General features: G+C 55.9%; 53 protein-coding genes (2 of these 53 running past the window's edge). 27 read left to right on the top strand and 26 right to left on the bottom strand.

Features of this window, described 5'->3' with window-relative positions; translation table 11 throughout:
- Positions 1 to 427 carry the 3' portion of a tripartite tricarboxylate transporter TctB family protein gene (locus tag OSH09_RS10535; protein WP_207875624.1) on the top strand. The gene continues 32 nt to the left of window position 1, outside the view, so the window shows 427 of its 459 coding nt (coding positions 33-459); the start codon falls outside the window, past its left edge; it ends in the stop codon at positions 425 to 427.
- Between the two features lie 16 nt (positions 428 to 443).
- Positions 444 to 1,949 carry a tripartite tricarboxylate transporter permease gene (locus OSH09_RS10530; RefSeq protein WP_207875625.1) on the top strand — a complete coding sequence of 502 codons (1,506 nt, stop codon included), beginning with the start codon at positions 444 to 446 and terminating at the stop codon, positions 1,947 to 1,949.
- A gap of 189 nt (positions 1,950 to 2,138) precedes the next feature.
- Here OSH09_RS10530 and OSH09_RS10525 read toward each other — a convergent pair whose 3' ends face one another.
- The 4 genes from OSH09_RS10525 to OSH09_RS10510 form a co-directional block, all read right to left on the bottom strand.
- Positions 2,139 to 3,173, bottom strand: coding sequence for an NAD(P)/FAD-dependent oxidoreductase (locus OSH09_RS10525; RefSeq protein ID WP_266120945.1), 1,035 nt, complete (start codon positions 3,171 to 3,173; stop codon positions 2,139 to 2,141).
- Between the two features lie 153 nt (positions 3,174 to 3,326).
- Positions 3,327 to 5,012 (bottom strand): ABC transporter permease, encoded by a 1,686-nt coding sequence (locus OSH09_RS10520; RefSeq protein WP_207875627.1) that lies wholly within the window; start codon positions 5,010 to 5,012, stop codon positions 3,327 to 3,329.
- 12 nt (positions 5,013 to 5,024) lie between these two features.
- Entirely contained in the window at positions 5,025 to 6,110 is a 1,086-nt protein-coding gene (locus OSH09_RS10515) for an ABC transporter ATP-binding protein (protein WP_222668668.1), read from the bottom strand.
- 83 nt (positions 6,111 to 6,193) lie between these two features.
- Entirely contained in the window at positions 6,194 to 7,231 is a 1,038-nt protein-coding gene (locus OSH09_RS10510) for an ABC transporter substrate-binding protein (protein ID WP_207875629.1), read from the bottom strand.
- Positions 7,232 to 7,456: 225 nt separating this feature from the next.
- On the opposite strand from OSH09_RS10510, the gene OSH09_RS10505 reads away from it, so the two are divergent.
- A complete protein-coding gene (locus OSH09_RS10505) occupies positions 7,457 to 8,380 on the top strand; it encodes an NAD(P)-dependent oxidoreductase (RefSeq protein WP_266120944.1) in 924 nt (307 codons plus the stop codon).
- Here the strand turns inward: OSH09_RS10505 and OSH09_RS10500 are convergent.
- From OSH09_RS10500 to OSH09_RS10490, 3 genes are read right to left on the bottom strand one after another with little or no spacing between them, the layout of a single operon-like run.
- Positions 8,377 to 9,909, bottom strand: a complete 1,533-nt coding sequence (locus OSH09_RS10500; RefSeq protein WP_266120943.1) for a sensor histidine kinase — start codon at positions 9,907 to 9,909, stop codon at positions 8,377 to 8,379. The genes OSH09_RS10505 and OSH09_RS10500 overlap by 4 nt on opposite strands.
- Entirely contained in the window at positions 9,906 to 10,592 is a 687-nt protein-coding gene (locus tag OSH09_RS10495) for a response regulator (protein ID WP_207875632.1), read from the bottom strand. The genes OSH09_RS10500 and OSH09_RS10495 overlap by 4 nt, the downstream gene beginning before the upstream one ends.
- Positions 10,573 to 11,139, bottom strand: a complete 567-nt coding sequence (locus OSH09_RS10490; RefSeq protein ID WP_009454891.1) for an RNA pyrophosphohydrolase — start codon at positions 11,137 to 11,139, stop codon at positions 10,573 to 10,575. The genes OSH09_RS10495 and OSH09_RS10490 overlap by 20 nt, the downstream gene beginning before the upstream one ends.
- A gap of 64 nt (positions 11,140 to 11,203) precedes the next feature.
- Here OSH09_RS10490 and OSH09_RS10485 point away from each other — a divergent pair, with 64 nt between their 5' ends.
- The 9 genes from OSH09_RS10485 (at position 11,204) to OSH09_RS10445 (ending at position 19,384) form a co-directional block, all read left to right on the top strand.
- Positions 11,204 to 12,940, top strand: coding sequence for a proline--tRNA ligase (locus OSH09_RS10485; RefSeq protein ID WP_266120942.1), 1,737 nt, complete (start codon positions 11,204 to 11,206; stop codon positions 12,938 to 12,940).
- A gap of 66 nt (positions 12,941 to 13,006) precedes the next feature.
- Positions 13,007 to 13,432 (top strand): tol-pal system-associated acyl-CoA thioesterase, encoded by a 426-nt coding sequence (gene ybgC / locus OSH09_RS10480; RefSeq protein ID WP_207875634.1) that lies wholly within the window; start codon positions 13,007 to 13,009, stop codon positions 13,430 to 13,432.
- Between the two features lie 2 nt (positions 13,433 to 13,434).
- Positions 13,435 to 14,109 carry a protein TolQ gene (gene tolQ, locus OSH09_RS10475; RefSeq protein WP_009454887.1) on the top strand — a complete coding sequence of 225 codons (675 nt, stop codon included), beginning with the start codon at positions 13,435 to 13,437 and terminating at the stop codon, positions 14,107 to 14,109.
- Positions 14,109 to 14,555, top strand: coding sequence for a protein TolR (gene tolR / locus OSH09_RS10470; protein WP_207875635.1), 447 nt, complete (start codon positions 14,109 to 14,111; stop codon positions 14,553 to 14,555). The genes tolQ and tolR overlap by 1 nt, the downstream gene beginning before the upstream one ends.
- A gap of 50 nt (positions 14,556 to 14,605) precedes the next feature.
- Positions 14,606 to 15,724, top strand: a complete 1,119-nt coding sequence (gene tolA, locus OSH09_RS10465; protein WP_266120941.1) for a cell envelope integrity protein TolA — start codon at positions 14,606 to 14,608, stop codon at positions 15,722 to 15,724.
- A 15-nt stretch (positions 15,725 to 15,739) separates the two neighbouring features.
- Positions 15,740 to 17,050, top strand: coding sequence for a Tol-Pal system beta propeller repeat protein TolB (gene tolB / locus OSH09_RS10460; RefSeq protein ID WP_376912177.1), 1,311 nt, complete (start codon positions 15,740 to 15,742; stop codon positions 17,048 to 17,050).
- A 34-nt stretch (positions 17,051 to 17,084) separates the two neighbouring features.
- Complete coding sequence (gene pal, locus OSH09_RS10455) at positions 17,085 to 17,585, top strand: peptidoglycan-associated lipoprotein Pal (protein WP_153230888.1); 501 nt, start codon at positions 17,085 to 17,087, stop codon at positions 17,583 to 17,585.
- Between the two features lie 216 nt (positions 17,586 to 17,801).
- Complete coding sequence (gene ybgF, locus OSH09_RS10450) at positions 17,802 to 18,488, top strand: tol-pal system protein YbgF (RefSeq protein ID WP_266120940.1); 687 nt, start codon at positions 17,802 to 17,804, stop codon at positions 18,486 to 18,488.
- Positions 18,489 to 18,577: 89 nt separating this feature from the next.
- Positions 18,578 to 19,384 carry an alpha/beta fold hydrolase gene (locus OSH09_RS10445; RefSeq protein ID WP_266120939.1) on the top strand — a complete coding sequence of 269 codons (807 nt, stop codon included), beginning with the start codon at positions 18,578 to 18,580 and terminating at the stop codon, positions 19,382 to 19,384.
- A gap of 62 nt (positions 19,385 to 19,446) precedes the next feature.
- Here OSH09_RS10445 and OSH09_RS10440 read toward each other — a convergent pair whose 3' ends face one another.
- Complete coding sequence (locus OSH09_RS10440) at positions 19,447 to 19,926, bottom strand: copper chaperone PCu(A)C (RefSeq protein WP_207875640.1); 480 nt, start codon at positions 19,924 to 19,926, stop codon at positions 19,447 to 19,449.
- Between the two features lie 145 nt (positions 19,927 to 20,071).
- Here OSH09_RS10440 and OSH09_RS10435 point away from each other — a divergent pair, with 145 nt between their 5' ends.
- Both OSH09_RS10435 and OSH09_RS10430 read left to right on the top strand, forming a co-directional pair.
- Positions 20,072 to 20,509, top strand: a complete 438-nt coding sequence (locus OSH09_RS10435) for a PaaI family thioesterase (RefSeq protein ID WP_035273402.1) — start codon at positions 20,072 to 20,074, stop codon at positions 20,507 to 20,509.
- A 3-nt stretch (positions 20,510 to 20,512) separates the two neighbouring features.
- Entirely contained in the window at positions 20,513 to 21,919 is a 1,407-nt protein-coding gene (locus OSH09_RS10430) for an MATE family efflux transporter (protein ID WP_266120938.1), read from the top strand.
- Positions 21,920 to 22,074: 155 nt separating this feature from the next.
- On the opposite strand, the gene OSH09_RS10425 is transcribed toward OSH09_RS10430, so the two are convergent.
- From OSH09_RS10425 to OSH09_RS10390, 8 genes are all read right to left on the bottom strand, one after another.
- Positions 22,075 to 23,154 (bottom strand): BMP family ABC transporter substrate-binding protein, encoded by a 1,080-nt coding sequence (locus OSH09_RS10425; protein ID WP_207875642.1) that lies wholly within the window; start codon positions 23,152 to 23,154, stop codon positions 22,075 to 22,077.
- Between the two features lie 24 nt (positions 23,155 to 23,178).
- The gene (locus tag OSH09_RS10420) at positions 23,179 to 24,096 is read right to left on the bottom strand and encodes an ABC transporter permease (protein ID WP_207875643.1); all 918 of its coding nucleotides are present in this window, start codon (positions 24,094 to 24,096) and stop codon (positions 23,179 to 23,181) included.
- Complete coding sequence (locus OSH09_RS10415) at positions 24,096 to 25,157, bottom strand: ABC transporter permease (protein ID WP_207875644.1); 1,062 nt, start codon at positions 25,155 to 25,157, stop codon at positions 24,096 to 24,098. Before OSH09_RS10415 ends, OSH09_RS10420 begins: the two co-directional genes overlap by 1 nt.
- Complete coding sequence (locus OSH09_RS10410; protein WP_266120937.1) at positions 25,144 to 26,730, bottom strand: ABC transporter ATP-binding protein; 1,587 nt, start codon at positions 26,728 to 26,730, stop codon at positions 25,144 to 25,146. The genes OSH09_RS10415 and OSH09_RS10410 overlap by 14 nt, the downstream gene beginning before the upstream one ends.
- An 87-nt stretch (positions 26,731 to 26,817) precedes the next feature.
- Positions 26,818 to 27,009, bottom strand: a complete 192-nt coding sequence (locus OSH09_RS10405) for a YqaE/Pmp3 family membrane protein (RefSeq protein ID WP_266120936.1) — start codon at positions 27,007 to 27,009, stop codon at positions 26,818 to 26,820.
- 135 nt (positions 27,010 to 27,144) lie between these two features.
- A complete protein-coding gene (locus OSH09_RS10400) occupies positions 27,145 to 28,131 on the bottom strand; it encodes a diaminopimelate dehydrogenase (RefSeq protein ID WP_266120935.1) in 987 nt (328 codons plus the stop codon).
- Positions 28,132 to 28,194: 63 nt separating this feature from the next.
- Positions 28,195 to 28,830 carry a leucine efflux protein LeuE gene (gene leuE / locus OSH09_RS10395; protein ID WP_222668679.1) on the bottom strand — a complete coding sequence of 212 codons (636 nt, stop codon included), beginning with the start codon at positions 28,828 to 28,830 and terminating at the stop codon, positions 28,195 to 28,197.
- Between the two features lie 146 nt (positions 28,831 to 28,976).
- On the bottom strand, positions 28,977 to 30,500 hold the full coding sequence (locus OSH09_RS10390) for an acetyl-CoA hydrolase/transferase family protein (RefSeq protein WP_266120934.1): 1,524 nt from the start codon (positions 30,498 to 30,500) through the stop codon (positions 28,977 to 28,979).
- Positions 30,501 to 30,763: 263 nt separating this feature from the next.
- Between OSH09_RS10390 and OSH09_RS10385 the strand changes: the two genes are divergently transcribed.
- Entirely contained in the window at positions 30,764 to 31,672 is a 909-nt protein-coding gene (locus tag OSH09_RS10385; RefSeq protein WP_266120933.1) for a LysR family transcriptional regulator, read from the top strand.
- A 551-nt stretch (positions 31,673 to 32,223) separates the two neighbouring features.
- Here OSH09_RS10385 and ahpF read toward each other — a convergent pair.
- The 3 genes from ahpF to OSH09_RS10370 form a co-directional block, all read right to left on the bottom strand.
- Positions 32,224 to 33,816 carry an alkyl hydroperoxide reductase subunit F gene (gene ahpF, locus OSH09_RS10380; RefSeq protein ID WP_266120932.1) on the bottom strand — a complete coding sequence of 531 codons (1,593 nt, stop codon included), beginning with the start codon at positions 33,814 to 33,816 and terminating at the stop codon, positions 32,224 to 32,226.
- 116 nt (positions 33,817 to 33,932) lie between these two features.
- Positions 33,933 to 34,496, bottom strand: coding sequence for an alkyl hydroperoxide reductase subunit C (ahpC, locus tag OSH09_RS10375; protein ID WP_153230902.1), 564 nt, complete (start codon positions 34,494 to 34,496; stop codon positions 33,933 to 33,935).
- 191 nt (positions 34,497 to 34,687) lie between these two features.
- Positions 34,688 to 36,124 carry an aminotransferase-like domain-containing protein gene (locus tag OSH09_RS10370; RefSeq protein ID WP_266120931.1) on the bottom strand — a complete coding sequence of 479 codons (1,437 nt, stop codon included), beginning with the start codon at positions 36,122 to 36,124 and terminating at the stop codon, positions 34,688 to 34,690.
- Between the two features lie 152 nt (positions 36,125 to 36,276).
- Between OSH09_RS10370 and OSH09_RS10365 the strand changes: the two genes are divergently transcribed.
- From OSH09_RS10365 to OSH09_RS10350, 4 genes are all read left to right on the top strand, one after another.
- On the top strand, positions 36,277 to 37,167 hold the full coding sequence (locus OSH09_RS10365; protein ID WP_266120930.1) for a DMT family transporter: 891 nt from the start codon (positions 36,277 to 36,279) through the stop codon (positions 37,165 to 37,167).
- 186 nt (positions 37,168 to 37,353) lie between these two features.
- Positions 37,354 to 38,091: a phosphoadenylyl-sulfate reductase gene (locus OSH09_RS10360; protein WP_266120929.1), complete on the top strand. Its 738-nt coding sequence runs from the start codon at positions 37,354 to 37,356 to the stop codon at positions 38,089 to 38,091.
- Positions 38,092 to 38,100: 9 nt separating this feature from the next.
- Positions 38,101 to 39,012: a sulfate adenylyltransferase subunit CysD gene (gene cysD / locus OSH09_RS10355; RefSeq protein ID WP_222668685.1), complete on the top strand. Its 912-nt coding sequence runs from the start codon at positions 38,101 to 38,103 to the stop codon at positions 39,010 to 39,012.
- Positions 39,012 to 40,313 (top strand): sulfate adenylyltransferase subunit 1, encoded by a 1,302-nt coding sequence (locus OSH09_RS10350; RefSeq protein WP_266120928.1) that lies wholly within the window; start codon positions 39,012 to 39,014, stop codon positions 40,311 to 40,313. Before cysD ends, OSH09_RS10350 begins: the two co-directional genes overlap by 1 nt.
- 16 nt (positions 40,314 to 40,329) lie before the next feature.
- Here the strand turns inward: OSH09_RS10350 and OSH09_RS10345 are convergent, their stop codons facing one another.
- From OSH09_RS10345 to OSH09_RS10330, 4 genes are all read right to left on the bottom strand, one after another.
- Positions 40,330 to 41,517 carry an acetate/propionate family kinase gene (locus OSH09_RS10345; RefSeq protein WP_266120927.1) on the bottom strand — a complete coding sequence of 396 codons (1,188 nt, stop codon included), beginning with the start codon at positions 41,515 to 41,517 and terminating at the stop codon, positions 40,330 to 40,332.
- The gene (locus OSH09_RS10340; RefSeq protein ID WP_266120926.1) at positions 41,514 to 42,509 is read right to left on the bottom strand and encodes a phosphate acetyltransferase; all 996 of its coding nucleotides are present in this window, start codon (positions 42,507 to 42,509) and stop codon (positions 41,514 to 41,516) included. Before OSH09_RS10340 ends, OSH09_RS10345 begins: the two co-directional genes overlap by 4 nt.
- 245 nt (positions 42,510 to 42,754) lie before the next feature.
- Positions 42,755 to 43,222, bottom strand: coding sequence for a nuclear transport factor 2 family protein (locus OSH09_RS10335; RefSeq protein WP_207875656.1), 468 nt, complete (start codon positions 43,220 to 43,222; stop codon positions 42,755 to 42,757).
- Between the two features lie 61 nt (positions 43,223 to 43,283).
- Complete coding sequence (locus OSH09_RS10330) at positions 43,284 to 44,201, bottom strand: LysR substrate-binding domain-containing protein (RefSeq protein WP_207875657.1); 918 nt, start codon at positions 44,199 to 44,201, stop codon at positions 43,284 to 43,286.
- Positions 44,202 to 44,298: 97 nt separating this feature from the next.
- Here OSH09_RS10330 and OSH09_RS10325 point away from each other — a divergent pair, with 97 nt between their 5' ends.
- From OSH09_RS10325 to iaaH, 3 genes are all read left to right on the top strand, one after another.
- Positions 44,299 to 45,000 carry a pirin family protein gene (locus OSH09_RS10325; RefSeq protein ID WP_266120925.1) on the top strand — a complete coding sequence of 234 codons (702 nt, stop codon included), beginning with the start codon at positions 44,299 to 44,301 and terminating at the stop codon, positions 44,998 to 45,000.
- A gap of 901 nt (positions 45,001 to 45,901) precedes the next feature.
- The gene (locus tag OSH09_RS10320) at positions 45,902 to 47,047 is read left to right on the top strand and encodes a GGDEF domain-containing protein (protein WP_266120924.1); all 1,146 of its coding nucleotides are present in this window, start codon (positions 45,902 to 45,904) and stop codon (positions 47,045 to 47,047) included.
- Positions 47,048 to 47,167: 120 nt separating this feature from the next.
- Positions 47,168 to 48,595: an indoleacetamide hydrolase gene (gene iaaH / locus OSH09_RS10315; RefSeq protein ID WP_266120923.1), complete on the top strand. Its 1,428-nt coding sequence runs from the start codon at positions 47,168 to 47,170 to the stop codon at positions 48,593 to 48,595.
- Between the two features lie 181 nt (positions 48,596 to 48,776).
- On the opposite strand, the gene OSH09_RS10310 is transcribed toward iaaH, so the two are convergent.
- The 3 genes from OSH09_RS10310 to OSH09_RS10300 all read right to left on the bottom strand — a co-directional run bounded on the left by OSH09_RS10310 (position 48,777) and on the right by OSH09_RS10300 (position 52,900).
- Positions 48,777 to 51,149 carry a TonB-dependent siderophore receptor gene (locus OSH09_RS10310; protein WP_266120922.1) on the bottom strand — a complete coding sequence of 791 codons (2,373 nt, stop codon included), beginning with the start codon at positions 51,147 to 51,149 and terminating at the stop codon, positions 48,777 to 48,779.
- Between the two features lie 246 nt (positions 51,150 to 51,395).
- Complete coding sequence (locus OSH09_RS10305; protein WP_266120921.1) at positions 51,396 to 52,379, bottom strand: FecR domain-containing protein; 984 nt, start codon at positions 52,377 to 52,379, stop codon at positions 51,396 to 51,398.
- Entirely contained in the window at positions 52,376 to 52,900 is a 525-nt protein-coding gene (locus OSH09_RS10300) for a sigma-70 family RNA polymerase sigma factor (RefSeq protein WP_266120920.1), read from the bottom strand. Before OSH09_RS10300 ends, OSH09_RS10305 begins: the two co-directional genes overlap by 4 nt.
- A 182-nt stretch (positions 52,901 to 53,082) precedes the next feature.
- On the opposite strand from OSH09_RS10300, the gene OSH09_RS10295 reads away from it, so the two are divergent.
- From OSH09_RS10295 to pyrF, 5 genes are all read left to right on the top strand, one after another.
- The gene (locus OSH09_RS10295) at positions 53,083 to 53,616 is read left to right on the top strand and encodes a DUF1697 domain-containing protein (RefSeq protein ID WP_266120919.1); all 534 of its coding nucleotides are present in this window, start codon (positions 53,083 to 53,085) and stop codon (positions 53,614 to 53,616) included.
- 351 nt (positions 53,617 to 53,967) lie between these two features.
- Positions 53,968 to 54,255: a co-chaperone GroES gene (locus OSH09_RS10290; RefSeq protein WP_009454802.1), complete on the top strand. Its 288-nt coding sequence runs from the start codon at positions 53,968 to 53,970 to the stop codon at positions 54,253 to 54,255.
- A 34-nt stretch (positions 54,256 to 54,289) separates the two neighbouring features.
- Positions 54,290 to 55,936: a chaperonin GroEL gene (groL, locus tag OSH09_RS10285; RefSeq protein ID WP_207875665.1), complete on the top strand. Its 1,647-nt coding sequence runs from the start codon at positions 54,290 to 54,292 to the stop codon at positions 55,934 to 55,936.
- Between the two features lie 154 nt (positions 55,937 to 56,090).
- Positions 56,091 to 56,474, top strand: coding sequence for a diacylglycerol kinase (locus OSH09_RS10280; RefSeq protein ID WP_266120918.1), 384 nt, complete (start codon positions 56,091 to 56,093; stop codon positions 56,472 to 56,474).
- A gap of 5 nt (positions 56,475 to 56,479) precedes the next feature.
- Positions 56,480 to 56,916, top strand: partial view of an orotidine-5'-phosphate decarboxylase gene (gene pyrF, locus OSH09_RS10275; RefSeq protein WP_207875667.1) — the 5' portion only. 385 nt of this gene lie beyond the right edge of the window; only the first 437 of its 822 coding nucleotides appear in the window; its start codon is at positions 56,480 to 56,482; its stop codon lies off the right edge, out of view.

Raw genomic sequence — 56,916 nt, 5'->3', positions numbered from 1 at the left:
CGGGATCATGTTCGTGGTGATAGGCGCAGCTTTTGCGCTTGGAGCCACCAGCTACTCGATGGGAACCGCTGCCCGCATGGGACCTGGCTACTTCCCTTTCTGGCTGGGGGTATGCCTAGCTCTATTGGGGGCTGTTGTCACATTCAATTCGATGTCTGCCAAAGCGGAAGAAACCGAAGTAGAGAAGTTTAACTGGAAAGTGGCCCTGGTTATCATCGGCGCGGTGGTGCTTTGTGGTCTGACGCTCAATTCTCTGGGTGTCTACATTTCCATTTTCTTGCTTGTTCTGATCAGCAGCTTTGCGAGCCATGAGTTTAGCTGGCCTGTTGCACTGGGCGCAGCCGTGTTTCTGGTGCTGTTCGTCTGGTTGGCATTCATCAAGGGCCTGGGGCTGGTGTTCCCCTTGTGGCCAAGTTTTCTGGCCTGATTGGAGGTGAACGGAAATGGAATTATTTGACAACCTGATGCTGGGTTTCTCCGTGGCGATCACGCCCGAGAACCTGGCCTACGCCCTGCTCGGTTGCATACTGGGCACCCTGATTGGCGTGTTGCCTGGCATTGGCCCTGTGCCTACCATCGCCATGCTGCTGCCCATTACCTATGTACTGCCTCCCGTGGCTGGCCTGATCATGTTGGCCGGTATTTACTACGGCGCTCAGTATGGTGGGTCCACAACGGCCATTCTGGTCGCCTTGCCGGGGGAAACCTCAGCGGTGGTAACTGTGCTGGACGGCCACCAGATGGCGCGTAATGGTCGGGCCGGTGCGGCCTTGGCAATTGCTGCTCTGGGTTCTTTCTTCGCTGGTTGTGTGGCCACCGTGCTGCTGGCTGCCTTTGCGCCTCCTTTGGCTGAAGTCGCCTTCAAGTTTGGACCTGCGGAGTATTTCTCGTTAATGGTCTTGGGGCTGGTCGGCGCTGTGGTGCTGGCCTCCGGCTCCCTGCCTAAAGCCATCTGCATGATCTTGCTGGGTCTGCTGCTGGGTATGGTCGGTACAGACGTGAACTCCGGCGTCGCCCGTTACGACTTTGGTATTCCAGAACTGCAAGACGGTATCGACTTTGCCGTGGTTGCCATGGGTGTGTTTGGTTTCTCTGAAATCATGAACAACCTGGAACTGGGCGACCAGCGTGTCGAGATCACAGGCAAAGTGGGTTCTTTGTATCCCAACAAACAGGAATTCAAAGAGTCCTGGCCTGCTGTTGTCCGTGGTACTGCCATGGGTTCGGTACTGGGTATCTTGCCCGGTGGCGGTGCGGTGTTGTCTTCCTTTGCGTCCTACACGCTGGAGAAGAAAATCTCCCGCAATCCTGAGCGCTTTGGTAAAGGTCACCCTGCTGGTCTGGCTGGCCCTGAGTCGGCTAACAACGCAGCAGCCCAGACTTCGTTCATCCCGCTGCTGACCTTGGGTATTCCAGGTAACGCGGTAACGGCTCTGATGATTGGTGCGATGACCATCCACAACATTCAGCCCGGCCCACAAGTGATGACCAGCCACCCCGAGCTGTTCTGGGGCCTGATTGCCTCCATGTGGATCGGTAACCTGATGCTGGTGATTCTGAACCTGCCATTGGTCGGTCTATGGGTGAAGCTGCTGAAAGTGCCTTACCGCCTTCTGTTCCCTGCCATTCTGGTGTTCTGCACGGTCGGTGTGTACTCGCTGAACTACAACGTGTTTGATATCTTGGTTACCGCTGCCTTTGGTTTTGTTGGCTACGTGTGGTCCAAGCTGCGTTGTGAAGGTGCACCATTGCTGCTGGGTCTGGTTCTGGGACCGATGATGGAAGAAAACTTCCGTCGTGCCCTGCTCTTGTCTCGCGGTGATTACACCACCTTCCTGACTCGCCCACTGTCTTTGTCCTTGTTGGTGTTGGCGGCCTTCCTGGTCGTGATCGTTGCCTTGCCTTCGGTGAAAAAGAAACGCGAAGCCACTTTTGTGGAAGAGGACTAAGACACAGCCAGTCCTCTGGTTTGAAAGCACCCTCTGAAAGGGAGCATTCAAACCGGCGCAGTAAACAAGAAGGCCTGATTTCGTCTCTCCACGAAATCAGGCCTTTTTCTTTGTCGCCTGGTTTTGCCGCTTGGTTTCAAGACAGTTCAATCTTCTGAAGACAGAACAGATCCGCCCCAAAAGCAAACATCAAGCAGCCAGGACCGCTTGCGTGCACTGCCTTCCCAACAAGGGAGCCAGAATGACACCGGGATGGGCTACGACCGCAAACAAGCCATCCAAACTCCCAATGGGGCCGCATAAAGGAAGCTTGTTACAAGTCATGGGGCGCTGCCCGACTTCTATAGACAATACGCGCGGGACAGACGGCAGTTTCAGCAACTGAACAATGGACTGACACGTTTCCTCTGCCAAGCTTTGCAAACCTGCTTCACCTTCCAAGGGATAGTCCAACGCTGACATCAATCCCCTTTCCTTGCCCGGTCGTAGCTCCAAGTCCTGGGCACAGAGCACATGTCGGATAAGAGCTCTATCAGCATCAAGACGCAGCAAGACGGCGGGCTGCTGCTCAATAGACAAAGCTACCCCTGCACTGGCTGCCAAAGCCAAGGCTCCATAAGCATTAGCCAGTACCACCTTGTCGGCATAGATGGCTTGCCCCTGCATTTCTACGCCGGTAACTCGCCCTCCTGCCGACAGCACACACTGCACCTTGCCAGACAGAACCGTGGCTCCGCCCGCTTGTGCTGCCTGAATAAAGCAACGGGCCAGATACACGGGTTCCAAGGCGAAGTCATCCGGTGCCCACATTGCCAAATCAGGTAAAGCCGCCAGCGACGGTTCTTTTTGACGCACTTGCGTAGCCGACCAGCTTTCAACCCTGGAGCCTGCTGCCAGGTGTTCAGCAATCGAGGCGGCTGTCTCATCCTTCGTCGCCCCCCAGGACAAGGCTCCGCGCACTGTCACAGGCAAGGTCCCCAAAGCCTGCTCCAGACGTTTGAACTCCTCCAGAGCATGCAGGCGCAAGGCAAAGGCGTCAGGGTCATCAGAGGGCGTGCTGGCGCTGGCTCCTACCCATCCAAAAGAAGCGGAAGTTGCACTAGGCGTGCTGCCCGGCCCTTGATCGATCAGGGTCACAGCAGCACCCGCTTGAGTCAGATGCCAGGCGACTGACGTTCCCATCACGCCGCCACCGACGACCAGCACTTTGCATTTATGCGTCATAGCTTTCTACGAATTAGTAAACAGAAGCAGTCTGCTCTGTATGTGACTACACAAGCGAACAGCCAGAATGGCGACAAGATACGGTCTGCTACGAGCAAAAACAACAATGGCCTGAATCCCTTGCGGAATTCAGGCCATTGAGATCAGCCCAACTTACATCGTGCCTTGACGACGTTTATAGAAGTTACCGATATACATGGCCAGCAGCACCAGCACGGTAGAGATCAAAATCATGATGATCCCCAGTGCGGAGAGCTTGCCCCACAAACCATCTTCGGCATAGCCCAGCACCTGCACCGCCAGCACTTCCGTGCCAGGGCGGGACAGCACGACGGACACGGTCAACTCACGGATAAACATGGTGGCCATCAAAATCCATGCAGACACCACACCGGGAATCAGCAATGGAATAATGATGCGGCGCATGGTCGTCCAGGAACTGGCTCCGGCGACGGCAGAGGATTCCTCCAGGTGAGCATGCACCTGCACAAAAGCCGCCGACAAAGGCCGGATACCGTAAGGCAGATACGCCGCGATATAGGCCAGCAACAAGGCGGTCAGCGTGGCATACAAAGGCGTTTGCACGAAGAACCACATAAAACCGATACCAATCACAATCCCCGGGAAGGAGAAGGACAGGAAGCTCAAGGTATCCAGCAGCGCCGCCGCCCGCGTTCGTAACTTGACCACGACATAGGCCACGAACAACGAGAGCAGCACACCCAGACTGGCCCCGACCACCGCCAGGAACAGACTGTTCTTCATGGCGACTTTGGAGATCGGGTCTTGAATGACATCAATCCAGTTCGCCCAGCTCATCAAGGAGAAGGCACGAGCGCTAGGCACCATGGAGTACGGAATCATGGAGGTGTAGAGCAACACGGCCACGGGCAGCACCACCATCAGCAAGCTGATAATGCCCACGATGATGAACAGCGGGATTTTGGCGCGACGCAGTTCCAGTTGAGTGGGCTTGAACCCCCGGCTGGAGATCGTCACATACTTGCTGCTTTCTGCCGTCATGTAGCGGTACAGCACAATCAGGGCAATGGAAGCCGACAGCACACTCATCCCTAATGCCGCCGCTTTTCCGTAATCCGGCGCGAAGCCGGTTGAGATCATCTCGAACAGATACGTGGCCAGCACATCCACACGACCCGGCGTACCCAGAACTCGTGGCACGGCGTAGGAAGCCAGGGCCCGTACAATCGCCAGAATGAACGCCGCCATAATGGCTGGGCGCAAAATCGGCAGGGTCACCCGCGTCAAGGTGCGCCACAGACCGCCCCCGAACACACGGGAGGACTCTTCCATGGAAACGTCAAACGAGGCCATGGCAGGTGCAATGATCAGGTAGGCCACGGGCATGTTCAACAAGCCCTCGACCAGAATCATGCCCCACAGGGAGTAAATGTTCAGCGGCGCTTCCTGCAGACCCAAGGTGTCCTGCAAGAACATATTGATCAGGCCGTTGGACGGATTCAGCAGCAGTGCCCAGCTTACCGAGAACAGCAAGTGCGGAATCATCATGGGTACGATGGACAGCACCGTGAACACCCCTTTCATGGGCATGTTCGTACGCGTATTCAGGTAGGCCAGAAAAACTGCCAGCGCGGTGGAGAACAGGGACGAACCCAGCACGAAGACCACCGTATTAAAGGTGACTTCCAGCAAGAAAGGGTCGGTATAGGCAGCTACGTACTTGGCCGTGGTGAAAGAGCCAAAAGCGGTCAGACCCTGCGAGAAGCTGCCCAACAGCAACATCAGGACCGGGCACAGCGTCAGAAAACCGACGATCAGAATAAGCGACCAGCTAAGTGGTCTGCGAGTTTGATTCATGATGCCCCGCCCTTATGCCGACAACAGCATGCAGTGTTCAGGGTGCAGGTTAAAGCGCACGGTATCGCCCTCTTTCACCTTCACGTCTGGATCAATACACACCAGGAGCTGCTCTTTACCCACATTGACTTCAGCTTCGTAGGACTCACCCACGAACTCCAAAGCCTGGACCTGGCCGTGGAACAGATTCTGACCCGCATCGCTGGACTGACTGCTGACACGAATAAATTCAGGACGAATGCACAGAGTGACTTCGGTGCCCACGGGAAGGTCGCGTTTTTTGCAGTGCAGTTGACCCAGCTCGCATTCCACAATGGTGGAATCCACACGCTGCTCCAGCACTTTCGCACTGATCTGGTTGGCACGACCAATAAAGTCCGCCACAAAGCGGTGATCGGCATCAAAGTAAATTTTTTCTGGCGTGCCAATTTCCAGAATCTTGCCACCGCGCATCACGGCGATGGAGTTGGACAAGGCCAGTGCCTCGACGCGATCGTGCGTCACATACACAGCAGTAATGTCCAGACGGCTCAGGAACTCACGCAGTTCTTTACGGGTTTCTTCACGCAGCTTGGCATCCAGGTTACTGAGCGGCTCGTCAAACAGAATAACTTTAGGCTCGGCCACCAGGGCTCGTGCCAGTGCAACACGCTGTTGCTGGCCACCGGACAGGCGCGTTGCAGAACGCTGGTCCACCCCTTCCAACTGCACAAACTTCAGGATGTTCGCGACTTTTTCACGAATCACCTCTTTGCGCTCGCCACGCACTTGCAGCGGGTAAGCGATATTGTCGAACACTGTCATGTGCGGCCAGATGGCATAGGTCTGGAACACCATGCCCAGGCCGCGCTTTTCTACCGGCACAGCAATATTCTTGGCGCTGGACCAGACGATCTCGTCCCCAATGCGAATTTCACCCTCGTCCGGGGTTTCCAGACCCACAATGCACCGCAGCAGCGTGGTTTTGCCGCAGCCGCTGGGTCCTAACAGTGTGAAAAACTCATTAGCGGGAATCGTCAGGTTGATATTGTCCAAAGCTTTGAAGGTTTTGCCCTCTGAGACATAGGTCTTGCTTAGGCCGGTAATTTCAATTTGCATAATGAGTAGATGTTTTCAGTAAAAATGAGGCGAGGCGCCAAGGCGCCCCGTTTTAGACGAACTTGTCGTTCTTGTCGTCCCGATTAACGGACGGCGAAGATACGGCTGAATTCGCGGCCCCAACGGACCAGTTCTTCGTCGCTCAGGTCGCGGATTGGCTCGACCTTGGCTTTATCAATGCCAGCAACCGGTGGGTGTACGCCGGGAGCCAACACATATTCGCCTACCTTATTGGCCAAAATACCCATGGCCTCATTGCCCAGCCAGTAATCCAGGAACACACGGGCTGCATCAGGATGCGGAGCGTTCTTGGTCAAGGCGATGGCTCGTGGCGAACCCAGCAAAGGCTGACCCGACATGGGGCCCCAGGCCAATGGTGCAGGCGACTTGGTCACGATGTACTTGGGCATGGAAATGGCAATCAGCTTCTCGCCACTTTCAATAGGGGCCGGTGTTGGGCCAAACGAAGCCACAAACATAGGCTTGTTGGCTGCCAGACCTTTCAGGAAGTCCAGCCACTGCTCTTCGCTGCTAAAGACCTTTTCTTTCAGACCAATCAACCAGCCAATAGTGGAGGGGTGATTGGACGGGTTGGCCATCACAATCTTGTCTTTCCACTTGGGATCGGCCAGATCTTCGTAGCGTTGTGGAGCGTCCTCGGCCTTGAGGTGGTCCGTATTATAGATATAAGACACATATTCGATGCCAAATTGAATAATCGAATCGTCTTGAATGGCCCACTCGGGGTAGCCCTGCACGGCCTCGGACTGATGAGGAATCAGCACGCCCTGCTCTTTGAGCAGTTGCAACATGGGCAGGGGAGCCTGAACCACGTCCGCCATCAACTTGCCCGCGTTGAACTCGGTAAGGATGGTGGGGATGAACTTGGAGCTGGAAATACGGGTGTACTTACCTTCAATGCCTTGCGCCTGTTGCAAGGCCTTCATGATGGGCTCAACCGCCGTAATGTTGGCGTAGAAAACAGCCTGGCCTTGAGCCTTTGCTTTTTCCAGTACAGCGGCATCTGCCGCCCACGCCGCCCATGGCAAAGAGGTGCTCATAGACGCCAGTCCAGTGGCACCTGCCAGCTTCAAGAAACGACGACGGTCAAAAGTAGTCATAAGGTTCACGTTCCAGTTAATTAGCTAGGAAATTATGTGGGCCCATCATAATCCAGACAGGCGTATTCCATTTATTACAGATCTATGTGTGGTTTAGAACATGAGGGGCCTGACGCCGTCAAGCCTCAATCGTGGTGCCGCTTATTCACGCTGGGAAAGATCACACTAAAAAAGCTGCGCTAAGCTGTAGGCCCAGACACGATTATTCCTACGGAGACCAACGCCATGAGCCCCTCTATTCAGCCAAAATCCTATGAATCCCTCGCCCCGCAAAAAGTGGCGTTCATTGGTCTGGGTGTGATGGGCTACCCAATGGCCGGACATTTGGCCCAGGCCGGTCATCAAGTGACGGTATACAACCGCAATCAGGCCAAGGCAAAACAATGGAGTGCAGAGTTCAAACAGGAATGGGCGGCCACGCCAGCCCTGGCAGCCGCACAAGCTGACATCGTGATGGCCTGTGTGGGCAACGATGATGATCTGCGCGCTATTTTCCTTGGTCCCGACGGAGCTTTGGCGGGAATGAAGGCAGGAAGTCTCTTTATCGACCACACCACAGCCTCCGCCGAAGTTGCTCAAGGGCTGGGAGCGCTGGCCGCCCATCAGAATGTCGCCTTTATAGATGCCCCGATTTCTGGCGGACAAGCAGGTGCCCAAAAAGGCATGCTCAGCATTATGTGCGGCGGCAAGACAGAGGATATGGAGCGCGCCCGCCCCCTGATGATGAGCTATGCCCAGGCCTGCACCTTAATGGGCCCCTTGGGATCGGGGCAACTGTGCAAGATGGTGAACCAGATTGCGGTGGTTGGCCTATTGCAGGCTTTGGCCGAAGCAATGGCATTTGGAGAGCGGGCTGGACTGGACATGGAACAGGCCCTCTCGGTCTTGACCAAGGGGGCTGCCCGAAGCTGGCAAATGGAAACCAAAGGCCCGACGATGCTGGCTCGGGATTTTCAACCCGGCTTTACCGTCAATTGGATGCTGAAAGATCTGGACCTGGTACAGCAGGAGGCCCAGCGCAACGGTGCCCAGCTACCGGGCACCCGTTTGATTCAAGAACAATTTGCGAAGATTGCAGAGCAAGGCCATCGGGATCTGGATATCTCCAGTCTGTTCAGCCTGCTAGCCCGCCCAGGCGACGCCTCTTAATTAAGCGCGTTAGGTTCAGGCTTAGGTGATTCGGGGGTGAGCAGCGGCAAACGCAAGGTCGCCTTCAGGCCATAGCCACCCATATCGTTGGGCTCGCCATCCGTCAGCACAATCGTGCCACCGTTGCGCTCGGCATAGGCCAGTGCAATGGCCAGGCCCAGCCCGGAACCTGAACCTCGCCCACCTTTACGCGCCGGGCCACCGCGGTCAAACCGTACAAACACGCTTTCACGCAAACTGGCCGCCAGACCCATGCCATTGTCCGTCACGCTGATCCAGGCCTGCTTGTCGTCCTGCCCGGCAGAAACCGTAATCGCACTGCCACTCCCGGCGTGGTTGATGGCATTGTGAATCAGGTTGGACACGGACTCATGAATCTCGGCATCGCTGGCATAAACCCATAGAGGCGCTTGCTCGCCCTCTTCACCCGGTCCAATCCAGCCCAAGTCCTGACGATGCTCGCGCGCCAAAGGTAAATACTGCAACACCACTTCGCGCCCCAGGCTGGCTAAATCAACCTGCCCCTGGCTCATGCTGGTGGTATGACTGGCGTGGGCCAGGGCCAGCAACTGTTCAGTCAGACGGGTAGCTTGCCCCAACTGCTTGATAATCGCCCCCAAGGATTCACGCACGCGTTCAATGTCTGGTTCACGGCGGGCGTACTGCGCTTGAGTATGAATAATGGCCAGAGGCGTACGTAATTGATGCGAGGCATCGGCCAGGAACTGAGCCTGTCTATCCAGCACGGAACGGTACAACTCAATATGGTGATTGACCGAACGCACCAAAGGCACGACCTCTCGCGGTACGTCGCGTTCGTCCAAAGGCTGCAGATCATCCACACTGCGGTTACGCACTTCCTGACGCAAAGCCTGCAAAGGACGCAAGGCCCAGGCGACGGCAAACCAGACCAGCAACACGGCAAACAGCAACATGCGCAAATTGCGGAAAATGCCTTCGCGCCAGGCTTCCTGCTGAGTACGCAGGCGCAAATCCATGCTTTCACCCACCATCACCACGACCTGTCTGTGCTGGCCCTTGTAGTGAAGGTCGCGCCACAAGGCCACCATACGCACGGTGTCATTGCGAAAGAAAGAGTCGTAGAAAACTGGAACGCCTTCGTGATCAGCCAGATTGGAAGGACGCGGCAACCCTTCCATGCCCAGCAAGGTGCGTCCTTTTAATTGTTTGGCATCGGCGCCGCCCAGATTACGCACCAAAGGAGTGACTTCTTCGACCCGGAAATATTTGCGATTGCCCGGCCGGGACTCCAGCATGACCTGGGCATAAAAAGGCGGGTCAATACGCAAACTGCCATCGGCGTTGAATTCCACACTGGTCTCCAGCACCTTGGCCGGCTCCAGCAAGGCGCTGTCATAGACATTTTCCGTGACCGAGTTCATGGCCAGATAGTCTTCCCAACTGTCGTACAACAGCAGGGCCACCACACCCGGTATCAGCAATACCAGCAGCCAAAAGCGCAAACTGCCTTGCCAGGCATTGGCGGGGGGTGGAGAAGGTGCTGTCATGCGACGCCGGATTCCGCCTCAAGCACTTCCAACATATAGCCCAGGCCGCGCACCGTCACGATATGCACATCGCTATTGGCCAATTTCTTGCGCAAACGGTGCAAGACGACCTCGATGGCATCCGGGCTGGCGTCGCTATCGTGCTCGAACACACGGGCGAACAACTGGGATTTTTCCACTGGCATCCCTGAGCGGCTGATCAAGACCAGCAAGGCCGCGTGCTCACGCGGTGTCAGGTGAACAATGGCACTGTCCAGTAAAAAGGCTCGGCTTTCCGGGTTGTATTCCAGCGAGCCACAGCTAACCATAGGCGTCACGCGCCCACGACTGCGTCGCACCAGTGCCGCCAGACGAGCTTCCAGCTCTTCCAGGGCAAAGGGTTTGGTCAGGAAATCATCGGCACCCAGATTCAGACCGCGAACGCGGTCTTGCAAGGCACCTTGAGCGGTCAGGATCAGCACCGGGGTGTGATCGCCGCGTTCGCGCATCTCGCGCAAAAGCACCAGCCCGTGTTTATCAGGCAGGCGCAAATCCATGACGACCGCATCATACTCATGAGCCGCCAACAACACTTCTGCTGTACGAGCATCGTGAGCGGGATCGGGCAAAAAACCACTTTGCGCCAAAGCCCGCTCTAGCCATGCGGCCATTTCCCGCTCGTCTTCAACCAATAATATGCGCATGATCCCTGCTATCTAAGGTATCGGCATCAACTGCGCTTTGAAGGCGCTGACGTAAATAACGATTTTCCTGGCGCCGTCGGAACAAAATATCCGACAGCTCGTTCAGCGCTTGCTGATAGACTTCCCGCTTGAACTCAATCACTGAATCAAGTGGCACCCAATATTGACTCCAACGCCATGCATCAAACTCCGGCGTCGAGGAAGAACGCAGGCAGACATCACTGTCTCGCCCTACCAGCCGCAACAGGAACCAGATTTGTTTCTGACCCTTGTAATGGCCGCGCGCCTCCCGACGTACAAAATGATTGGGCACGTTGTAGCGAAGCCAATCTCGCGTCCGGCCTAATATACGGATATGCTCAGGCAGCAAGCCCACTTCTTCATGCAGTTCGCGGTACATCGCTTGTACGGGTGTTTCACCGTATTTGATACCGCCTTGCGGGAACTGCCAGGCATGTTCCCGAATACGCTTGCCCCAAAAAACCTCGTTCTTGCGATTAACGAGGATAATTCCGACATTAGGACGGTAGCCTTCACGATCTAACATAGGCCACCTCTAACGAATTCAATACAATTAGATCTGATTATACGTACCTGACGAGTTCCCTACCATGCATGCTAGCCAGTATCACATTAATACCCTGAAAGAAGCGCCTACCGAGGCCGAAGTTGCCAGCCACCAGCTCATGACGCGTGCCGGCATGATCCGTAAAGCGGCCGGCGGTATCTATACCTATATGCCTATGGGTTTGCGCGTGCTGCGCAAGATTGAAAACATCATCCGTCAGGAAATGGACCGCTCCGGCGCCATTGAACTGCTGATGCCTGTGGTCCAGCCTGCCGAACTCTGGGTAGAGTCGGGTCGTTGGGAAAAATATGGCGACGAGCTGCTCCGTATCAAGGACCGCCACCAGCGCGACTTCGTGCTGCAGCCCACCTCTGAAGAAGTCATCACGGACATCGCTCGCAACGAGATCCATAGCTGGCGCCAGTTGCCCATCAACTTCTACCATATTCAAACCAAATTCCGTGACGAGCGTCGTCCCCGTTTTGGTTTGATGCGCGGCCGCGAATTCACCATGAAGGATGCCTATTCCTTTGACCGCAACGCTGAAGACGCCCAGGCCAGCTACGACAATATGTATGACGCTTACATGCGCATCTTCGGTCGTCTGGGCCTGAACTTCCGTGCCGTGGCTGCCGATACCGGCTCGATTGGTGGTACCCGCAGTCATGAATTCCAGGTCATTGCTGATACCGGCGAAGACTTGCTGGTCTACAACCCCGATACCGACTACGCCGCCAATATTGAGCTGGCTCCCGCTCCTTGCCTGCTGGCCGAGCGTGCTGCTCCTGGCCAGGCGCTGGTCAAGACAGCCACACCAGACGCCCCAAAATGTGAACTGGTTGCCCAGCAACTGGGTCTGGACCTGAGCGCGACCGTTAAATCCGTGGTGCTGGCTACCGACGTGGAAGAAGACGGCCAAACTAAAACCACCGTGCACTTGCTGCTGGTGCGTGGCGACCATGAAGTCAACGACATCAAGGTTTCCAAACTGGCTGGCTTTGAAAAAGGCCACCGCCTGGCCACTGAGGAAGAAATCGTCACGACCTTTGGCTGCAAGCCTGGCTACCTGGGCCCCATCGGCACCCGTCAGCCTGTGCAAGTCATTGCCGACCTGACCGTAGCCAACATGAGCGACTTTGTCTGTGGCGCAAACGAAGAAGGCTTCCACCATACCGGCGTGAACTGGGGCCGTGACCTGCCCGAGCCTATCAAGGCCGATCTGCGCAACGTCGTACACGGTGACCCTGCCCCCGAAGGCGGCAAGCTGGCTATCCAGCGCGGTATTGAAGTAGGCCACGTCTTCTTCCTGGGCGACGTCTACTCCAAGAAGCTGAACGCGACCTTTTTGGAAACTGATGGTAAACCTGCTGTCATGCAAATGGGTTGTTATGGCATTGGTGTCAGCCGTATTGCGGCTGCTGCCATCGAGCAGAACCATGACGAACGCGGCATGATCTGGCCTCGCGCCCTGGCTCCGTTTGAAGTGGTGATCTGCCCGATCGGCTTTACCAAAAGCGATGCCGTCCGTCAGACTGCGACTGATCTGTACACCCAGCTTAAAGAGCAAGGCGTGGATGTGATCCTGGATGACCGCGATGCCCGCCCCGGCATCATGTTTGCCGACTGGGAGCTGATTGGTGTGCCGCTGCGCATTACCATTGGCGAGCGCGGCCTGAAAGAAGGCGTTGTCGAGATGCAAGCCCGCCGTGATGCCAGCAGCACCAACGTGCCGGTGGAGCAGATTGCTCAGGTCAGCGTCGAGCGTTTGGCCACGCTGTAAGGACTCCAAGCAGGGCTGGCCGTGTGCCACGCCCTGCCCGTCAACATAAACTCTTTTACGAACGACATGCTTAATGACAAGTGGGACACCCAGGCTCGGCTTGATATTCGCGTATATTACGAGGACACCGACGCTGGGGGGATCGTATATTACGCCAACTACCTGAAGTTCTTTGAGCGTGCGCGCACGGAATGGCTCAGGAATTTGGGCGTAAACCAATCGGACGTGGCGGAGCAGAATCAACGCCTGTTCGTAGTCAAGAAGGTTGAAATACAATATCTCAAACCTGCCCGGCTCGATGATCTGATCTCGGTGCGCAGCCGCATTACCCAACTGGGTTCGGCTACCATCCATTTCGAACAAGGTGCCCTGCGAGGTGGGGAACTGTTATGCCAAAGCACTATCCAAATTGTTTGCGTTGACGCCACCACGCTTCGTCCAAGCAAGCTGGACTCTGATTTACGTACCCTCTTGGAAAAGGTTCAGGACTGACCATGCAAGCTACTAGCGACCTGTCGCTGATTTCGCTACTTCTCGATGCCAGTATTCCCGTTCAGCTCGTCATGCTGATTCTGTTGGGAATTTCGATTCTCTCGTGGGCCTATATTTTCAGTAAAAGGGCTGCACTTAAACGCACGCTGGAACAGACCCGCCGCTTTGAGGACGATTTCTGGGCGGGTGGCGATCTGGCCGTGCTTCAGCAATCCATTTCCTCGCGTCGTGCTGAACACGGTGCCCTGGCCCGTATTTTTGAAGCAGGGATGACCGAGTTCATCAAGGCACGCCGCAGCCAAAGCTCTGGCCCTGCCCTGCTGGACGGTCCACGCCGTGCCATGCGCGCCAGCTACCAGCGCGAAATGGATACGCTGGAAACCCACCTGAACTTCCTGGCCTCTGCCGGTTCGGTCAGCCCCTACATCGGCTTGCTCGGTACCGTCTGGGGGATCATGCACGCCTTTATCGGCCTGTCCGGCATGCAACAAGCCACCCTGGCCTCGGTCGCTCCCGGTATTGCCGAAGCGCTGATCGCCACGGCCATTGGTCTGTTTGCCGCTATCCCCGCCGTGGTGGCCTACAACCGCTTTACCAACGAACTGGATCGCATCTCGATCCGCTTTGACAGCTTTATCGACGAATTTCTGAACATCTTGCAGCGGCAGGTGAACTGATGCCATCGATGCGTGGAAGCACTGGCCGTCACGGCCGGCGCATGAAAAATGAAATCAACGTCGTCCCTTATATCGACGTGATGCTGGTGCTGCTGGTGATCTTCATGGTCACCGCTCCCATGATTACCCCCGGTCTGGTGGAATTGCCCTCGGTAGGCCAAGCCTCCGAAGTGCCCGCCAAGCCGGTGGAAATCCAGGTTGATAAGGACGGCAAGCTGGCCATTCGACTGCGCGATGCGGGCTCCGAGTTCATGAACATCGAGAAGTCCACATTGATCAACGAAGTGCGCTCGCGCATGCAGGCCGACAGCCCGGTTGTCATTGCCGCTGACGGCAAAGTTCCCTACGAGACCGTTATGGGCTTGATGGATGAACTGCGCTCCAACGGCATCAACCGCCTGGGTCTGATCGTCGATCGCAATAGCGACACCGACGCTCGCAAATAACCTCTGGCCGGATAGCGTGCTCGCCATCCGGCGCGAAAAACCTGAACTGAATGAAGCACAGAACACGCAATACCCGCAATCAGGCGCTGCGCTCGCCTGAGCAAAAGGAAGATCGGCGCGGCTTGCTCATCGCCCTGGGTCTGCACGGGCTGTTGCTGCTCGCCATTTTGGCGGGAGCCCTTTTTTCTGCACCCAAAACACCCAATGCGGTGCAGGTCGAATTGTGGATGGACGGTGTCGCGCCCGATGCGGCCGTCAATGCTGATCCCGAAGCCCCCGAGGCTGAACCCGAGCCGCAGCCTGAGCCTGAACCGGCTCCAGAGCCAGAACCCAAGCCTGAACCAGAACCTGAACCGCCTCCGGCCCCCAAGCCACCTCCTGAGCCTGCCAAGGTAACCCCTCCTGCTGAACCTGAAGTCGATCCCGAAATCGCTTTGGAAGAAGCCCGCAAAGAACGCGAGAAAAAAGAGCGTGAAGAAAAGCTGGAACAGGAACGTCTGGAAAAACAGCGTCAGGACAAGCTAGCCGCTGAACGTCGTGAGCGCGAACAGAAGGAAAAGCAGGAACAGGAACGCAAGGACAAGGCAGAAGCTGAGTCAAAAGCCAAGGCAGAAGCAGATCGCAAGGCCAAAGCCGAGGCTGACGCCAAAGCCAAAGCGGATGCTGAACGCAAAGCCAAAGCAGATGCAGAAGCGAAAGCCAAGGCCGACGCCGAGGCAAAGGCCAAAGCAGACGCTGAACGCAAAGCCCGTGCTGATGCCGCTGCCAAAGCCAAGGCGGATGCCGAGCGCAAGGCCAAGGAAGAAGCCTTCCGCCGTGCCATGCGTGAAGGTGCCCCAGGCCGTCCCGGCGGCACCGCAGACCGTAACCAGGCCGGTGGCGGTGGTGGTGATGGTGGCTACGCCGCCAAGGTGCGCGCTTGCGTGCAGCCTGGCGTGGTCTACAGCACCCCTCCTCGCTCTGAAGTGCGTGGCAACCCCGCACTGCAGTACCGCGTGGACCTGAATGCCGACGGCACGCCTAATCGCGTTCAAATCAAACGATCGTCCGGCATCGCGCAGTTCGATGATGCCGTATCCAAGGGTCTTGCCCGTTGCAGCCCTTTCCCCAAACCGCCTAGCGGTAGCTACCCATCGTATATTGATGGTGAGTACCGTATGTTCGATTAATCAGGAGATTGCATAATGACCGCCGCTACCCCTGCCCTGGCGAGTTTTGCTCGTCATTGGCGCGCCTCGGCCACTGGAGCGTTTGCCCTGGCCGCTGGCATGTTCGCCAGCCAACCGGCCCAGGCCCAACTGCGAGTCGATATATCGGGTGTGGGTGCTACTCAGTACCCCATCGCGATCGCCGATTTTGCTGACAATCCAGCCAGCCAGTCCCTGGCTGAAGTTATCCGTGCTGACCTGACGCGTTCGGGTCAATTCCAATTGATCAATGCCACCGGCGCTGGTCTGAATGCAGAAAGCACGATTGCCTACGACGAATGGCGCAATCGCGGTGCTGATTACCTGGCCTACGGTTCGGTCTCCCAGGCGGGCGGCCAATATTCCATCAGCTATCGCCTGGTGGATTCAGTCCGTCAAACGCAGATGGATGGCGTCGCTTTTGCAGGCAGCGAAAAAGAGCTGCGCCGCATTTCGCACCAGATTGCAGACCGGATTTATGAAAAAATTACGGGTGTACGTGGCGTTTTCTCCACCCGATTGGCCTACGTGTTGCAAACGGGCAACAATTTCGAGTTACAAATTGCTGACTCTGACGGTCAAAATCCGCAGGTAATGTTGCGTTCTCGACACTCAATCATCTCTCCAGCCTGGTCTCCTGACGGTAAAAAGCTGGCTTATGTGAGCTTTGAAAACGACAAACCTGTTGTATATGTGCAAACTTTGGCCACGGGTCACCGTGAACCTTTAGCTAATTTCAAGGGCAACAACAGTAGTCCTGCATGGGCTCCAAACGGCAATCAGGTCGCTGTTGTGCTCTCCAGAGACGGTATTTCGCAGATTTACACGCTAAATACGGACGGATCCGGATTGCGCCGCGTGATGCGTTCTCCCTTGATCGATACTGAACCGAGTTTTATGCCCGATGGCAACTCCCTTGTATTTGTGAGCGATCGTGGTGGTGCTCCCAACATTTACAAAGTGAGTCTGGGTGGTGAGGATGCGCAGCGTATTACCTTCAACGGGAGTTACAATATTTCACCGGAGGTCTCTGCAGACGGTACTAGGCTTGTATACGTCACACGCAGAAACGGTGCTTTCCGAATTGCCATTCAAGATATGGCATCAGGAGCAGAGCAACTGCTGACGACAGGTCCCGACGATCAGTCTCCGAGTTTCGCCCCTAATGGGATGCAGATCTTATATAGTTCTGTTCAGGGGGGCCGCAGTGTCCTAGCTGTGACATCCGTGGACGGTCGCGTTCGTCAGACCCTCTCGTCTTTGAATGGCAAAGTACGCGAACCCACCTGGGGACCATTTACCAACTGACATCCTGTGTGACTCTTTTTCAAAAGGAATTCAAATGAGCTCGCGCATTCTTAAAAGTCTTACCCTCGCCGTTATGGCTGCCGCCCTTGCTGCTTGCAGCTCGGTTCCTCTGGATCAAAACTCCGGTTCAACCGGCGGTACAGGATCGGACTCTGCTAGCGCAGGCCAGATCATGGACCCCTTCAACCCTCAAAGCCCACTGGCACAACAACGCTCGGTGTTCTTTGACTACGACAGCTACGTGGTTAACGACCAGTACCGTGGCCTGGTAGAAATGCACGCTTCGTACCTGAGCAGCCATCCTCAGCAAACCGTTCGCATCGAAGGTAATACCGACGAGCGTGGCGGCGCCGAGTACAACTTGGCTCTGGGTCAGCGTCGTTCCGACGCCGTTGCACGCATGCTGGGTCTGCTGGGCGTGAGCAACAGCCAGATCGAAGCTGTGAGCTTTGGTAAAGAGCGTCCAAAAGCCTTGGGTAACACCGAAGCTGATTACGCTGAAAACCGTCGCGCAGACATCGTTTACCAACGATAATTCCTGCATCGACCAAGTGGTTCCGACGCCGTGGCGGTTGTTAACGCCGCGGCGTTTTTTATCGGCAGTACGCCCGATCCACTGAAAATTCGTTATGCTGGACGGCGGACTTGCCAGGCCAAGGCAAAGCCCCTAGATCACAGCCCCCAACAGAGGGGAAACCGGCAGGTGAGGAGCCTGCGCACTGCGGATGCACATTTTTTAACGGACTTCACTATGCACGCTTATAAAAAGCCTTTTCGTCTCGCGACCGTTGCCCTGATCGCTACGGCCGCCCTGTTCGCCAGCCTGCCGGCCAAGGCTTTTGCCGATGACGAGGCCCGACGCGCCATTTTGGAGCTGCGGCAGCAAATTCGTCAGATGAACGAGCAAAACACCCAGGCTCGCCTGCAATTGGCTGATCAAATTGACACTCTGCGCTCCGAAGTTGTGTCGCTGCGCGGCCAAGTAGAAAAATTGAGCTGGCAAGCCAGCGGTCAAGGCCAGAACAATGCGCCTGCCGGGCAACAAAGCCCCCACGCTGCAGACCCACAAGAACAGGCCGTTTTCGATAGCGCCATGGACGCCTACCGTGCTGGCCAATACAAACCAGCCGCCGATGCCTTTGCTGGCTTTCTGGCCGCCTACCCCACCAGCGTTCTGGCTGACGAAGTACGTTTTTACGAAGGCAGCAGCCTGTACGCCGTCAAAAGCTTCAAAACCTCTATCCAGAAACTGCAGGCTTTCGTGAAGGCTTCTCCACAAAGCCCACGTGCCGCTGACGCATTGATGGTGACAGCCTCCAGCCAGATCGAACTGAACGATCTGAGCGGTGCCAAAACCACCTTGCAACGTATCGTCAAAGACTACCCACAAGCTGAAGCGGCTGAAACCGCACGCAGCCGCTTGAAACTGCTGGAATAAACTAGCTGCATCAAGACCATACGGACCGGGTTCAGACCCGGTCTGTTTTTTTCAGGCGATCGCTCCTTGCCTGACTTTTATTGCTTGCCATGACAAACCCGTTTGCCGACTTCTCCACGCTTGAACTGACCGCCCAAGGCTATCGCCACACTTTCGTCGATCAAGGCCAGGGCACCCCTGTTTTGCTGATCCACGGCTCTTTATGTGATTGGCGTTACTGGCGCTGGCAGATTCCCGCTTTCGCCACTGACTATCGAGTGCTGGCACCCAGCCTGCGCTCTTACTGGCCCGGTGCGCCCAGCCCTGGCAACTTCAGCACCGCGCAGCATGCTCAGGACTTGCAGGCCCTGCTGGACCAGCATATTCCTGATGAGAAGGTTCATATCGTGGGCCACTCCCGCGGTGGCCACGTGGCCTTGTTGCTGGCCCAGGGTATGCCAGAGCGTGTTGCCAGCCTGACCTTGGCCGACCCCGGCTTTCCAACCCCCGGAACCTACTCCTACGCCCCTTTATTCCAGCAAGTCGCTGAGCGCCTGGAACAAGGCGACCGGGACGGTGCGATGGCCTTATTCATCGATACCGTCAACGGCTCGGGAACCTGGAAGCAAATGACGCGCTGGTTTCGCGAGATGATTCAGGACAATGCCCACACCATGCTCGAGCAACGACAAGAGCCTAATCAAGGCCCCGCACTGGAATGGCTCAAGCAGCTTGATGCGCCCCTGAGCTTCATCACCGGTGAAAGCAGCCCCACGCGCTACCACCACTGCATGGACATCATCCGTCAACATCGGCGCGAGGATCAATTCCACCGTATTCCCTTGGCTGCGCATGGCATGAATCTGGCCAACCCCAAGGCCTTCAACCAGGCCGTGCTGGACGCTCTGCAAGCCTGATCTTCCACACAAAACTGGCCGCATGAAGCGGCCAGTTTTTTATTCAGATCAAACTCGTCGACTCAATACGCCTGTGTCTTGGCAGGCCGCAACTCACACTCGGCTTGAACCTGAGTGTCATCCGACAAATGCAGACTCAGAATAATGCGCTCGCCCAAAGCGAGATCCTCTTTCGCCTGCCCCAGCATCACATGGTATGCCCCCGGCTTCAGGCTTAACGTGCCGCCTGCCGGAATCTCTACCTCGGACGTATGAGACATGCGAGCCATGCCATCCTTTTCGGTCGTCTGGTGCAGCATGACGTGCCCAAAAGACAAAGAGCTGGCGCCCACCACAGCCACGCTTTGCTCACCCTGGTTTTCCAGCTCCAGATAAGCCGCTGAAGGCGTAGGCTCGGGAAGCATGCGCACCCAACATTGACTGGCATGAACCTGAGTGCTCAAGGCGCGTACTGTTTCGGGCTGATGACCGTGACTGTGCGCCACGGCAGCACTTGTCGATACCAGCAAACCCAAGGCAACAAGAATGGCACTGCGTTTCATGATGCTCCTCGCTTTTTTCTGATCGATTGGAATTGGTCCAGCCTTGAACAGCCGGGCGCCGAACTACCCCGATACGCGGGACGATCTGATACAGTACCAGCCAGTATGCCTTTCTTACAACGGCCTTCTTTTCAGTGACGACGTCATGACCAGCACACACTCTGCACCCGAACCAAAAATCGATATTGTTCAGTTTCGTGACTTACTCGAACGTCTGCATCCCTTTGCGGCCGTTCTGGGTATTGATGTTGTTCACATCGGCCACGACAACGCCTGTTTGCGCTTGCCCGAGCGGAATGCTCACCAACGCATGGGCGGTATGGTGGCAGGCCCCATGCTGATGGGTCTGGCTGATCTGGCCCTGTATGCCGCAGTCGTAGGCGCAACCGGCAACCCGGATGCCGTCACCTCCAGCCTGACCATCAACTTCCTGCGCAAGGCCCCTCCTGGCGATATTCTGGCTCACGCCCGGATTCACAAAACTGGCCGTACCTGCGCGGGCGATGTGCTGCTGGAACCGGCCAACGGTGGCCCGGCGGTCGCTCAAGTGATTAGTACCTGGTCCTTGCCTCGCGCCAAATAAATCATGTTTGCAAAGTCTCAAACCACCGGCCCGACCCAACTCTGGCTGGCGGAGCTGCAATCGTCCTTGCGCCTGGGCGGACCTTTAATTCTGACCAATCTGGCCCAGGTCAGCCTGCTGGCAACCAACCTGATTTACATGGGCCGTCTTGGCCCGGATGAACTGGCTGCTGGCTCCCTGTCCGCCAGCCTGTATCAGGCCTTCATGATTTTCAGCATGGGCCTGGTGTCGGCCGTGGTTCCCATGCTGGCCACGACCCTGGGACGGCGACTACGTAATGTGCGCGAGTCCCAGCAAATCATCCGCCACGGCTTTTTGACCGCCTTGCTGATCACCCTGCCCGCCTGGCTTGTGCTGTGGAATGCCGAGCACATCTTGCTGATGATGGGGCAGGACCCTGTCGTCGCGGCTCGCTCCGTCAATTACATGCATACGCTGCAATGGGCGCTCTTGCCTTATCTGGGCTATATCGTGCTGCGCTCCTTTCTGGCGGCAATGGAAAAGCCGGGATGGACCTTGGTAATTGCCATCGCAGCCATTGGGATCAATGCCTTGCTGGGCTGGTTATTCGTATTCGGCAATCTGGGCATGCCCGAAATGGGACTGGCGGGAGCCGGTCTGGCTACGACACTGTCCAGCATTTTCATGTTCGCAGGGCTAAGCTGGGTGGTTCTGAACGATCCCCGTTTCCGACGTTATTACCTGTTTAACGATGCCTGGCAATGGAGTCTGAAACGCCTGTGGAAAATGTGGGCGCTGGGTATCCCCATTGCCATTACCTTCACACTGGAAACCCTGGTCTTTTACGCCGCCATCATGATGATGGGTGTGCTGGGTCAATCTGATCTGGCTGCGCACGCGATCGCCATGCAGATCTGCTCGGTGTCTTACATGATTCCTTTGGGCTTCAGCCAAGTTGCCACCATACGGGTAGGCTTGGCAGCAGGCCGGGTTGATCCTTTGGGTGCGCGGCGAGCTGGCTGGATTTCCTACGTGCTGGGGGTTGGGTTTATGGGGTTGGCTGCCTTGGTATTCTGGTTCGCCCCCCTGACCCTGATTGGTCTGTTCCTGGATCTGGATGTGGCTGAAAATCAGCCTGTCATCCAACTGGCCATTACCTTCCTGGCCCTGGCAGCTCTGTTCCAGATCAGTGATGGTGCTCAGGCCGTGGCTGCAGGGATGCTGCGCGGCCTGCATGACACGCGCATACCCATGTTGCTGGCCTTGCTAGGATATTGGGTGCTGGGAGTTCCTACGGGCTCTCTGCTGGCCTTCCAGTTCAATATGGGTGGGATGGGAATCTGGATCGGGTTGGTGACAGGCTTATCTGTGGTTGCCGTGCTGATGACACTACGCTGGATGCGGGCGTCAACGCGCTTGGGACGCAAGCGGCCTACGCAGGCCGCATAGTCCTGAGCGATGACAAACCAGCCTTAGGCCAAACAAGGAACAAGCTCGGGCTTGGCCTGAACAACAGCCTGAAAAGCCACACCGCCCCCTATAACAAAGCCCCTTGTCGGAGAATCCGACAAGGGGCCTTGTTTATCTACAGACTACGGGGCAGCTTACTGCTTGGGCAGTTTGCTGGCCACGCCTTCCACGTAGTAGTCCATGCGGTTCAATGCGTCGTCATCCAGGAAACCGGATTCCAGACGCACTTTGCCGTCGTTGTCCTTGATAGGAGCAGCAAAAGGTTGCAGGGTGCCAGCCACGATCTCGGCCTGTTTGGCCAGAACGAACTCTTTCACATCAGCAGGCACTTCAGGACCGAAGCCTTCCAAAGCGGCCATGCCGGACTTCAGGCCACCCCAGGTGCTGTCGTTCTGCCATTTGCCATCCAGAACTTCAGTGGCTTTACGAGTGAAGTAGTCACCCCAGTGGTGAGTCACCGCAGCCAGTTGGGCTTTAGGACCAAACTTGCTCATGTCGGAGTGGTAGGCAATGGCGTACTTGCCCGCTTCTTCAGCCGCTTGCACGGTGGCAGTCGAGTCGGTGTGGTGAGTCACCACGTCTGCGCCCTGACCCAGCAAGGTCACAGCCGCATCACGCTCTTTACCTGGGTCGTACCAGCTATTGGCCCACACCACGCGCACCTGGGCCTCAGGGTTCACGCTCTTCAAACCGATAGCGAAGGCGTTGATACCTTGCAGTACTTCAGGAATGGGGTGAGCACCCACGTAACCGACCACATTGGATTTGGTCATCTTGCCAGCCAGCACGCCAGCCAGGTAACGGGACTCGTAGAAACGGGCGTTGGTGGTTGCCACGTTAGGAGCCGTCTTGTAGCCGGTGGAGTGCACGAATTTCACGTCCGGAAATTGCTTGGCCACTTTCTGCGTCTGGTTCATGTAGCCAAACGAGGTGGTGAAAATCAGCTTGTTGCCTTGCTGGGCCAGATCACGGATCACGCGTTCAGCATCAGCACCTTCAGGCACGTTTTCCACGTACTGAGTGACTACACGGCCTTTCAGAGCCTCTTCCATTTCAAGACGGCCAATATCCTGCTGCCAGGTCCAACCGGCTTCACCGATAGGGCTGACATACACAAAACCGATTTTCAGGGGCTCTTGATCGTTTGCCTGAACGGATACAGGCAAGGCGGCCAGGGGGGAAGCGATGGCAGCGGCCATAAGGGCCTTGCGCATAAAGTTTCCAGTCATGTCAGTCCTCTAGTTGTTGGGATTGAAGTTTTTGCCAAGCGATGCAGGCATATTCAACCTGATCCAGTTAGCGTTTCGGGAAATTAAAACCAGCACAATAATTGTGGCCAGATACGGCATCATAGCCAGTAATTGCGAGGCCACCGGGACGCCCAGAGCCTGCGCATGATAGGTCAGAATCGTGACCCCACCAAACAGATACGCGCCCAGCATCACACGCCAGGGACGCCAGGTAGCAAAAGTTGTCAGTGCCAGGGCAATCCAGCCGCGTCCAGAGACCATATTCTCTACCCACATCGGTGTGTAAACCAGGCAGATAAAGGCACCGGCCAGACCGCAGCACGCACCACCAAACATCAAGGCACCCAGACGGATATAGCGCACGTTGTAACCCAGCGAGTGGGCCGAGGCAGGCGACTCGCCCACCGCCCGCAAGACCAGGCCGGAGCGCGTGCGTGTCAGAAACCAGGCCACGGCAATACACAAGGCCCAGGACACATACACCATATAGTGCTGCTGGAAGAAAGCAGGCCCGATCAGGGGAATATCTTTCAGCACAGGAATGGACAGCTTGGTCACCACCAGGGAGTTGCCGGTAAACGGCAAGCCAATATAGGCGGAGGCCCCTACCCCAAATAAGGAGAGCGCCAGGCCGCAAGCAACCTGATTGGCTCCCAGCCAGACGGTCAGCCAGGCAAAGGCCGCGGCCATGACCATGCCAACGACCGCGCCCAGCACAAAGCCCAAAGCTGGACTGCCCGTCTGCACGGCGACGGCAAAGCCCACAATGGCGGCCATGAGCATCATGCCTTCGGAGCCCAGATTGATGACGCCGGATTTTTCATTAATCAGCAAACCCAATGCTGCCAGGAGCAAAGGGGTGCCTGCGTTGATGGTTGCGGCTAGCAAAGGTGCAATCGCGTCCATTACTTTCTCCAGACCAAACGCTTGGTGATGAGCACGTCACAAGCCAACAATGAAAATAGGAGGATGCCCTGGAAGATACCCGTAATCGCATTGGGCAGACCCAAACGACTTTGGGCCAATTCCCCACCGATATACAGCAAGGACATCACAAAAGAGGAAAAAATCAGTCCCAGCGGGTGCAGTCGCCCCACAAAGGCCACAATAATGGCGGCAAAACCATAACCGGGGGAAATCGAAGGCGTCAGTTGACCGACGGGACCCATGACCTCAGCCGCACCGGCCAAACCCGCCAAAGCCCCCGAAATCAGCAAGGAACTCCACAAGGCCTTGCGGGACGAAAAGCCTGCATAGCGTGCGGCCAGCGGGGCCATGCCCCCCACGCGCAATCGGAAACCCGCCATGCTGCGAGTCAGAAACAGCCACGCGGCCACCGAAGCGATCAAGGCCAGAATAATGCCGCTATGCAAACGTGTGCCCGGCAAGACGGCAGAGAGCAAAAAACCATCGGAGAACAAGCTGGACTGCGGGAAGCCAAAACCATCAGGGTCACGCAAGGCGCCGTGGACCAGATAGCTCAGCAAGTGCTGGGCTACATAAACCAGCATCAGCGACACCAGAATCTCGTTGGCATTGAAGCGATCTTTCAGAAAAGCCACAATCCCGGCCCAGAACATGCCGCCCAGCATGCCGCACACCAAAGCCACGGCAATCAGGAAAAAGCCGCCGTTATCGCCATTGTCCACTTGCAGGATGAAGGCTCCAGCCGCCAGGGCTCCCATCACCAACTGCCCTTCTGCCCCGATATTGAAGATATTGGCTCGAAAGCAGATCGCCAGACCGACCGAGATCAGCAACAGAGGGATCAGCTTGACGCCCACCTCGGCCCAACCGTTCAGATCACGCAAAGGCTCCAGGAAAAACACATTCAGGCCAGCCAGCGGGTTTTTACCCAGCGACCAGAACAAGGTCCCGGCTACGGCCATAGTCAGCAAGACAGCCAATAAAGGGGAACACCAGGCCATCAAGGTTGAGGGCGTGGCGCGAGTCTCAAGCCTGAACATGCTCATCCTCCGTCCACAAACCACTCATCCATTGCCCAATCTGATCAACACTGGCTTGCGCCACGGGAATAGAGGGAGACATACGACCTTTGGAGATAACAATCAGGCGATCGGCAATCGCAAACAATTCATCCAGCTCTTCGGAAATAACTAGCAAGGCACAGCCCGCATCGCGCAAGGCCAGCAGCTCGGCGTGGATCTGGGCAGCAGCGCCGACGTCCACTCCCCAGGTTGGCTGGGCAATGACCAGGATGCGTGGCTGGCGGGTCACTTCACGGCCAATAATGTACTTTTGCAGGTTGCCGCCAGACAGGCTGTTGGCAGCGGCTTGCTCATTAGACGTTTTGACGCGAAAGCGCTTGATAATCCCACCCGCCAGACGGCGAATGCTGGGAAAGCGCAGAAAGCCACGTTTCACCGTTTCCGGGTTTTGATGAGACAGCAGCAGGTTTTGGGCCAGAGATAACTCCGGCACCGCACCGCGTCCCAAGCGTTCTTCAGGCACAAAACCCATGCCCTGGTCACGTCGCCATGCGGCATCGCGCTGTGCAATCGCCTGGCCATCCAGCACAATCATTTCAGCCTGGGCACGGGTGTCCTCACCCGACAAGGCCGCCAAGAGCTCTTGCTGACCATTACCGGAAATACCGGCCACACCCAGAATCTCGCCCTGGTGCAGGTCAAAGCTGACATCCTGCAACTCGCAGGCAAAAGGATGGGATTTACTCAATTGCAGATTACGCACCTGCAAGAGCGTTCCCCCCTGCTGCGTACTGCGCTCGCCCAGGGACTGCGGTTCGGCACCAATCATCAGGCGCGACAGGCTGGCCGTCGTTTCCTGGCGTGGATCACAATACCCTGTGACCTTGCCCATGCGCATGACCGTACAGGCATTGCACAGCTCGCGGATTTCATCGAGCTTGTGGCTGATATAGACAATGCTGCAACCCTCTGCCGCCAACTGACGCAAAGTACCAAACAAGCGGCGCACCGCCTGAGGGGTCAATACCGAAGTAGGCTCGTCCAGAATCAGCAGTTTGGGCTTGCCCAACAAGGCACGCACAATTTCCACCCGCTGACATTCGCCCACGGACAAGGTATGAATATGACGTTGCGGGTCCAGGTCCAGACCATACTGGCTGGCGGTCTCGCTGATACGCCCGGCCAGTTCCTGCATATTCGTAGAGGCAGGCAAACCCAGCGCAATATTTTCCGTGACGGTCAGGGTGTCAAACAGGGAAAAGTGCTGGAACACCATGCCAATGCCCAGTTGACGGGCTGCCGCTGGGCTGCTGATCTGTACCGGCTGACCATCCCACAGAATCTGGCCTTGATCGGGTTTGACCACACCGTAGATGATTTTCATCAGGGTGGACTTGCCCGCGCCATTCTCCCCCAACACGGCATGAATCTGCCCGGGCAGGATAGACAAGGAAATATTATCGTTGGCCACCACTGCCGGATAGGCCTTGGTGATATTACGAAGTTCCAGGCGTGGCACAGCCTTGGGGTCTAGGGATACCGTTTGCTCACCGGACTCAGAGGAATGGCCCACGGGAGACGATAGGGTCATGGCTGTATCAGCAAAAAAATATAAAACGCCTGAGCAAGCGCATCATGGCCTGCTCAGACGTACAAATAGGGAAGAAAAACCTTGGGCTTAACGCTTACCCAGAGCTTGCTCGATTTTCTTGTCGGTCTTGTATTGGCTAAGGGAATACACCGCCCAGATAGCGGCAGGGATCCATCCAATTAAGGTCAACTGCAAAATCAGGCAAATAATGCCTGCCACAGGCCGGCCAATCGTGAAAAAACCCAGCCAGGGTAGTAATAGTGCGATTAGTAAGCGCATGAGAACACTCAGAATAATGGGAAATGAGCGCTATTTTACCCTTTATTGCCCGGCTGAATCATTTGCCCACTAACAAGTGAAACATACGGCCCTGCTCAGACACGCTGAGCAGGGCCGCACACTTCAAACTGAAAGTTACAGCAGCTCTTTACGCAACTGCGCAGGCGACTTGGGCGAGAGCAGGCCAGGAGCCACGTCCAGCACGGTTTGAGCACCGATCTGCCCTTGCTGGTTCATGCGGTAAGCGGCACGCGCGTAAGCGACCAGCACGCTGGATGTGAACTCCGGGTTGCTGCCCAGATTCAGCGCGTATTCCACGACTTGCTGCGAGCCCGAACCCGACTGGCCGCTACGGATCACAAAACCACCATGTGGCATGGCGGCGTGATCGCGAGCCAAGGTTTCGGCGTCGATAAAGTTCACTTCGGTGTCGTAGTCCGCAAAGTAGTCGGGCATGGTCACAATGGCTTCACGCACGGTTTCGGCATCAGCACCCTGCTCCAGCACCACAAAACACTGACGCTTGTGTTTTTCGCGGGTGCTCAACTCGGGCTGTTCACCATTACGTACACGCTGCACGGCCGCTTCGAGAGGCAGGGTGTATTGCACACCACCGGCGACACCCGCCACACGACGGATCGCATCCGAGTGACCTTGGCTCAGGCCCTTGCCCCAGAAGGTGTAGGTCTGGCCAACAGGCAAGACACATTCGCCATACAGACGGTTCAGCGAGAACAGGCCTGGATCCCAACCCACGGCGATCAGGGACGTCGTACCGGCACCTTGAGCCGCTGCATCTACCGCAGCATGGTACTCAGGGATACGGGCGTGGGTATCAAAGCTGTCGACCGTTGTGAACCAGCGCGCCAAGGCCGGGCCTTGCTCGGGCAGGTCATTTTTAGAGCCACCACAGAGAATCAGCACATCAATATCATTGCGGTACTGTTCGATCTGGTCCAGGGCGCGCACAGGCACACCTGCACTTTGCAGACGCAAGGAAGCAGGGTCACGACGAGTAAAAACGCTGACCAGCTCCATGTCCGGGTTCTGTGCCAGGGCCAGCTCTACGCCTCGCCCTAAATTGCCGTAACCTGCAATACCGACACGGATTTTGCTACTCATGGTGTTTTCCTTAAAACTGATAAATAAGTGCTTTCGAAACTGCTGCGCTCTGAAGCGGCTGGCTTAGTCGCTGATCATGCGGGCGGCAAAGCCCATGAACAGCAAGCCCACCGAGCCATTGCCCATACGGGACAGACGTTGATGACGCCGGAAAATCCCTGCCAGACGATCACCGCCAAAGATCAGCAAAGACAGATAGCAAATGCTGATCACCTCGACCACCAGGCCCAGGATCATGAACGCCCAGCCTGTATGGCCCGCCGAGGGATCGACGAACTGCACAAAAAAGGACAGGAAGAACAAGATGGCCTTGGGGTTCAACAAGCTAAGAAACAAGGCTTTGCGAAAACGGGTTTCGTGACGCAAACGCGTGTCTACGGACTGCACCGGGCCGCCTTGCCTGAAGGCCGACTGTAACAGTCGCACGCCCAAGTACAAAAGATAAGCCGCGCCCAGCCAGCGTATGCCCATATACAACATGGGCAGAGTCTTGAGCAGCGAGGCAGCGCCCAAAGCGGTCAGCGTCATCAAAATGCCGTCGCCCACCACCACGCCTAAAGCCGCTTTATAGCCCTCACGCACACCATGTCCCGCGCCACTGGCCAGGACATACAAAGAATTGGGTCCGGGCAAAAGCACGATAAACACCGTGCCCACCACAAAGGCCCAGAAATTGATAATACCGATTTGTTCGAGCACGTCGGCCTCGCTAAACGCAGCAGAATCTGCAATTTTAGCGCTAAAAAAATGCCCCTGGCACGGGTGGAATGCCAGGGGCGATCAGGTCAATTTGTAAGGTCTACGCTGCCGGACTGACTCAGCTACGCATTACCAGACCTGATGGACTACGCAGTAGCGAGTTCCTGGGTCTGGAACTGCTCCTGTTTCATGGTGCCTTCTTGCTGAAAACGAACATGCCAGGACAGGGCCTCTTCCAGAATGTGAGGCGTATGGCCGCCACGTTGACTGGCGCGTTCAACATAGTCCAGCAAGGCAGGACGGTAGTCAGGGTGAGCACATTTTTCGATGATGACGCGGGCACGTTCACGTGGAGCCAGGCCGCGCAAATCAGCCAGACCCCATTCGGAAACCAGCACAGCCACATCGTGCTCGCAGTGGTCTACGTGCGATGCCATAGGCACCACACTGGAAATAGCGCCGTCTTTGGCAACGGACTTGCTGACAAAAATGGACAGGTGCGCATTACGGGCGAAGTCACCCGAACCGCCAATGCCATTCATCATGTGGGTGCCACAGACGTGCGTGGAGTTCACGTTGCCGTAGATATCAAATTCTAGCGCGGTGTTGATCGCAATAATGCCCAGACGACGCACCAGCTCAGGATGGTTACTGATTTCCTGCGGGCGCAGCACCAGCTTGTCGCGATAGCTATCCAGACCTTCCAGGAATTGCGCCATTTTGGGGGCAGACAAAGTCAAGGACGACGCCGAGGCAAAGCTCAACTGGCCGGAATCCAGCATGGCAATCGCGCTGTCCTGCAAAACTTCCGAGTACATCTTCAGGTCGGTAAACGGAGAATCCAGCAAGCCGTAAGTCACGGCGTTGGCAATCGTGCCGATACCTACCTGCAAAGGCAGCAAGGAGTGGCTCATGCGGCCAGCGTCTACTTCACCTTCCAGGAACTCGATGATGTGACCGGCAATCGCCTGGGTTTCTTCATCAGGTGGCAACACGCTGGAGGGGCTGTCCAAAGCGTCAGTCACCACGATAGCGACAATGCGGGAAGGATCAACCTGAATAGCGGTAGTGCCAATACGCTGGTCCACATCCGTCAATTCAATAGGCTGGCGGTTGGGGCGGGCTTCAGGCACATAAATATCGTGCAAACCTTCCATTTCCACCGGCATGCTCAGGTTCAGCTCAACAATGATCTGTTTGGCTTGCTGTGCAAAGCTGGCCGAGTTGCCTACCGAAGTCGTAGGCACAATCGCACCCGTTTCAGTAATGGCAACGGCTTCAATAACAGCAATGTCGATGGCGGGCAGGTTACCCGAGCGCATGTGCTCCACAGTCAGGGACAAGTGCTGATCGGTGAACAGAACCTTGCCTTCATTGATATGACGGCGCAGTACCGAGTCCACTTGAAAAGGCGAGCGGCGGGCCAGAACACCGGCCTCGGCCATCATGCCGTCGCTATCATTACCCAGCGAAGCGCCGGTAACCACATTCAGTTTTAATTGCTCGGTCTGGGCGCGCTCGGCCAAGGCACGAGGCATGACCTTACAGTCCCCAGCGCGGGTAAAACCGCTCATCCCGACATTCATCCCGTCTTTGAAGAAGGCGACTGCCTCCTGAGCGGTCATGACTTTGCCTTCCAATTCGGGGGAACGAATGCGATCCTTGAACATCGTGTGCTCCTGTCTCTGTGTCATTGATCTACCTGTTCTTGCTTTCGGAAGGAGCCGCGGGCCGAAAGCGCCAGGCGGGATCTTCACGCAACAGAACGACAACTCGCTTTAAAAGGCCGGGCTGCAAGAGCCGCGTTTCAAAGCCGAAATCGCCCTGACCACAGGCGTTTATGTTTTTTGAACAAAGCCAGCATAGCATCGCCATAATGAATAAAATAACTCCTACGAAGTCGTAAAAGTCATAGATAAAAGGCCAGCCAAACATGGACATCCGATCCTTGCGATACTTCATTGAAACCGTTAAACATCAAAGCTTTACGCAAGCGGCGCAAAGTCTGAATGTGACGCAATCGACCATCAGCAAGATGGTCAAACAACTGGAAGATGAATTGGGCGAGCCCTTGCTGATTCGGGATCATCGCCAGTTGCAACTGACCGATTGCGGCAAAGTGGTGCTAGAGCGCGGGCAGGAAGTTTTGCAGAGCATGCAAGGGCTGTTGCGAGAAGTTCACGAAGTCCAAGCCCTGCAACGAGGCCGCCTGGATCTGGGCATCCCACCCATGATTAATGTGCTGTTCACAGAAGTGCTCAAAACCTTCAAGAACCGGCATCCGCAGATCGAGCTGATTTTGCATGAGGAGACCGGCATGGGGATTGAGCGCATGGTTGCTGCAGGCACCGTTGAAATGGGGCTGAGTATTCTGCCGCTAGGGCCGGAGTTGAATGTATCGGCGACTCCTGTAGCCAAACATGCGGTTTGGGCGATTGGGCACAAGGACACGCTGCTTGGCACGCAGAAGAAAATCAAGCTGCGGGAACTGGAAAAGCATCCGCTGATCTTTCTAGGCGAAGACTACGCCCTGACCCGCATGCTGCGGCGGGCCTTTGCCCACGCAGGCTTGCGGGCGACTGTTGCAGCACAAAGCAACCAGTGGGATTGGGTCGCTTCCATGGCACAAGCGGGAATGGGCGTTGCCCTGCTGCCCCAGCCATTTCTGTCTCGACTGGAACCCGGAGATTGGGTTGCCAAAGAAGTCGTGGACCCGGCATTGAATTGGGAAGTCGCACTCCTGTGGAATGGACGGTATCTGTCGCAGGCGGCCAGAGCATGGCTGCAGGTATGTGCGGATGTACTGGGAGGAAACTGGCCGGAGCTTGAAGGGGATCTGTAGCAGGGGGCTTGTGGATTAATGCATAGGCAATCTCTATAAAGCACCACTGCTGCGGCCTGCGGGGGCGCCGGGCTTGACCACTTGCCGACGCTGCGCGTCGGTGCCCTGGTCAGAAAGGCAGGACGGGCGCATTCTGAACTCGCACGGCATCTCATGTATCAAGCCGCTCAAGCCGTCTGCCCTGGCCTCGGGGCGATTCAGACTACTTGCCGCTGTCTGTTCTGGAATCCGGGATGCAAGCCCTGTGCTGTTCGAGCGGGGCGCTTGTACTTGGTCCGGGGGACCAAGTACCCCGTGAGTTCACAGGGCGCCCGGATTCCAGAACAGACAAGGGTACCGGTGCGCAGCACCGGCAAGTAGTCAAGCCCCGAGGCCAGGGCAGACGGCTTGAGCGGCGTCTTTCCTGAGACGACTTTTCTCAAAGAGCGCGATCAATGCTGAAGCACTCCTGATACACAACAACCACTTGTCGGCCCCACCCACAGACAAAAAAAGAGCCACCCCAAACAGGGTGGCCCTCTTGAACAGCCAGTTCCAACAATCAGAAAGACTTAAGCAGTCACTTTCTCTGCAGCCGGCTCTTCAACTTCAGCCGAGCTACGGATCAGGTAATCAAAAGCGCTCAAAGCAGCCTTGGCACCCTCACCCGCAGCAATCACGATCTGCTTGAAAGGCACAGTCGTCACGTCACCAGCAGCAAACACACCTGCCAGCGAAGTAGCACCACGAGCATCAACCTCGATCTCGCCATGGCGCGACAAACCGACATCGCTACCCTTCAGCCATTCCGTGTTGGGTACCAGACCAATCTGGACAAACACGCCATCCAGCTTCAGGCTCTTGGCTTCCTGAGTCTGACGATCCAGGTAATTCAAACCCACCACCTTGGTGCCATCACCCAGAACCTCAGTCGTCTGAGCCTGCATGATGATCGACACATTAGGCAGACTGCGCAGCTTGGACTGCAACACCTGGTCAGCACGCAAAGCATCACCAAACTCGATCAAGGTAACGTGCTTGACCAAACCAGCCAGGTCAATCGCTGCTTCCACGCCGGAGTTACCGCCACCGACCACAGCCACATCCTTGCCCTTGAACAGAGGACCATCACAGTGCGGGCAGTACGCCACGCCACGGTTACGGTAATCCTGCTCACCAGGAACATTCAGCTCGCGCCAGCGGGCACCCGTTGCCAGAATGACGGACTTGGCTTTCAACTGAGCGCCACCATCCACATCCACGATGACCTGCTTGCCTTCACGGCGAATACCCTTGGCACGATGCAGATTCATGATGTCCACATCGTAGGTTTTAACGTGCTGCTCCAACGCCGTTGCAAACGCAGGGCCATTGGTCTCAACCACCGAGATGTAGTTCTCGATCGACATGGTATCCAGAACCTGCCCACCAAAACGCTCGGCCAGCACACCGGTACGAATACCCTTGCGAGCAGCATACACAGCAGCGGCTGCACCAGCAGGACCACCACCGACGATCAGCACATCAAACTCGTCCTTGGCATTCAAGGCTTCAGCACGAGCCGAGTTATCGCCTGTGTCCAGCTTGGCCAGCAACTCTTCAGCACTGGCACGGCCTTGATGGAACATTTCACCATTCAAGAACACAGCCGGAACCGACATAATGTTGCGCTGCTGAACCTCGTCCTGGAACAGGGCACCGTCAATCGCCACGTGCTTGATACGTGGGTTGATCACGGACATGGCGTTCAGAGCCTGCACCACGTCAGGACAGTTCTGGCACGACAGCGAGAAATACGTTTCAAAAACAAAGTCGCCGGGCAGATTACGGATCTGCTCAATCACAGCGGCATCCAGCTTGATTTCATGGCCGCCCACTTGCAGCAAAGCCAGAATCAAAGAAGTAAATTCGTGTCCCATCGGGATACCCGCAAAGCTCACGCTAATGTCGGTACCGGGACGGTTAATTTGGAAGGAAGGCTTGCGCTCTTGCGCATCCGCATCTTCGCGATAGCTGGTCTTGTCGGACAAGCCATCAATTTCTTGCAACAGCTCGCGCAGCTCGACGGACTTGGCGCCAGTATCCAGCGTTGCAACGATCTCGATCGGTTGCGTGATCTTCTCGAGGTAAGCCTTCAATTGAGTTTTGATGTTTGCATCTAACATGTGAAACGCCCTTTATCCTGTACTGAACGAAACAACTTGAGGTGCCTGAACCGGTCAGGCACCGGGGTGGCGGCGCAGCGCGCCGACCACCGCTTAAGACCCGTGTTTAAAAGGTCTTAGATCTTGCCAACCAGATCCAGGGAAGGAGTCAGCGTCTTGGCGCCTTCTTCCCATTTAGCTGGGCAAACTTCGCCGGGGTGAGCAGCGATGTACTGAGCAGCTTTAACTTTGCGCAGCAGTTCGGAAGCCACACGGCCGATGCCGTTGTCGTGGATTTCCAGAACCTTGATTTCGCCTTCTGGGTTCACCACGAACGTACCGCGCAGAGCGATACCTTCTTCTTCAATCAGCACTTCAAAGTTGCGCGAAAGCTGATGAGTTGGGTCAGCCAGCATTGGGTAGTTAACTTTGCCGATGGCGTCCGACGTGTCGTGCCATGCTTTGTGAGCAAAGTGAGTGTCGGTGGACACGGAGTAAATTTCCACGCCCAGTTTCTGGAACTCGGCGTAGTTCTCGGCCAGGTCTTCCAATTCGGTTGGGCAGACAAACGTAAAGTCGGCTGGGTAGAAAACGAAAACAGACCACTTACCCGCAACGGTTTCGTTGCTGACTTCGATAAATTTGCCGTTGTGAAAAGCTTGTGCTTTAAAAGGTTTGATGACGGTGTTGATCAAAGACATACATGCTCCGGTGAGTGATTAATCATTGATAGTGAGTTCATTATAGGAACCCCCTCTCAATTAGTAAAATTGATTAATGCAATAATGTTCATTGCTATTAGCTATCGCGCTTCGCATAAAAGCTTCTTTCTATGCGTCGCACAGACTTATGCTAACAGAGCTAGATGACAGCGCAACTATCAGCGTTCAAGCTATAAGGCTACTTCGCTGGATACGGTAGGCAAGGACTGCTTGGCACTGTCCAAACAGCGCGCAAAATCACGCCAAAACTGCGCATCCTCGCCTAAAGAAACATTGATGCGCATATATGTAGATGGTTGCTGTTGCGGGGAAAACAAGGCCCCAGGCACCAATAAATGCCCTGGCCGGCCCAACGCGCGCACCAGACTTTCCGTATCCACGCCGGTATCGACCCACACAAACATGCCCGCCTGAGGCGGAGCATCCGGAGCCAAGCCTAGCTGAGCCAACTGCTCCAATGTTCTATGCCTATCGCTATCCGCATGGCGGCGCAGGCGCTCCAGATGTTTACGATAGGGGCCGTCTACCAACACCCGGTGAATAACCCGCTCGCCCAGCTCCGGTGAGGTCAGCCCGGCCAACATTTTCAGATTTACCAAAGCCTGCAAAAGTTCAGGGGCAGCCGCCATATAGGCCACCCGCAAACCGGCTGCCATCACTTTGGAATAACCACCCACCAAAGTGACCCGATTCAACTGATCCAATTGGGCCAGACGACAAGCCGGATGAGCATGCAGCTCGCTATAGGTGTCGTCCTCAATTATGTGGAAGTCCCAGGTCTGGGCCAAAGTCAGAATGCTATGCGCCACAGCCGGACTCAAGCTAAAGCCGGTTGGGTTATGCACAACGGTATTCAAAATGACCAGACGAGGACGGTGTTCACGCACCAACTGTTCCAATACCGCCAGGTCCGGGCCATCTGCTCGACGCGGGAGGCTCAATACTCGTACATCCACAACGGCCAGACGCGCAAACAGCAAGTACCAGGCCGGATCTTCTACGACGACGGCATCGCCCGGACGCAACCAATGGCGCAGGATCAAATCCAGCGCCTGCGTCACACCACTGCACAATAAAAGCTGGGTATCAGGATCTGCCTGTATCCCACCATCCTCCAACTGCCCGGCAATATGCTGACGCAAAGGACGATAGCCATGTGAATGCCCATAGCCCAGCAAGTTGGACCCCGCACTACGACTGACCTGCCGCAAGGCGGCCAGAATCATGTCGTTGTCCAGCCACTGACGGGGAATGCCTGCACTGTCGCTATGCCCCATGAAACTATTCAGCATCCAGTTCACATCAATCTTGCGTGGCTCGTTCTTTTCCACATGCAAGGACTCGGAGCGTAAACGCCGGGGACTGCGCACCCGCACAAAAAAACCCGAGCCAGGACGGGATTCCACCAGTCCCAAAGCCATCAGCTTGTCATAGGCCGCGACCACTGTATGGGTGCTGACACCAGCAGATTGCGCCAGCTTGCGCACTGAAGGCAAACGGCTGCCACCCCGGTAACGCAAATGCAGAGCTTGCTGCACCCAGGCAACCAACTGGTCGCTAAGCGTATTGTCCGAGCCCCGCACCGGCTGCCAATCCATCCATTCCATGATGCTGACCTTTTACGTAGAAAACCGACTGTAGCGGAAGTTTGACCAGTACAGCCTGACCCACTGATTGATTAACTGTATTGCAACTGTATCGCTTATTTATTTTAAGCTCAAAGGTGTCAACAACCTATTTTTCATCCGTGGTGATTTTCATGAGCCGCAGCACCAGCCTTCCCATCCCCTCTTCTGCTCCTGCCTTGCTGACCTATCTCTACGCCTTTATCGGCGTCATGGTCTTTGCCTTCACCCTGCCCATGACGCGGCTGGCGGTGCAAAGCTTTGATCCCTGGCTGATCGGGATGGCGCGAGCCAGCATCGCCGGTGTCTTTGCGGCCATCATTTTGCTGGCTACACGCAGCCGTCGTCCTACCGCATCGGAGTGGCGGGGAATCGCTCTGTCCTGTACCGGTGTGATCGTGGGCTGGCCCGTATTCTCTTCTATTGCCATGCAAACCGTGCCATCCTCGCACGGGGCTGTGTTAAGTGGCCTGATTCCATTGGCTACTGCCATTGTGGCCTCGGCACGCAGCGGCGAACCCTTGAGCCGCCGCTTCTGGATGTTGAGCCTGCTGGGTGCCGTACTGGTCCTGCTCTACGCGTTCTATATTGGTGAAGGCGCCCTGCAAACCGGGGATATCTGGCTGGCCCTGGCCGTTTTCATGGCCGGCGTAGGCTATGCCGAAGGTGGCCGTGTCGCTCGTTCTCTGGGGGGCTGGCGCACTATTTGCTGGTGTCTGGCAGCCAGCCTGCCGCTGACCATTCCCGCCACCCTGTGGCTGGCCTTCCCCATGAACGAAATGCCATCCTCCCAGTCCATCATGGCCTTGCTCTACCTGGCCCTGTTTTCATCCTTGCTGGGTTTCTTTCCCTGGTACAAAGCGATGGCGATGGGCGGGGTGGCCCGTATTGGTCAGGTACAACTGGCCCAGCCTTTCCTGACGGTACTGATTTCGGCCGTGTGGTTAAGCGAGCAGGTCGACCTGCTGACCTGGTTGTCCTGCATCGTCATCATCGCCATTATTGCCGCCAGCCGACGCGCCTGAAAATGCAATGAGAAGGCGGCTAAATACAGCAAGGGCATATTCACCTAACTAATACTTCGTTCCCAGCGTAAGCGCGCGCAAGCACACTGGCTCATCATCCCATGAACCATGTAAGGCAATAGCGCGGCCCACGCGATTCCAATTCGTGCAGGGCCGGTGCTGGTATTGCCGCAAGGACATCTGATCATGCCCGCCCAAGCCCCTGCCTCGCTTGCTCTAAGCGCCCGGCCCTTGATGCTGTGGAAACAACTGCGCGACGATCTGCTGCAAATCGCGCACGAACACGCCGATGCCGTGCTGGCCAGCTCTCTGGCCGCGGAAGACATGGTGCTGTTTCACGCCATGTCCATCTATACCCCCGACTTGCAAACCATCACCCTGGATACGGGTCGCCTGCACGAGGAAACCTTGCAGTTGGGCCAAGACATTCAGCAGCACTACGAACGCCCCATCCTGTTCTTTCACCCCGATCCGGACCGGGTTCAGGAACACGTGCAAACCCATGGCACACATGCTTTTTATGAAAGCGTGGAGTTACGCAAAGAATGCTGCGCGATCCGCAAAGTGGAGCCACTGCGCCGTGCCCTGCAAGGACGTTCGGCCTGGATTACCGGCCAGCGACGCGAGCAAACCGCCAGCCGCACGGACTTGGTCAGCAAGGAATATGACAGCGCCTTTGGCCTGGAAAAATTCAACCCACTGATCGAATGGACCCAGGACGATGTCTGGGCCGTAATCCGTGGGTTGAGCATCCCCTACAACGCGCTGCACGATCAAGGCTACCCCTCCATTGGCTGCGAGCCCTGTACGCGCGCCATTCGCCCCGGTGAAGATGTGCGCGCCGGGCGCTGGTGGTGGGAACAGCGCGACAGCCTGGAATGCGGCCTGCATGCCAGCAATCTGAATAGCAGTGTCAACACCTGAAGGAAACTCATGGGCGAACCTCTCTCCAACCGTACTCACCTGGACTGGCTAGAAGCCGAGGCCATTTTTATTCTGCGCGAAATCGCGGCTGAAGCTGAAAAACCCGTGCTGCTGTTCTCCGGCGGCAAGGACTCCGCCGTGCTGCTGCAACTGGCTCAGAAAGCCTTTGCACCCGGCCCCCTGCCCTTTCCTTTGATGCATGTGGACACTGGCCATAACTACCCTGAAGTCATTGAGTTTCGGGATCGTCGTGCGGCCGAGCTGAATGCTGAGCTGATTGTGCGCAGCGTGGAAGATTCCATCGCTCGCGGCACGGTCGTGCTTCGCCATGAGACAGCCAGCCGCAACGGCGCACAGGCCGTCACCTTGCTGGAAGCGATTGCCGAGTTTGGCTTTGATGCCTGTTTCGGTGGTGCCCGCCGCGATGAAGAAAAAGCCCGCGCCAAGGAACGCATCGTGTCGTTCCGCGACGAGTTCGGCCAGTGGGACCCTAAAGCACAACGTCCCGAGCTGTGGCACCTGTTCAATACCCGTATTCACAAGGGCGAGAACCTGCGCGTTTTCCCCATTTCCAACTGGACCGAGCTGGACGTGTGGCAATACATCCAGCGCGAAGCCATTGATCTGCCTTCCATTTACTACACACACTCACGCGAGGTCGTGGAGCGTCAGGGCCTGATCGTGCCCATCACCCCGCTGACTCCCTTGCTGGACGGCGAAACCTCCGAGTGGCGCGATGTGCGATTCCGCACCGTAGGCGATATTTCCTGCACCTGCCCGGTGCTCTCTACCGCTGCGTCCGTGCAGGACATTATTGCTGAAACCGCCTTGGCCACCATTACCGAGCGCGGCGCGACCCGCATGGATGACCAGACCTCTGAAGCCTCCATGGAACACCGCAAGAAACAAGGATATTTCTAATGAACACAGTCAATGATGCCTGGCTCCAGGCCGCCGATCAGGGCGTACTGCGCCTGATTACCGCAGGCTCTGTGGACGACGGAAAATCCACCTTGATCGGACGTTTGCTGGTGGATAGCCAGGGCGTATTTGCCGACCAGATCGCGGCCATCCAGCGCTCCAAATACAAACGTGGCGAGGACGCCGAACCCGATCTGGCCTTGCTGACCGATGGTCTGGAAGCCGAGCGCGAACAGGGCATTACTATTGATGTGGCCTATCGCTACTTCGCCACGCCAAAACGCAAATTCATCGTGGCCGACACTCCAGGGCACGAGCAATACACCCGCAACATGATTACGGGTGCGTCCACCGCCCAGGCCGCCATCATCCTGATTGATGCACACCGGGCCAAAGACGGCCAACTGCTGACCCAGACCAAGCGCCACAGTACTGTCGCCAAGCTGTTGGGCCTGCGTCATATCGTGGTGGCCGTGAACAAGATGGATCTGGTGGATTGGGATCAGGCCGTATTCGACCGCATTCACGAAGCCTATCGCCAACTGGCTGCGCAACTGGGGATTGAACACTTTCAGATCATTCCCTTGTCGGCCCTGAAAGGCGAGAACATTACGCAGGCTTCGCCCCACACGCCCTGGTACACAGGCCTGCCACTCTTGCCTTTGCTGGAAGCGCTGGATTTGCGCGAAGACATTCAGCGCCCTGCCCGCCTGTTTGTGCAGTGGGTGGCGCGTCATGGCGGCAGCCGCGCTGATGGTTTCCGTGGCTATGCAGGTCAGTTAAGTGGTGGCCGCATACAGGTTGGCGATAGTGTTCAGGTGTGGCCCAGCGCGAAAACGGCGGTGGTGACACAACTGTTCCGTGCAGGCGAAGAGCAGATTCAGGTTAGCGACGGTGATGCCGTCACCCTGGTGCTGGACCGCGAGCTGGATATTTCCCGTGGAGATTTGCTGACACTGGCCCACGATCAGGTCAGCACCAGCAAGAACTTTGATGCGCAACTCTGCTGGCTGGACGAGCAGGCCTTGAACACCACCCGCTTCTACTGGCTGAAACAGGGGACGCGTCTGACACAAGCCAAGGTTCAGGCGGTGCATGCGTTACGGGACGTTCACAGCTTGCAGGAACAAGAGGCTGCTGGCACCTTGTCTTTGAATGATATTGGCCGCGTCAGCCTGGTCAGCCGGGATCCGCTGGTACTGGATGATTACCAGGATCACTCCAGCACCGGTTCTTTCATCTTGATCGACCCCAGCACAAACCAGACCGTCGCCGCCGGTCTGGTTCAAAAATCTGCCTGAGGTCTAGCGCCCAGGCTTAGTGCTTGGCACGTACCAACGCGAGGGACTGTTCAGCAATGATCAGTTCCTCGTTTGTTGGTATGACCAGAACACGCACCTGGCTATCATCCGTGGAAATCACGGTGTCCCCAGCCTGATTACGCGCTGGGTCAATTTTCACACCCAACCACTCCAGATGCTGGGCAATGCCTGCACGAATAGAGGGGCTGTGCTCGCCAATACCGGCCGTGAACACCAGCGTATCCAGGCCCTTCAAGGCTACGCACAAACCCGCCAGATTTTCAGCAGTGTGATAGCAGAAGTACTCTACCGCCAACTTGGCGCGAGGGTCATCCGAGGCTTCCAGAGCACGCATATCCGCCTGATCGCCCGACAGACCTTTCAGGCCGGATTGGGTGTACAGCACAGATTGAATTTCATCGTGCTCCATGCCCTGCTCCAACATCCACAAGACGACGCCCGCATCCAGACGGCCCGGACGCGTGCCCATAGGCAGGCCATCCAGAGCCGTAAAGCCCATGGTGGTGTGAACACTGCGCCCTTCTTTCAAGGCGCAGGCAGACGCGCCGGAACCCAAGTGAGCCACCACGACACGCCCATCCGCCAGTTCGGGGATCTCGCGCTGCAAATGCTGGGAAATATAGTGGTAAGACAGGCCATGAAAACCGTAGCGGCGCACGCCCTGTTCAAAGAAGCGACCCGGCAAGGCAAAGTGCTGCAAGTGCGGCGCATGACCTTGGTGGAACGCGGTATCCAGACACGCCACCTGGAAAATTTCCGGATAGTGCTCGAAGATGACTCGCACAGGCGCCAGATTATTTTGCTGATGCAAAGGTGCCAGGGGCGACAGGCTATCCAGATATTCCAAGACCTCGGGTGTCAGACGCACACTGCTGTCATAACGAGCGCCCCCGTGCACAATGCGGTGACCCACCGCAATAGGCCGCCCATCCACATGCTCCAGCAACCAGCGCGCCACTAAAGCCTGGGCCGTATGCAAGTCTTTGGCCTGTTCGCCATCCAGATCCTGCTTGACCATGGATTGACCTTGGGCGTCTTTCACCTTGAAGGCTGGCTGAGAACTGCCAATACCCGACACCTGACCGCCAAACTCGAAATCCAGCCGATCGCCCGGCTGAACTTTGTACATATGAAACTTCAGGCTGGAACTACCTGCGTTAATGACCAGAATCTGCTCGCTCATGAGTGCTGGGCCTCCACAGCAACTTTACGTTCCAGATGACCAGCGTAGATGCTGGCAACGGCGCACGAAGCCATGCGGGTCTGCGCACTGTCGGCGCGGCTGGTCAGAATGATAGGTACACGCGCACCCATCACAATACCGGCTGCCTGCGCACCAGACAGAAAGGTCAGATTCTTGGCCAGCATATTGCCCGCTTCCAGATCGGGAGCAACCAGAATCTGCGCCTTGCCCGCAACGGACGACACAATCCCTTTAATGCGTGCCGCTTCCGGGCTGATGGCGTTATCCAGCGCCAAGGGGCCATCCAGCACACCGCCGGTAATCTGGCCACGATCTGCCATTTTGCACAGCGCTGCCGCTTCCAGCGTGGACGGGATTTTTTCTGTGACTTGCTCGACGGCAGACAGGATCGCCACCAGAGGTTTGCCCAAGCCCAGGCCGAGGTGCAAATCAATGGCGTTTTGCACAATGTCCGCTTTGGTGCTGAGGTCCGGGAAAATATTGATCGCGCCGTCCGTCACAAACAGAGGCTTTGGGTAACTGGGCACATCCATGATGAAGACATGACTTAAGCGACGGCCCGTACGCAAGCCTTTGCCCTGGGTGCACAGCACGGCCTGGATCAGCTCGTCAGTGTGCAGGCTACCTTTCATCAATAACTGGGCACGCCCGGCCAGCACTTCTTCCACGGCTCTTTCTGCCGAGGCGTGGCTATGCGGCGTATCAATCAGGGTGACGCCTTCCAGGCTGAAACCATGCTCTGCTGCCACAGAATGCAAGCGGGCCTGGGGCCCCACCAACACAATCTCGAACAGGCCTAGGGCACGCGCCTGCAAAGCTGCCCCCAAAGACACGTCATCGCAAGGGTGAGCCACCACACAAATCCGACTGTGCTCTTTACGAGCTTGCTCGATCAATCGGGAATAATGACTGGAAGGCCCAGTACGATCAGCAGCCGCGGGGGCCGTATCCAAGCCAGCAGGGTGATTCATGATAGATGACTCCTTGGAGATGAACGAAGGCTAACCCACTACTTAAGCATTTATCTGAGCGCCTGTCTTTGATGGCGAACAGAGAAACTTCAATATTTTGCCTATAACTCTTTTAAGACGGCTATGAATGAAGCATAAAAAGTAAAGATTTAAAAAAATCCGGTTTCGCACATTGCGAACCGGATTTTTTATTTTATGGCGGCTTATTTAAATAAAAGCCAAGTTACGCGCGTTTTACTCTGGGGCTAAAGACCCAGGTCACTCAGGCTGGGATGCTCATCAGGACGCCGTCCCAAAGGCCAGTGGAACTTGCGTTCCGACTCTGAAATGGCCACATCATTAATGCTGGCATGGCGCACGGCCATATAGCCATGCTCATCAAATTCCCAGTTTTCATTTCCATAACTACGCCACCATTGGCCGTATTCATCTTGCCATTCGTAGGCAAAGCGCACCGCAATCCTGTTTTCTTGCCAGGCCCAGAGTTCTTTAATCAAACGATATTCACGCTCTTTTTGCCATTTGCGTTCTAAAAAAGATTGAACCTGATCGCGCCCCTGCGGAAATTCGCTGCGATTACGCCAGCGTGTATCCACGGTATAAGCCTGCGAAACCTTGACTGGGTCACGACTGTTCCAGGCATCCTCTGCAGCACGCACTTTCTGACGAGCACTCTCCTGCTCGAAGGGTGGCAAGGGAGGACGTTTATCCATAATGATCTCCTAGAAAACAAGAGTAGACCAGACAGTCTAGCGGCAAAACGTAAACAGACTCTTACTGGCCTGAATCGGCCCATGCTGCTTGCTCAAACTCCGTCACCAGAAAGTCGATAAAGGCTTGCACCCGTGCCGAGCGGGAACGACCGGGCGGGGTCAGCAAATGCAGTGTCAGACCGGGCAAATCCCATTGAGGCAGAACGACCTCCAGCAAGCCTTGCTCCACCATATCGCCCAACAAAAACTGAGGTAGTACGGTCAGCCCCAAACCTTGGAGCAAAGGCGGGATCAAAGCCTGAGCGTTATTGACTTGCAGGGTGCAGGGCACGGTTTGGGAGTAATGCTCTTTCCCCTGCTGGAAGCGCCAGACGCTGCCTCTTCGTTCGTAGGCGTAACGCAGGCTGATATGTTGCGCTAGATCGCTGGGGTGGCTGGGTCGGCCATATTTCGTCAGGTAAGCCGGAGCGGCTACCAGCCGCAAGCGCAGATTGCATAAACGGCGTACCAGGAGGCTGGAGTCATCCATGGAGGAAATGCGCAAGGCCATGTCAAAGCCCTGTTCGACGATGTTTACTTGGGCATCGTTAAAGTGCAGGTCCAGCAACACCGCCGGGTGCTTTTCCATGAAAGCAGGCAGTAAAGGCGCCAGGTGCTCCAGACCAAAGGACATGGGGGCCGCTATTTTGATGCGCCCTTGCAGGCTCTCTCGTTGATCACGGGCCAGGGCTTCGGCGCTTTGCCCGGCGGCAAGAACGGCCTGGGCCTGCTCCAGGCTAGCCTGCCCGGTTTCTGTCAGGGACAGGCGTCGGGAGGTGCGGTGAAACAAGGACACTTGCAGTTGTTTCTCCAGGCGTGCAATGGCCTTGGAAACGGTGGGCTGGGAAAGCCCCAGCACGTCAGCCGCTTGGGCAAAGGAGCCGGTTTCTGCCACGGTGGCGAAGATGGCCCAGGCTTGTAGATCTGGAAGTGTTTTCATGAATATTTTGGAATGAATACTATGCTATCGATTCTATTTTATTCAATCAACAAGGCGCTTAGAATTCTTTTTAGTATCCAATATTAAGGAGCGCATCATGATTGAACATCGGCCTTTTAATGAGCTGGGCGGCGCCAACCACGGCTGGCTGGACGCCAAGCATCATTTTTCTTTTGCGAATTACTACGATCCTGCTCGCATGGAATGGGGTCCCCTGCGTGTCTGGAATGACGACACGATTGCGCCCAATACCGGCTTCCCGCCTCATGATCATGCCGATATGGAGATCATTACGTATGTGCGTGAAGGGGCGATCAGCCATCAGGATAGTTTGGGTAATAAGGGTCGTACGGAAGCAGGCGATGTGCAGGTCATGAGTGCTGGCACGGGTATTCGCCATGCGGAGTACAACCTGGAGACTGTCACGACTCGGATTTTCCAGATCTGGATTCAGCCTGAACAGCGTGGTTTGCCACCTGCCTGGGGAGCCAAGCCTTTTCCCAAGGATGAGCGTTCAGGGCAGTTTGTAGCTTTGGCCAGTGGTTTTGAGGGCGACACGGAGGCTTTGCCTATTCGTGCCCAGGCTCGTGTGCTGGGGGCGACGTTGAAGAAAGGGCAGAGCACGGTTTTGTCTTTGCCTGCGGATCATCTGGCTTATCTGGTCCCTGCTACCGGGCGGGTTTCGGTGAATGGTCTGGAGTTGAATGCCCGCGATGGGGCGGCGGTTCGCAATGAGACTACGCTGGAAATTCAGGCGCTGGAGGATGCTGAGCTGGTGCTGGTTGAGACGGCGCAGTAATTGCTGATGGGCTGTGTTGAGGATGGGGGGGAGCGATTTGGGCTCTCCCCTTCTTCTATTTTTGTTCTTCTGTTCTTCTGTTCTTCTGTTCTTCTGTTCTTCTGTTTTTCAAGAACTAAATGCAGGTAAGAGAAGATGTTTGTTTTTTTAGATGTCATATTTTAGATGTCATCTGTCGGCTCAATAATTGAACAAACTGACAGGACATTTAAAGGGGCCGGGCAGGTTGCTGACGCAAGGTCACTTGTTCGGTACTCGGCCTTGTCAGAAAGACGCCACTTGGAACCCAGTCAGCGGTGTCAGGGCTGAGCACTTGCCGGTGCTGCGCACCGGTGCCCTTGTCTGTTCTGGAATCCGGGCGCCCTGTGAACTCACGGGGTACTTGGTCCCCCGGACCAAGTACAAGCGCCCCGCTCAAACAGCACAGGGCTTGCATCCCGGATTCCAGAACAGACCGCGGCAAGTACTCTGAATCGCCCTGAAACCGCTGACTGGGTTCCAAGCGGCTCGCATCGTGAAGCAAAGTAAGGCCGAAACGTAACTTAGATGGCGCTTTATGGGCTAATTGATGATGGATTCAGGGGTATTTTGTGTGGCTTATTTTCTTGTCATGAAAAACGATGCTGGGAGTGGACAGCCTCGCTTGTCTGTTTTTGGTCTTGATTTGAAAAGCAGGCCTGATTTTTTGTTTAGGTAAAGTAAACAATTCCCTCTTTTTCTCCCCTTTCCTATTCTGTGGAGCTTTCCCTTTACGGAAACTGGCTCATAAAGCAGATCGAAATCTCTCCTTTTCTCTGATTAAACTGTTTGTTCTCAATCAACAAGCGTCTGCGCTGCAACAATATCGTTACAATTGTTGTAACGCCAATTTTCAACTCTTCTTAATGCACGCGAACTCACCGTGTCCTCTCCCAACCAGTATTTTGTTCTGATCGTCCCTGCCTGCGCGGCATTGCTGGGCATCGCAATGATTTACTGCTGGAGCCGTCTACGCGATCACCGTTATTTGCTCTGGATTGCTTCGGGGTATATCTCCACGGCTATTCCTATGGGGATTCATAGTCTGATGCCCAATGGGCTATTGGCGCGCTGGACTCTGCCTTTGTCGGCCATGTATTTGTTTGGTGTCTGGGCTTTGTCTCATGGGGTCGCGTTGCGTTTTGGCGGGCGTGCTCATCCCAGGCTGGCTTGGGCGATCATGTTCATCACGCTGGGGCTGCTTTTTTATTTTTCCCAGATTGATGATGATCTCTGGCTACGTTTGCAGATTCTGAACTGGGGCCTGGCCTTGTTGGTCGCCCTGCCCGTCAAGTCGATCTTGTCCAGCAGGGCGCGCACGATTCCTTTGGCAACGCTGTTGCGGGCCTCTTATCTGACGGCTCTGCTCTATGCTTTTGTTCGTGTGTCTGCGCTGGCCACGCTGATCCCTCGCGAGCTGCAGCCGGAGCTGACCCGCTCCGGCTTTTGGCTCGTGATGTTAGCGACCAATATGTTCATCAGCATTTGGGTCGCGCTGGCTATTTTGACCAGTACGGCCATGTCGATTGTGCAGACGCTGGATCATGAGCGCAGCCGGGACCCTTTGACTCGTTTGTTGAATCGTCGTGCGTTTTTCGAGCAGGTTAAAAAGCGCCTGGAGCTGTATGGTCATAGTGGCTGGGCGGTCATGACTTGCGACTTGGACCACTTCAAAATGGTCAATGACACCTGGGGCCATGCTGCGGGCGACCGGGCCTTGAAGGAGTTCGGGGCTTTGCTGGCTCGCACGGTAAGGCAGGATGATTTGGCGGCCCGCTTTGGGGGCGAGGAGTTTGTCTTGCTGATACGCAGTGCCAGCCTGCATACCGCCGTGCTGGTTGCCGAGCGTTTGCGCAGCAGTGTGATGAATCTGCATATCCCCGCCACGGCACATACCTTAACGGCCAGTTTTGGGGTGGTTCAGCTCAGCAGCAATGGCGACATCAACCTGGCCATTGAACAGGCCGACCAGCTTTTGTATGAAGCCAAACATGCTGGCCGCAACAAGGTCGTTTGGAAGGCTTCCTGAGTTATTCCTCCTGCTTGCTGATACCCTTACAGTCTCTTTTTCAAGACAGCCCTGTTAGAGGCTGATTGATCGGATTATCACAGCAAAGCCGGGGGCGTTCACGCCTCCCCAGGAGACCTCATGTCACTTACCGAACTTAGCGCCAGCGATCTGCTGGCAGGTCTGGAAAAAAGCCAGTTCAGCGCCCGCGAGATTGCCGACGAGCTGCTCAAACAATCACAAGAAATGGCCCATTTGGGCGGTCTGGCTCATTTGAATGCGGAGCTGTTTTACCAGCAGGCAGATCAATCCGACGCACGCCGCGCCCGTGGCGAAGCCTTGGCGCTGGACGGCGTGCCTTTGGTGATGAAAGACAATCTGAACACCACAGACATGCCCACCACATCCAGCACCGGCGCCCTGCAAGGCCGCGTGCCGCTGAAAGATGCGGATGTGGTCGCACAATTGCGTAAAGCTGGTGCCGTACTGCCTGCCAAGTCCGTGATGCACGAGCTGGCTTTTGGCATTACGACCAATAACGCTACTACCGGCCCCAGCCGCAACCCGTATGACCCGAACCGCATTCCCGGTGGCTCTTCTGGCGGCACCGCGACGGTGGTGGCGGCTCGTCAATTCCCGGCTGGCTTGGGTACAGATACGGGCGCTTCTGTGCGTCTGCCTGCAGCGCTTTGCGGCCTGTACGGTTTCCGTCCTACGGTGGGCCGTTATTCGGGTCAGGGCATTGTGCCTTTGTCCCCTACCCGCGATACGGCTGGCCCCATGACTCGCAGTCTGGCTGACATCAGCCTGCTGGACAGCCTGCTCTGCCAGCAAGCCCCGTCTGTTATCGCCACTCCCTCCTTGAAAGAACTGCGTCTGGGTGTGCCCCGTGACAGCTTCTGGAAAGAGATGGATGTCGGTGTGGCCGACGTCACCCTCGCATTTCTGGATGATTTGCAAAAAGCCGGTGTCACGCTGGTCGATGTAGACCTGTCCCCAGTTCTGAAAATCAATGCCCGCGTCGGCATGCCGATTGTGCTGTACGAGACCTTGCAGAACCTGCCTTTGTATCTGGCCGAAAACAAGTACGGCATTGGTCTGGACGAGCTGATTGCCGGTATTCACAGCCCGGACGTAAAAGAGATTTTCGATGCCATTACGGGCGACTACACCATCAGCCAGGAAGCCTACGAAGAAGCGCTGAATGTAGACCGCCCCCTGATGCAGCAAGCCTATGCAGACCTGCTGCGCCAGTCCAATGTAGGTGGCTTGATCTTCCCGACCAGCCCACTGACTGCCTGCCCGATTGGCGATGATGAAACCACCATGATGAACGGCAAGGCAGTACCTACGTTCAACACCTATATCTCCCGCACCGATGTGGGCTCGAACCTGGGTGCACCGGGTATTTCCCTGCCTATCGGCTTGTCTGGTGGTTTACCAGTGGGGATGCTGATTGAAGCGGGTATCGGCGCGGATGATCAGTTGCTGGCTCTATGCCACGCGATTGATCCGTTGTTGCCAGCTACACCCGCCCCAGATTTGAGCAAACGATCTAGCGCTGCCTAAGACCTTGCTTGAGGGTTAAGCAGACACACAGGAGCGTAATTGAAAAGAGTTGAGCAGTTGGTTTTAACAACTCCATTAGCCCTATAAAAAACAGGCTGGATTCCTTTTGGAGCCAGCCGGTTTTGTCGCCATTAAGGCAATACCTGGACGTAGACTGAACGGCTGCCACTGATACTCAGTGTCAGAAACGCCCGCGCAAGGTCAAAGTCGCATTACGTGGCTCGCCATAGAAGCTGCCCCAGCCCGGCGCACCAATGGTCTGATAGTACTTCTTATCAAACAGATTGTTGACGTTCAACGCTGCCGACCAATTACTGTTGATCTGATAACCCACACGGGCATTCCACAAGGCATAAGAGGCTTGAGCCACTTTGACTCCTCGCGTTTCAGTATGACTGCCGGTCTGGAAGTTCACACCGCCGCCCAGATTCCAAGCAGAATACGCACCGGGCAATTGATAGTCAGACCACAAGCGGAAAATATGCTTGGGGGTGACAGTACGCCCAAAAGAGGTTGTCTGAACTTGCGTATCATCCAGGAACTTCAAGGTATTGAAGGTATAGCCTGCAAATAGTTGCCAGCCTGGAGCCAACTCCCCACTGATCTCCGCATCAATACCCTGGCTGCGTACTTTGCCACTGGACAGATAGCAAATATCGCCCACCGCACAATTGCCCACCAAGTCTTGCTGAGCCCGGTTTTTCTGATCAATACGGAACAAGGCTACGGACGTGTTTACCCGTCCATCCAGCAACTCTCCCTTCAGGCCCAACTCGTAATTGGTCCCTTGAATCGGGTCCAGTATTTTGCCAGCAGCATCCAATGAGTTCTGAGGCTCAAAAATCTGTGCAAAGCTGGCATAGGCGGACCAATCGGGAGTGAGTTCATAGATCAGCCCCCCATAGGGCGTGACCACTGCATTTTCTTTATAAGGGTCGGTATAAGACAGTCCGGTGTCGCGATAGCGACTGTTATTTTCATACCAGCTAATCCGCGCACCCGCCACCAAGGTCAAGGGGTCGCCCAGGCTGAAACGCCCCACCCCGTACACCCCTTTCTGCTTCATTTTTACAATGGTGGCCCCACCCCGATACGAGTTCTCTCTCAACCAATCATCCGAAGGCTCTGGCACATGGGGGTTGGGGTTCCAGACGTCAATGGGATGAGCCATGCTCGCCAAGGAAAAATCATTCTTGCTGGTCAGATCATTAAAGCTTGCACCCACACTGAGAGAATGTTTACGACCCAGCGCCTCGAACGCACCATTGACCTCCAGATCCAATCCCTTATTACGTGTCGAGAAATCAAATACACCACCGGCCATCAGAAAACCCAGACCAGTAGCCGGATTGATCGGACCGTCCATATAAAACGCATATTTGGAGTCATTGGACTCCTGTGTACTTGTGCCTGTCAGACGCATCGACCAGTCATCATTGAAGCGATGGGACAACTCCGCAAAAGCCGAAGTCTGTGTGCCATTCCAACGATTCCAATCCTGAGCCAATGACGTTGACCGGCTCAAACCCAGGTCATCTCCATTTGGATAATGTGGCAAACCATGGAAAAACGGTTTGGAGCGCAGCTTTTCGTAGCTCAATCCTCCGGTCAACGTGGTGTCCGGGCTGAAGTCATAGCTAAGCGCACCGTACAGCACGCCAGTGCTGCTTTTAGCGTAATCATAGAAATAGTCGCGCTCGTTATAGCTGGCGACAGCCCGGCCTCGCAAAGCACCGTCCTCACTTAAGGGGCCAGTCACATCCACATCGGCCCGGTAGTTATTCCACGAACCACCACTGACCATCATTTCCACCTGATTTTCTGCCAGTGGACGTTTGCGCACCAGATTCACGGCAGCGCTAGGCGAGCCTGCCCCTTGCAGCAGACCCGTTGCGCCACGGATGATTTCCACCCGATCCAGAATGACAGTATTACTGGTAAAGCTATTGGCCTGCGGATAATAAAACGCACGGTTAATGCCATCGAACTGATAGCTGTCAACCCGAAACCCGCGCGAGAACACGTAGTTCCCGCCCATAGGGCTTTTATAAAGCGTCATGCCCGTACTGTTGGCCAGCACATCATCCAGCGTGGTGGCATTCTGATCATCCATGCGCTGACGTGTCACCACCGTCACAGACTGCGGGATTTCTTTCAGGCTTTGCTGTCCTTTGCCTATGGTCACGGCGCGGGCGGTATAGCTGCCAGAACCTTCTGTCACGGCATCTCTAGCCCCACTTCTGACCTTTACCGACTCCAGCATGGATACACCCGGTGCTTGCTTGGCGATACGGCGCAGATGATAGCCTTCGCCATTGCTATTCGCTACCGCTTGCAGGCCCGTCCCACTTAATAAGACTTCCAGACCCTGCTGCGCGGTGTATCGACCGCTTACCCCTTGAGTCCTTACTCCACTGGTCAGATCCGGCGATGCGGCTATCGTTACCTTGGCCGCAAGACCAAACTGTCCCAAAGCCGTATCCAGGGCCGCAGACGAAATGGCAAAGACAATGCCGCGCTCTGAGGTGGCTTGTGCCCTGCTTGTAGCGGGCATGGCAAGCGGAGCGGCAGCCAAAGCAAGCCCAAGGGCCAGGCGCAGATAGGTCGGTCGCGCCCTAGGACTCGTAACAACAGCGGAATGGGATGAGGACTGACTTGGAGGCATGACTAAAATTCCTGGTTCGTCGAATAAAGGGATCAAACCCCTGGCGCCTCGGGGTCTATCACTATGTCTAACGAAGCAGAATCAGGAAACTTCGCTGCAGTTACAAATTAGTCTCAACAAGGGCGAAAGCGGTCATCAAGCCTGCCCGACATTTACCCAATAAGGTGTGCGATAACGCAACTGCAACTTCAGGACACCGGCCAATACTTCCAGAGCCTTGTCTGTGTCATCAATACGGAAAGCACCCGTGACGGTCAGATGAGCCACCTCGGGATCGCAACGCAGAACACCGGGGCGATAACGGCTTAACTCTTGCAGGAACAGATCCAAACGCATGCGATTGGCCACCAGCATGCCTTGCGTCCAGGACGACTCTGTATCTTGCAGCGGCTGCATCGATAACACGCCTAGTCTGCCAAACTCCGCCTGCTCACCCGCGTGCAATATCTGCGAAGCGGATGCACTACCCACAGGCTCCACTCGCACCGTCCCCTCAAAAACCGCCAGTCGTGTTGCGGCCACCTCATCATCCATCTGCCGCACCGTAAAGCGCGTACCCAGCGCCGTCAGCAAACCATTGGGGGTTTCAACCGTGAAGGGACGCGCGGCCAGATCCTTGGCTGTGGAGATCAGGATTTCACCACGGCGTAGGTCAATGTGACGCTGCTGCGCGTCGTAGCGCAACGTCACCACAGAACCCGTATTCATCGTCAGCACCGTGCCATCCGGCAAGTTCACAACCCGCTGCTCACCCGTCGCTGTGCGATACACATCCGCGCTATCAAACAGACCCTCATGCAAGCCGAGCCAGCCCAAGGAACCAGCAGCCACGCCGCCCAGTATCCATTTCATGGCATGACGGCGCGAACGGCGTTCGCAATAACGCAAGATAGTTTGTCCCGCGACAGGTGCAGAGGCGGATCCACCAATCGCGGCATTCAAATTCTCGCTGATGCCCTGCAGGCGCTGCCATGCCAGTTCATGACGGGCATCCGCTTGCCGCCATTGCTGACAGGCCTGCTCCATAGAAGCATCAGGCTTGTCCCCAAGCCGCGTCATCCAGTGCGCAGCCTGTTCAATAATGTCAGGATGCAAAGCCTCGGAACGGGGCGCACTCATGCGTATAGCACCGCATAGCAATGCTGCCAGGCCTTGACCATATCGCGCTGCACGGACTGCACCGACATCCCCAGTGTCTGAGCCACTTGTTGATAGGCCAGGCCTTCTACTTGCACCAGCACAAACACCTTACGTACCCGCGCAGGCAACTGCTCCATCATGCGGCACACCGAATCCAGCGCTTCCACCACCAAAGCATGGGTCTCCGGACTAGGTTCAACGTCCACACTGCGCGCAGCCAGGGTTTCCAGATAAGCCTGCTCAATAGCCTGCTTTCGCCACTGATCAATCAGCAAACGCTTGGCTACCGTCGTCAGAAATCCACGAGGCTCGGTAAAAACAGCGGTGGATTGACTGCGAATCACCCTCTCGAAGGTGTCATGCGCCAGGTCAACGGCATGGTCCGTATTGCCGCTAAGCCGACGACGCAGCATCTGCACCAGCCAGCCGTGATGCTCACGGTACAAGCTGACGAACTCATCAGAGGAAGCGAAATCGGAGGGACTGGAGGTCGGGCTCATTCAAACGGTAATGGGAATGATTGCTAATTAAGATTCTCATTGTACCTGTACTCCCCAAAAGGCAAACCTAGAAAATCAAATTCACTACTGTTTTTTAATACAGCATAAAATAGTCGCTTGAAAATCTCTTTTACTGGCCAGCATTGCCCTTAAGCAGCACTACTTCACTGCAAAAACAAACGATGAACACACAGATTCTTTTATTACGCGGTGTAATGCCTACTGGCAAAAACAAAGTGCTGATGGCACCGCTTCGGGCGGCTCTGGAAGCGGCTGGTTTGCAGAACGTCAGAACCTATATTCAGAGCGGCAATGTAATTGTGTCCACGAAGCTTGAGCAACCAGAGCTAGAGAGTCTGGCGCACCACGCCATCAAGGAAAACTTGGGCGGGGATATTCAAGTGATTGCCCGAACACCGGCCTATTTCATGCAAGTCATGGCCAACAACCCGTTCAAGGACCAGAACCCCAGCCAGCTTTATTTCACCTTACTGCGTTCACCGGCAGACAACGCCTTACTACATGCCTTCCATGCCCTGGAGCACGCACCCGATCAAGTTCGCGTCGTCGGCGACATTGCCTATATTGTTTGCGCAACCAGATACCGAGACCTTAAAGCTAACAATAATTTCATCGAAAAAAAACTCAAGGTCGTCGCCACAACCCGCAACCTCAACACGATGAGCAAGCTGATTTCCCTTAGCTCACCCGCCTAAGCCTGTTTTCAGCATCCACGACCGGAGATGCCGCAAGGTGGCCCTCAACAAGAATAAACACGACCACCACAATGCACTCTCCCTATGAGGAGTGCCTGCATATATACCGCATGTTTCTGCTGTGCAGCCTGCTCACTTTATAGATACCTGCCCGCCAAAGATCAAAACTTCACGAGGTTCAGCCGCCGTCTGCCTTCACGCCCCAGGACAAATATGTAACATCTTTCCCCTCGTGCTCTTGAAATTAGAAAAGTCGTCCCTATAATTAGCACTCGAAGGGGTTGAGTGCTAAAACGCCTCGCCCCCCAATCGGACTCACAACTAAAGTCATATTTAAACAGGAGTTTCTCCATGGCACTGCGTCCTTTGAACGATCGTGTGATCGTCAAGCGTCTGGACAACGAACGCACCACCGCTTCCGGTATCGTTATCCCCGAGAGCGCGACTGAAAAGCCCGATCAAGGCGAAATCCTGGCCGTTGGCCCCGGTAAGAAAACCGAGGACGGCAAGGTTCTGGCGCTGGATCTGAAGGTCGGCGACAAAGTTCTGTTTGGCAAGTACTCCGGCCAAGCCGTCAAGATCGACGGTGAAGAGCTGCTGGTGATCCGCGAAGAAGAAATCTTCGCCGTGATCGAATAAGTACCGCCAACGAAAATTCAATAGGATTTAAACCATGACTGCAAAACAAGTGTATTTCGGCGACGAAGCACGTACCCGCATCGTTCGCGGCGTCAACATTCTGGCTAACGCTGTCAAAACCACCATGGGCCCTAAAGGCCGTAACGTGGTTCTGGACCGCTCTTTCGGCGCTCCTACCGTTACTAAAGACGGTGTGTCCGTTGCTAAAGAAATCGAACTGAAAGACAAGTTTGAGAACATCGGTGCTCAACTGGTCAAAGAAGTTGCTTCCAAGACTTCCGACAACGCCGGTGACGGTACGACTACCGCTACTGTGCTGGCTCAAGCTATCGTTGAAGAAGGCCTGAAGTTTGTTGCCGCTGGCATCAACCCAATGGACCTGAAGCGCGGTATCGACAAGGCTGTTGTTGTGGTTGTTGACGAACTGCGCAAGCTGTCCCGTCCTTGCACCACCAGCAAAGAAATCGCTCAAGTCGGTTCCATCTCGGCCAACAGCGACCACTCCATTGGTGAGATCATCGCCAATGCCATGGACAAAGTCGGCAAAGAAGGCGTGATCACCGTTGAAGACGGCAAATCGCTGGAAAACGAACTGGACGTGGTTGAAGGTATGCAGTTTGACCGCGGCTACCTGTCCCCTTACTTCATCAACAACTCCGAGAAGCAAGTTGCTGTTCTGGAAGATCCGTTTGTGCTGATTTTCGACAAGAAAATCTCCAACATCCGTGATCTGCTGCCCGTACTGGAGCAAGTTGCCAAGACCAGCCGTCCTTTGCTGATCGTTGCTGAAGACGTGGAAGGCGAAGCCCTGGCTACTCTGGTTGTGAACAACATCCGCGGCATCCTGAAGACCACCGCTGTTAAAGCTCCTGGCTTTGGCGACCGTCGTAAAGCCATGCTGGAAGACATCGCTATCCTGACTGGCGGTACCGTGATCTCCGAAGAAACCGGTATGTCTCTGGAAAAAGCGACTCTGGACGATCTGGGTCAGGCCAAGCGTATTGAAGTGGCCAAAGAAAACACCACGATCATCGACGGCGCTGGCAACGGCACCGACATCGAAGCTCGCGTGAAACAAATCCGCGTTCAGATCGAAGAGTCCACTTCCGACTACGACCGTGAAAAACTGCAAGAACGCGTGGCCAAGCTGGCTGGCGGTGTTGCTGTGATTCGCGTTGGCGCTGCCACCGAAGTCGAAATGAAAGAGAAGAAAGCCCGCGTTGAAGACGCCCTGCACGCTACTCGCGCAGCCGTCGAAGAAGGTATCGTTCCTGGCGGTGGCGTAGCACTGATTCGTGCCCGCGCTGCTGTTGCCCAACTGGCTGGCGACAACACCGACCAAGACGCTGGTATCAAACTGATCCTGCGTGCTATCGAAGCTCCTTTGCGCACCATCGTCTCCAACGCCGGTGAAGAAGCCAGCGTGGTGGTGAACCAAGTGGCCAGCGGCACCGGCACCTACGGCTACAACGCGGCTACCGGCGAGTACGGTGACCTGGTTGAGCAAGGTGTTCTGGACCCAACCAAAGTAACCCGCACTGCTTTGCAAAACGCAGCTTCGATCGCCAGCCTGTTGCTGACAACCGAAGTGGCTGTGTCGGAAATCGTGGACGACAAACCTGCCCCAGCCATGCCTGACATGGGTGGTATGGGCGGCATGGGTGGTATGGGCGGCTTCTAAGCCACTTATCAGCACCCCGATTCGGGCAGGAATTGATCACTTCTGCCCTGATCGCCACGCTTTTAGTACAAAAACCGGATGGAATTCTCCATCCGGTTTTTTTTCGCCCGAGCAAACCCCTATAATCAGGGCACTTCAATCTGCAACCCTCTTCATGTCAGACTCTCCATTCAAAAGCAAAGGCGGCCTGGGCCGCTTGTTCAATGCCTTGCGCTATTCGGGGCAAGGCTTGGCTGCCGCCCTGCGTCATGAAGCCGCCTTTCGCCAGGAGCTGGCGCTGGCCGTAATCCTGACACCACTGGCCTTCTGGCTGGGCCAAGGTCCGCTGGAGGTTCTGATCTTGCTGGCCACACTGGTCTTTGTGCTGGTGGTGGAGCTGTTGAACTCCGCCCTGGAAGCCCTGGCTGACACCATTACCCTGGAGCATCACCCTTTGATCGGGCGCGCCAAGGATCTGGCCAGCGCAGCCGTGCTGATGTCCCTTATTTTTGCTGGTGCCGTCTGGCTCAGCTTTCTGTATAGCCGTTTACTTTCCTGATTCCCATGACATTCATAGAAAAACTGAACCGTGCCTGGACGGACAACCAATCCATGTTGATGGTGGGTCTGGACCCAGACCCTGCCCGCCTGCCTTTGGAGCTGGCCGACAAACCCGGCGCGATTTATGAGTTCTGCAAAGCGATCGTGGACGTCACGGCCGACTACACCTGTGGCATCAAGCCACAGATTGCCTACTTTGCCGCTCAGGGTGCCGAGGATCAGTTGCAGGATCTGTGCGACTACATCCGTAGCCGCTACCCTCACCTGCCCATCGTGCTGGACGCCAAGCGTGGGGACGTAGGTTCGACGGCCGAGCAATACGCACGCGAAGCCTTTGAGCGCTATCGCGCAGACGCCGTCACCGTCAGCCCCTACATGGGCTTTGACTCGGTAGAGCCTTACCTGGAATACACGGATAAAGGTGTAATTGTGCTGTGCCG

This window comes from Alcaligenes parafaecalis, assembly GCF_026344135.1.
GTDB lineage: Bacteria > Pseudomonadota > Gammaproteobacteria > Burkholderiales > Burkholderiaceae_B > Alcaligenes > Alcaligenes parafaecalis.
This window is presented reverse-complemented; position numbering and strand designations above follow the sequence as displayed.

Excerpts from the sequence above, each read along its gene's own strand:
- OSH09_RS10295 (WP_266120919.1), top strand. The coding sequence starts at position 53,083 with ATGAACACACAGATTCTTTTATTACGCGGTGTAATGCCTACTGGCAAA.
- OSH09_RS10490 (WP_009454891.1), bottom strand. The coding sequence starts at position 11,139 with ATGTTAGATCGTGAAGGCTACCGTCCTAATGTCGGAATTATCCTCGTT.
- OSH09_RS10430 (WP_266120938.1), top strand. The coding sequence starts at position 20,513 with ATGTTTGCAAAGTCTCAAACCACCGGCCCGACCCAACTCTGGCTGGCG.
- OSH09_RS10300 (WP_266120920.1), bottom strand. The coding sequence starts at position 52,900 with ATGAGCCCGACCTCCAGTCCCTCCGATTTCGCTTCCTCTGATGAGTTC.
- ybgC (WP_207875634.1), top strand. The coding sequence starts at position 13,007 with ATGCTTAATGACAAGTGGGACACCCAGGCTCGGCTTGATATTCGCGTA.
- OSH09_RS10385 (WP_266120933.1), top strand. The coding sequence starts at position 30,764 with ATGGACATCCGATCCTTGCGATACTTCATTGAAACCGTTAAACATCAA.
- OSH09_RS10310 (WP_266120922.1), bottom strand. The coding sequence starts at position 51,149 with ATGCCCGCTACAAGCAGGGCACAAGCCACCTCAGAGCGCGGCATTGTC.
- OSH09_RS10440 (WP_207875640.1), bottom strand. The coding sequence starts at position 19,926 with ATGAAACGCAGTGCCATTCTTGTTGCCTTGGGTTTGCTGGTATCGACA.
- OSH09_RS10445 (WP_266120939.1), top strand. The coding sequence starts at position 18,578 with ATGACAAACCCGTTTGCCGACTTCTCCACGCTTGAACTGACCGCCCAA.
- OSH09_RS10520 (WP_207875627.1), bottom strand. The coding sequence starts at position 5,012 with ATGAATCAAACTCGCAGACCACTTAGCTGGTCGCTTATTCTGATCGTC.
- OSH09_RS10415 (WP_207875644.1), bottom strand. The coding sequence starts at position 25,157 with ATGTTCAGGCTTGAGACTCGCGCCACGCCCTCAACCTTGATGGCCTGG.
- OSH09_RS10500 (WP_266120943.1), bottom strand. The coding sequence starts at position 9,909 with ATGACAGCACCTTCTCCACCCCCCGCCAATGCCTGGCAAGGCAGTTTG.
- OSH09_RS10280 (WP_266120918.1), top strand. The coding sequence starts at position 56,091 with ATGTCAGACTCTCCATTCAAAAGCAAAGGCGGCCTGGGCCGCTTGTTC.
- OSH09_RS10330 (WP_207875657.1), bottom strand. The coding sequence starts at position 44,201 with ATGAAAACACTTCCAGATCTACAAGCCTGGGCCATCTTCGCCACCGTG.
- OSH09_RS10525 (WP_266120945.1), bottom strand. The coding sequence starts at position 3,173 with ATGACGCATAAATGCAAAGTGCTGGTCGTCGGTGGCGGCGTGATGGGA.
- OSH09_RS10305 (WP_266120921.1), bottom strand. The coding sequence starts at position 52,379 with ATGAGTGCGCCCCGTTCCGAGGCTTTGCATCCTGACATTATTGAACAG.
- OSH09_RS10390 (WP_266120934.1), bottom strand. The coding sequence starts at position 30,500 with ATGTTCAAGGATCGCATTCGTTCCCCCGAATTGGAAGGCAAAGTCATG.
- OSH09_RS10420 (WP_207875643.1), bottom strand. The coding sequence starts at position 24,096 with ATGGACGCGATTGCACCTTTGCTAGCCGCAACCATCAACGCAGGCACC.
- tolB (WP_376912177.1), top strand. The coding sequence starts at position 15,740 with ATGACCGCCGCTACCCCTGCCCTGGCGAGTTTTGCTCGTCATTGGCGC.
- pal (WP_153230888.1), top strand. The coding sequence starts at position 17,085 with ATGAGCTCGCGCATTCTTAAAAGTCTTACCCTCGCCGTTATGGCTGCC.
- cysD (WP_222668685.1), top strand. The coding sequence starts at position 38,101 with ATGGGCGAACCTCTCTCCAACCGTACTCACCTGGACTGGCTAGAAGCC.
- OSH09_RS10530 (WP_207875625.1), top strand. The coding sequence starts at position 444 with ATGGAATTATTTGACAACCTGATGCTGGGTTTCTCCGTGGCGATCACG.
- OSH09_RS10510 (WP_207875629.1), bottom strand. The coding sequence starts at position 7,231 with ATGACTACTTTTGACCGTCGTCGTTTCTTGAAGCTGGCAGGTGCCACT.
- OSH09_RS10400 (WP_266120935.1), bottom strand. The coding sequence starts at position 28,131 with ATGAGTAGCAAAATCCGTGTCGGTATTGCAGGTTACGGCAATTTAGGG.
- tolR (WP_207875635.1), top strand. The coding sequence starts at position 14,109 with ATGCCATCGATGCGTGGAAGCACTGGCCGTCACGGCCGGCGCATGAAA.
- iaaH (WP_266120923.1), top strand. The coding sequence starts at position 47,168 with ATGTCACTTACCGAACTTAGCGCCAGCGATCTGCTGGCAGGTCTGGAA.
- OSH09_RS10350 (WP_266120928.1), top strand. The coding sequence starts at position 39,012 with ATGAACACAGTCAATGATGCCTGGCTCCAGGCCGCCGATCAGGGCGTA.
- OSH09_RS10435 (WP_035273402.1), top strand. The coding sequence starts at position 20,072 with ATGACCAGCACACACTCTGCACCCGAACCAAAAATCGATATTGTTCAG.
- ahpC (WP_153230902.1), bottom strand. The coding sequence starts at position 34,496 with ATGTCTTTGATCAACACCGTCATCAAACCTTTTAAAGCACAAGCTTTT.
- OSH09_RS10290 (WP_009454802.1), top strand. The coding sequence starts at position 53,968 with ATGGCACTGCGTCCTTTGAACGATCGTGTGATCGTCAAGCGTCTGGAC.
- OSH09_RS10405 (WP_266120936.1), bottom strand. The coding sequence starts at position 27,009 with ATGCGCTTACTAATCGCACTATTACTACCCTGGCTGGGTTTTTTCACG.
- tolQ (WP_009454887.1), top strand. The coding sequence starts at position 13,435 with ATGCAAGCTACTAGCGACCTGTCGCTGATTTCGCTACTTCTCGATGCC.
- OSH09_RS10335 (WP_207875656.1), bottom strand. The coding sequence starts at position 43,222 with ATGGATAAACGTCCTCCCTTGCCACCCTTCGAGCAGGAGAGTGCTCGT.
- OSH09_RS10325 (WP_266120925.1), top strand. The coding sequence starts at position 44,299 with ATGATTGAACATCGGCCTTTTAATGAGCTGGGCGGCGCCAACCACGGC.
- tolA (WP_266120941.1), top strand. The coding sequence starts at position 14,606 with ATGAAGCACAGAACACGCAATACCCGCAATCAGGCGCTGCGCTCGCCT.
- OSH09_RS10495 (WP_207875632.1), bottom strand. The coding sequence starts at position 10,592 with ATGCGCATATTATTGGTTGAAGACGAGCGGGAAATGGCCGCATGGCTA.
- groL (WP_207875665.1), top strand. The coding sequence starts at position 54,290 with ATGACTGCAAAACAAGTGTATTTCGGCGACGAAGCACGTACCCGCATC.
- OSH09_RS10360 (WP_266120929.1), top strand. The coding sequence starts at position 37,354 with ATGCCCGCCCAAGCCCCTGCCTCGCTTGCTCTAAGCGCCCGGCCCTTG.
- OSH09_RS10345 (WP_266120927.1), bottom strand. The coding sequence starts at position 41,517 with ATGAGCGAGCAGATTCTGGTCATTAACGCAGGTAGTTCCAGCCTGAAG.
- ahpF (WP_266120932.1), bottom strand. The coding sequence starts at position 33,816 with ATGTTAGATGCAAACATCAAAACTCAATTGAAGGCTTACCTCGAGAAG.
- OSH09_RS10340 (WP_266120926.1), bottom strand. The coding sequence starts at position 42,509 with ATGAATCACCCTGCTGGCTTGGATACGGCCCCCGCGGCTGCTGATCGT.
- OSH09_RS10410 (WP_266120937.1), bottom strand. The coding sequence starts at position 26,730 with ATGACCCTATCGTCTCCCGTGGGCCATTCCTCTGAGTCCGGTGAGCAA.
- OSH09_RS10370 (WP_266120931.1), bottom strand. The coding sequence starts at position 36,124 with ATGGAATGGATGGATTGGCAGCCGGTGCGGGGCTCGGACAATACGCTT.
- OSH09_RS10515 (WP_222668668.1), bottom strand. The coding sequence starts at position 6,110 with ATGCAAATTGAAATTACCGGCCTAAGCAAGACCTATGTCTCAGAGGGC.
- OSH09_RS10365 (WP_266120930.1), top strand. The coding sequence starts at position 36,277 with ATGAGCCGCAGCACCAGCCTTCCCATCCCCTCTTCTGCTCCTGCCTTG.
- ybgF (WP_266120940.1), top strand. The coding sequence starts at position 17,802 with ATGCACGCTTATAAAAAGCCTTTTCGTCTCGCGACCGTTGCCCTGATC.
- OSH09_RS10485 (WP_266120942.1), top strand. The coding sequence starts at position 11,204 with ATGCATGCTAGCCAGTATCACATTAATACCCTGAAAGAAGCGCCTACC.
- OSH09_RS10505 (WP_266120944.1), top strand. The coding sequence starts at position 7,457 with ATGAGCCCCTCTATTCAGCCAAAATCCTATGAATCCCTCGCCCCGCAA.
- OSH09_RS10425 (WP_207875642.1), bottom strand. The coding sequence starts at position 23,154 with ATGCGCAAGGCCCTTATGGCCGCTGCCATCGCTTCCCCCCTGGCCGCC.